At 35.0% G+C, this 57671-nt stretch carries 63 protein-coding genes and 1 pseudogene (2 of these 64 cut by a window edge); 36 read left to right on the forward strand and 28 right to left on the reverse strand.

Annotation, left to right across the window (positions count from 1 at the left end; translation table 11 throughout):
- Nucleotides 1-340: the 5' portion of a VOC family protein gene (locus AC3Y25_RS12740; RefSeq protein WP_489903006.1), read on the reverse strand. 74 nt of this gene lie to the left of the window's left edge; only the first 340 of its 414 coding nucleotides appear in the window; it begins with the start codon at nt 338-340; the stop codon falls past the left edge of the window.
- A 229-nt stretch (nt 341-569) separates the two neighbouring features.
- On the opposite strand from AC3Y25_RS12740, the gene AC3Y25_RS12745 reads away from it, so the two are divergent.
- The 6 genes from AC3Y25_RS12745 (at nt 570) to AC3Y25_RS12770 (ending at nt 6212) form a co-directional block, all read left to right on the forward strand.
- A complete protein-coding gene (locus AC3Y25_RS12745) occupies nt 570-1358 on the forward strand; it encodes an SDR family NAD(P)-dependent oxidoreductase (RefSeq protein WP_489903007.1) in 789 nt (262 codons plus the stop codon).
- 227 nt (nt 1359-1585) lie between these two features.
- The gene (locus AC3Y25_RS12750) at nt 1586-2392 is read left to right on the forward strand and encodes a phytanoyl-CoA dioxygenase family protein (protein ID WP_489903008.1); all 807 of its coding nucleotides are present in this window, start codon (nt 1586-1588) and stop codon (nt 2390-2392) included.
- Between the two features lie 154 nt (nt 2393-2546).
- Nucleotides 2547-3233 carry a CDP-alcohol phosphatidyltransferase family protein gene (locus AC3Y25_RS12755; RefSeq protein ID WP_489903009.1) on the forward strand — a complete coding sequence of 229 codons (687 nt, stop codon included), beginning with the start codon at nt 2547-2549 and terminating at the stop codon, nt 3231-3233.
- Nucleotide 3234: 1 nt separating this feature from the next.
- On the forward strand, nt 3235-3666 hold the full coding sequence (locus AC3Y25_RS12760; protein ID WP_489903010.1) for a GtrA family protein: 432 nt from the start codon (nt 3235-3237) through the stop codon (nt 3664-3666).
- Between the two features lie 220 nt (nt 3667-3886).
- On the forward strand, nt 3887-4465 hold the full coding sequence (locus AC3Y25_RS12765) for a DUF4833 domain-containing protein (RefSeq protein WP_489903011.1): 579 nt from the start codon (nt 3887-3889) through the stop codon (nt 4463-4465).
- Between the two features lie 925 nt (nt 4466-5390).
- A complete protein-coding gene (locus AC3Y25_RS12770) occupies nt 5391-6212 on the forward strand; it encodes a DUF8693 domain-containing protein (protein WP_489903012.1) in 822 nt (273 codons plus the stop codon).
- A 185-nt stretch (nt 6213-6397) separates the two neighbouring features.
- Here the strand turns inward: AC3Y25_RS12770 and AC3Y25_RS12775 are convergent, their stop codons facing one another.
- Nucleotides 6398-7138, reverse strand: a complete 741-nt coding sequence (locus tag AC3Y25_RS12775) for a helix-turn-helix domain-containing protein (protein WP_427875786.1) — start codon at nt 7136-7138, stop codon at nt 6398-6400.
- Nucleotides 7139-7178: 40 nt separating this feature from the next.
- Between AC3Y25_RS12775 and AC3Y25_RS12780 the strand changes: the two genes are divergently transcribed.
- Together AC3Y25_RS12780 and AC3Y25_RS12785 are read left to right on the forward strand one after the other, a co-directional pair.
- Nucleotides 7179-7328, forward strand: coding sequence for a hypothetical protein (locus AC3Y25_RS12780; RefSeq protein ID WP_427873676.1), 150 nt, complete (start codon nt 7179-7181; stop codon nt 7326-7328).
- Nucleotides 7329-7520: 192 nt separating this feature from the next.
- Entirely contained in the window at nt 7521-7913 is a 393-nt protein-coding gene (locus tag AC3Y25_RS12785; RefSeq protein ID WP_427873677.1) for a hypothetical protein, read from the forward strand.
- A gap of 24 nt (nt 7914-7937) precedes the next feature.
- On the opposite strand, the gene AC3Y25_RS12790 is transcribed toward AC3Y25_RS12785, so the two are convergent.
- The gene (locus tag AC3Y25_RS12790; protein WP_489903013.1) at nt 7938-8168 is read right to left on the reverse strand and encodes a hypothetical protein; all 231 of its coding nucleotides are present in this window, start codon (nt 8166-8168) and stop codon (nt 7938-7940) included.
- Between the two features lie 65 nt (nt 8169-8233).
- On the opposite strand from AC3Y25_RS12790, the gene ureA reads away from it, so the two are divergent.
- The 13 genes from ureA to AC3Y25_RS12855 all read left to right on the forward strand — a co-directional run bounded on the left by ureA (nt 8234) and on the right by AC3Y25_RS12855 (nt 19780).
- Complete coding sequence (gene ureA, locus AC3Y25_RS12795) at nt 8234-8536, forward strand: urease subunit gamma (protein ID WP_111425036.1); 303 nt, start codon at nt 8234-8236, stop codon at nt 8534-8536.
- Nucleotides 8537-8555: 19 nt separating this feature from the next.
- Nucleotides 8556-8927, forward strand: coding sequence for an urease subunit beta (ureB, locus tag AC3Y25_RS12800; protein WP_427873679.1), 372 nt, complete (start codon nt 8556-8558; stop codon nt 8925-8927).
- Nucleotides 8924-10645, forward strand: coding sequence for an urease subunit alpha (gene ureC, locus AC3Y25_RS12805; RefSeq protein ID WP_489903014.1), 1722 nt, complete (start codon nt 8924-8926; stop codon nt 10643-10645). The genes ureB and ureC overlap by 4 nt, the downstream gene beginning before the upstream one ends.
- Nucleotides 10646-10725: 80 nt before the next feature.
- Nucleotides 10726-11313, forward strand: a complete 588-nt coding sequence (locus AC3Y25_RS12810; protein ID WP_489903015.1) for a hypothetical protein — start codon at nt 10726-10728, stop codon at nt 11311-11313.
- A complete protein-coding gene (gene ureE, locus AC3Y25_RS12815; RefSeq protein WP_489903016.1) occupies nt 11313-11816 on the forward strand; it encodes an urease accessory protein UreE in 504 nt (167 codons plus the stop codon). The genes AC3Y25_RS12810 and ureE overlap by 1 nt, the downstream gene beginning before the upstream one ends.
- 1 nt (nt 11817) lies before the next feature.
- The gene (locus AC3Y25_RS12820; RefSeq protein ID WP_489903068.1) at nt 11818-12507 is read left to right on the forward strand and encodes an urease accessory protein UreF; all 690 of its coding nucleotides are present in this window, start codon (nt 11818-11820) and stop codon (nt 12505-12507) included.
- A 41-nt stretch (nt 12508-12548) separates the two neighbouring features.
- Entirely contained in the window at nt 12549-13187 is a 639-nt protein-coding gene (gene ureG / locus AC3Y25_RS12825; RefSeq protein WP_074658210.1) for an urease accessory protein UreG, read from the forward strand.
- A 4-nt stretch (nt 13188-13191) separates the two neighbouring features.
- Nucleotides 13192-13989, forward strand: a complete 798-nt coding sequence (locus AC3Y25_RS12830; RefSeq protein ID WP_489903017.1) for an urease accessory protein UreD — start codon at nt 13192-13194, stop codon at nt 13987-13989.
- Nucleotides 13990-13996: 7 nt separating this feature from the next.
- Nucleotides 13997-14695, forward strand: coding sequence for a hypothetical protein (locus AC3Y25_RS12835; RefSeq protein ID WP_111424813.1), 699 nt, complete (start codon nt 13997-13999; stop codon nt 14693-14695).
- A gap of 34 nt (nt 14696-14729) precedes the next feature.
- The gene (locus AC3Y25_RS12840) at nt 14730-15614 is read left to right on the forward strand and encodes an urea transporter (RefSeq protein WP_489903018.1); all 885 of its coding nucleotides are present in this window, start codon (nt 14730-14732) and stop codon (nt 15612-15614) included.
- A gap of 5 nt (nt 15615-15619) precedes the next feature.
- On the forward strand, nt 15620-17677 hold the full coding sequence (locus AC3Y25_RS12845) for a TonB-dependent receptor (RefSeq protein ID WP_489903019.1): 2058 nt from the start codon (nt 15620-15622) through the stop codon (nt 17675-17677).
- A gap of 12 nt (nt 17678-17689) precedes the next feature.
- A complete protein-coding gene (locus AC3Y25_RS12850; RefSeq protein ID WP_489903020.1) occupies nt 17690-18496 on the forward strand; it encodes a DUF2490 domain-containing protein in 807 nt (268 codons plus the stop codon).
- Nucleotides 18497-18553: 57 nt separating this feature from the next.
- A complete protein-coding gene (locus tag AC3Y25_RS12855) occupies nt 18554-19780 on the forward strand; it encodes a Rid family hydrolase (protein ID WP_489903021.1) in 1227 nt (408 codons plus the stop codon).
- A 120-nt stretch (nt 19781-19900) separates the two neighbouring features.
- Here the strand turns inward: AC3Y25_RS12855 and AC3Y25_RS12860 are convergent, their stop codons facing one another.
- Together AC3Y25_RS12860 and AC3Y25_RS12865 are read right to left on the reverse strand one after the other, a co-directional pair.
- Complete coding sequence (locus tag AC3Y25_RS12860) at nt 19901-20785, reverse strand: helix-turn-helix domain-containing protein (protein WP_489903022.1); 885 nt, start codon at nt 20783-20785, stop codon at nt 19901-19903.
- Between the two features lie 406 nt (nt 20786-21191).
- A complete protein-coding gene (locus AC3Y25_RS12865; protein ID WP_489903023.1) occupies nt 21192-21821 on the reverse strand; it encodes a nitroreductase family protein in 630 nt (209 codons plus the stop codon).
- Nucleotides 21822-22089: 268 nt separating this feature from the next.
- Here AC3Y25_RS12865 and AC3Y25_RS12870 point away from each other — a divergent pair, with 268 nt between their 5' ends.
- The 4 genes from AC3Y25_RS12870 (at nt 22090) to AC3Y25_RS12885 (ending at nt 25927) form a co-directional block, all read left to right on the forward strand.
- A complete protein-coding gene (locus AC3Y25_RS12870) occupies nt 22090-23139 on the forward strand; it encodes a DUF1852 domain-containing protein (RefSeq protein WP_427873688.1) in 1050 nt (349 codons plus the stop codon).
- Between the two features lie 30 nt (nt 23140-23169).
- On the forward strand, nt 23170-24201 hold the full coding sequence (locus tag AC3Y25_RS12875) for a methionine synthase (RefSeq protein WP_489903024.1): 1032 nt from the start codon (nt 23170-23172) through the stop codon (nt 24199-24201).
- A gap of 59 nt (nt 24202-24260) precedes the next feature.
- Nucleotides 24261-25253 carry a bile acid:sodium symporter family protein gene (locus tag AC3Y25_RS12880; RefSeq protein WP_489903025.1) on the forward strand — a complete coding sequence of 331 codons (993 nt, stop codon included), beginning with the start codon at nt 24261-24263 and terminating at the stop codon, nt 25251-25253.
- A 221-nt stretch (nt 25254-25474) separates the two neighbouring features.
- Nucleotides 25475-25927, forward strand: a complete 453-nt coding sequence (locus AC3Y25_RS12885; RefSeq protein WP_095929232.1) for an Lrp/AsnC family transcriptional regulator — start codon at nt 25475-25477, stop codon at nt 25925-25927.
- 139 nt (nt 25928-26066) lie between these two features.
- On the opposite strand, the gene AC3Y25_RS12890 is transcribed toward AC3Y25_RS12885, so the two are convergent.
- The gene (locus tag AC3Y25_RS12890; protein WP_489903026.1) at nt 26067-26615 is read right to left on the reverse strand and encodes a TetR/AcrR family transcriptional regulator; all 549 of its coding nucleotides are present in this window, start codon (nt 26613-26615) and stop codon (nt 26067-26069) included.
- 217 nt (nt 26616-26832) lie between these two features.
- On the opposite strand from AC3Y25_RS12890, the gene AC3Y25_RS12895 reads away from it, so the two are divergent.
- A complete protein-coding gene (locus tag AC3Y25_RS12895; protein WP_489903027.1) occupies nt 26833-27891 on the forward strand; it encodes an NAD-dependent epimerase/dehydratase family protein in 1059 nt (352 codons plus the stop codon).
- 17 nt (nt 27892-27908) lie between these two features.
- Nucleotides 27909-28331 (forward strand): DUF2141 domain-containing protein, encoded by a 423-nt coding sequence (locus AC3Y25_RS12900; RefSeq protein ID WP_489903028.1) that lies wholly within the window; start codon nt 27909-27911, stop codon nt 28329-28331.
- A gap of 520 nt (nt 28332-28851) precedes the next feature.
- On the opposite strand, the gene AC3Y25_RS12905 is transcribed toward AC3Y25_RS12900, so the two are convergent.
- The 11 genes from AC3Y25_RS12905 to AC3Y25_RS12955 form a co-directional block, all read right to left on the reverse strand.
- Nucleotides 28852-29442 (reverse strand): NAD(P)H-dependent oxidoreductase, encoded by a 591-nt coding sequence (locus AC3Y25_RS12905; RefSeq protein WP_489903029.1) that lies wholly within the window; start codon nt 29440-29442, stop codon nt 28852-28854.
- A 27-nt stretch (nt 29443-29469) separates the two neighbouring features.
- On the reverse strand, nt 29470-30600 hold the full coding sequence (locus AC3Y25_RS12910) for an aldo/keto reductase (RefSeq protein WP_489903030.1): 1131 nt from the start codon (nt 30598-30600) through the stop codon (nt 29470-29472).
- A 103-nt stretch (nt 30601-30703) separates the two neighbouring features.
- Complete coding sequence (locus tag AC3Y25_RS12915) at nt 30704-31585, reverse strand: helix-turn-helix domain-containing protein (RefSeq protein ID WP_427873700.1); 882 nt, start codon at nt 31583-31585, stop codon at nt 30704-30706.
- 773 nt (nt 31586-32358) lie between these two features.
- Nucleotides 32359-32811, reverse strand: coding sequence for a carboxymuconolactone decarboxylase family protein (locus AC3Y25_RS12920; protein WP_066034741.1), 453 nt, complete (start codon nt 32809-32811; stop codon nt 32359-32361).
- 68 nt (nt 32812-32879) lie between these two features.
- On the reverse strand, nt 32880-33455 hold the full coding sequence (locus AC3Y25_RS12925; RefSeq protein ID WP_026729722.1) for a Crp/Fnr family transcriptional regulator: 576 nt from the start codon (nt 33453-33455) through the stop codon (nt 32880-32882).
- A gap of 741 nt (nt 33456-34196) precedes the next feature.
- On the reverse strand, nt 34197-34751 hold the full coding sequence (locus AC3Y25_RS12930) for a fasciclin domain-containing protein (RefSeq protein WP_289660343.1): 555 nt from the start codon (nt 34749-34751) through the stop codon (nt 34197-34199).
- A 150-nt stretch (nt 34752-34901) separates the two neighbouring features.
- Nucleotides 34902-35915 (reverse strand): ferrochelatase, encoded by a 1014-nt coding sequence (gene hemH, locus AC3Y25_RS12935; RefSeq protein ID WP_289660341.1) that lies wholly within the window; start codon nt 35913-35915, stop codon nt 34902-34904.
- Nucleotides 35916-36006: 91 nt separating this feature from the next.
- Nucleotides 36007-36897, reverse strand: coding sequence for a helix-turn-helix transcriptional regulator (locus AC3Y25_RS12940; protein WP_489903031.1), 891 nt, complete (start codon nt 36895-36897; stop codon nt 36007-36009).
- Nucleotides 36898-36945: 48 nt separating this feature from the next.
- Nucleotides 36946-37497 (reverse strand): YceI family protein, encoded by a 552-nt coding sequence (locus tag AC3Y25_RS12945; RefSeq protein WP_278021745.1) that lies wholly within the window; start codon nt 37495-37497, stop codon nt 36946-36948.
- A 48-nt stretch (nt 37498-37545) separates the two neighbouring features.
- Nucleotides 37546-38085 (reverse strand): YceI family protein, encoded by a 540-nt coding sequence (locus AC3Y25_RS12950; RefSeq protein WP_489903032.1) that lies wholly within the window; start codon nt 38083-38085, stop codon nt 37546-37548.
- Between the two features lie 14 nt (nt 38086-38099).
- Entirely contained in the window at nt 38100-38468 is a 369-nt protein-coding gene (locus AC3Y25_RS12955) for a hypothetical protein (protein WP_202002379.1), read from the reverse strand.
- A 168-nt stretch (nt 38469-38636) separates the two neighbouring features.
- Between AC3Y25_RS12955 and AC3Y25_RS12960 the strand changes: the two genes are divergently transcribed.
- From AC3Y25_RS12960 to hemA, 5 genes are all read left to right on the forward strand, one after another.
- Entirely contained in the window at nt 38637-39026 is a 390-nt protein-coding gene (locus AC3Y25_RS12960) for an OB-fold protein (protein WP_202002382.1), read from the forward strand.
- Nucleotides 39027-39053: 27 nt separating this feature from the next.
- Nucleotides 39054-39893, forward strand: coding sequence for a DUF5777 family beta-barrel protein (locus AC3Y25_RS12965; protein ID WP_281865496.1), 840 nt, complete (start codon nt 39054-39056; stop codon nt 39891-39893).
- A gap of 130 nt (nt 39894-40023) precedes the next feature.
- On the forward strand, nt 40024-40458 hold the full coding sequence (locus AC3Y25_RS12970; RefSeq protein WP_109193293.1) for a hypothetical protein: 435 nt from the start codon (nt 40024-40026) through the stop codon (nt 40456-40458).
- Between the two features lie 20 nt (nt 40459-40478).
- Nucleotides 40479-41069 carry a globin family protein gene (locus AC3Y25_RS12975; RefSeq protein ID WP_281865497.1) on the forward strand — a complete coding sequence of 197 codons (591 nt, stop codon included), beginning with the start codon at nt 40479-40481 and terminating at the stop codon, nt 41067-41069.
- Nucleotides 41070-41324: 255 nt separating this feature from the next.
- Complete coding sequence (gene hemA, locus AC3Y25_RS12980) at nt 41325-42629, forward strand: glutamyl-tRNA reductase (protein WP_489903033.1); 1305 nt, start codon at nt 41325-41327, stop codon at nt 42627-42629.
- Between the two features lie 663 nt (nt 42630-43292).
- On the opposite strand, the gene AC3Y25_RS12985 is transcribed toward hemA, so the two are convergent.
- Nucleotides 43293-44081: an anti-sigma factor gene (locus AC3Y25_RS12985; RefSeq protein WP_489903034.1), complete on the reverse strand. Its 789-nt coding sequence runs from the start codon at nt 44079-44081 to the stop codon at nt 43293-43295.
- Entirely contained in the window at nt 44081-44611 is a 531-nt protein-coding gene (locus AC3Y25_RS12990; protein ID WP_109193296.1) for an RNA polymerase sigma factor, read from the reverse strand. Before AC3Y25_RS12990 ends, AC3Y25_RS12985 begins: the two co-directional genes overlap by 1 nt.
- A gap of 665 nt (nt 44612-45276) precedes the next feature.
- Between AC3Y25_RS12990 and AC3Y25_RS12995 the strand changes: the two genes are divergently transcribed.
- The 3 genes from AC3Y25_RS12995 to AC3Y25_RS13005 all read left to right on the forward strand — a co-directional run bounded on the left by AC3Y25_RS12995 (nt 45277) and on the right by AC3Y25_RS13005 (nt 49021).
- A complete protein-coding gene (locus AC3Y25_RS12995; protein WP_236673041.1) occupies nt 45277-45654 on the forward strand; it encodes a hypothetical protein in 378 nt (125 codons plus the stop codon).
- A 265-nt stretch (nt 45655-45919) separates the two neighbouring features.
- Entirely contained in the window at nt 45920-47893 is a 1974-nt protein-coding gene (locus AC3Y25_RS13000) for a TonB-dependent siderophore receptor (protein WP_489903035.1), read from the forward strand.
- Nucleotides 47894-47914: 21 nt separating this feature from the next.
- The gene (locus AC3Y25_RS13005; RefSeq protein ID WP_111290890.1) at nt 47915-49021 is read left to right on the forward strand and encodes a PepSY-associated TM helix domain-containing protein; all 1107 of its coding nucleotides are present in this window, start codon (nt 47915-47917) and stop codon (nt 49019-49021) included.
- Nucleotides 49022-49191: 170 nt separating this feature from the next.
- Here AC3Y25_RS13005 and AC3Y25_RS13010 read toward each other — a convergent pair whose 3' ends face one another.
- Genes AC3Y25_RS13010 through AC3Y25_RS13020 form a run of 3 tightly spaced genes read right to left on the reverse strand, consistent with a single transcriptional unit; the run spans nt 49192 to nt 52592 of the window.
- Nucleotides 49192-50427, reverse strand: a complete 1236-nt coding sequence (locus AC3Y25_RS13010) for a sensor histidine kinase (protein ID WP_489903036.1) — start codon at nt 50425-50427, stop codon at nt 49192-49194.
- Nucleotides 50428-50467: 40 nt separating this feature from the next.
- Nucleotides 50468-50908 carry a response regulator gene (locus AC3Y25_RS13015; protein ID WP_109194853.1) on the reverse strand — a complete coding sequence of 147 codons (441 nt, stop codon included), beginning with the start codon at nt 50906-50908 and terminating at the stop codon, nt 50468-50470.
- 13 nt (nt 50909-50921) lie between these two features.
- Nucleotides 50922-52592: an ATP-binding protein gene (locus AC3Y25_RS13020; RefSeq protein ID WP_489903037.1), complete on the reverse strand. Its 1671-nt coding sequence runs from the start codon at nt 52590-52592 to the stop codon at nt 50922-50924.
- 446 nt (nt 52593-53038) lie between these two features.
- On the opposite strand from AC3Y25_RS13020, the gene AC3Y25_RS13025 reads away from it, so the two are divergent.
- Nucleotides 53039-53269 carry a hypothetical protein gene (locus tag AC3Y25_RS13025; protein WP_111290896.1) on the forward strand — a complete coding sequence of 77 codons (231 nt, stop codon included), beginning with the start codon at nt 53039-53041 and terminating at the stop codon, nt 53267-53269.
- Nucleotides 53270-53725: 456 nt separating this feature from the next.
- Here the strand turns inward: AC3Y25_RS13025 and AC3Y25_RS13030 are convergent, their stop codons facing one another.
- The 6 genes and pseudogenes from AC3Y25_RS13030 to AC3Y25_RS13055 form a co-directional block, all read right to left on the reverse strand.
- Nucleotides 53726-54196 (reverse strand): hypothetical protein, encoded by a 471-nt coding sequence (locus AC3Y25_RS13030; protein WP_278022765.1) that lies wholly within the window; start codon nt 54194-54196, stop codon nt 53726-53728.
- Nucleotides 54197-54284: 88 nt separating this feature from the next.
- Nucleotides 54285-55469, reverse strand: coding sequence for a DUF3570 domain-containing protein (locus AC3Y25_RS13035; RefSeq protein WP_109193304.1), 1185 nt, complete (start codon nt 55467-55469; stop codon nt 54285-54287).
- Between the two features lie 18 nt (nt 55470-55487).
- Nucleotides 55488-55721 (reverse strand): DUF4266 domain-containing protein, encoded by a 234-nt coding sequence (locus tag AC3Y25_RS13040; protein ID WP_489903038.1) that lies wholly within the window; start codon nt 55719-55721, stop codon nt 55488-55490.
- The gene (locus AC3Y25_RS13045) at nt 55718-56611 is read right to left on the reverse strand and encodes an FAD:protein FMN transferase (RefSeq protein ID WP_489903039.1); all 894 of its coding nucleotides are present in this window, start codon (nt 56609-56611) and stop codon (nt 55718-55720) included. Before AC3Y25_RS13045 ends, AC3Y25_RS13040 begins: the two co-directional genes overlap by 4 nt.
- Before the next feature lie 40 nt (nt 56612-56651).
- Nucleotides 56652-57086 (reverse strand): thioredoxin family protein, encoded by a 435-nt coding sequence (locus AC3Y25_RS13050; RefSeq protein ID WP_109193307.1) that lies wholly within the window; start codon nt 57084-57086, stop codon nt 56652-56654.
- Nucleotides 57087-57196: 110 nt separating this feature from the next.
- A pseudogene (locus AC3Y25_RS13055) lies at nt 57197-57671 on the reverse strand (VIT1/CCC1 transporter family protein); it runs 215 nt beyond the window's last position.

Here is a 57671-nt window from a genome sequence, read left to right on the forward strand (position 1 = left end):
TTACCATGGGACAAATCTGTATTGCACCAAATTTTAGTGCATTTTCAAATATTTTATCTGCATTTTTAGTTTCTAAAATTATTCTGATTAGTGTATTAAATGCTGGATTTTCACTGCCATCACAAGGTGTTTCGTCACTAAGATAAAATTCGGCGCCTTCAATTTGCAAAACAGAAGATATTTTGTTGTTATCAATTTCAAATCTTTTAGATTCAACAGCGCCAAAAGCGTCAGTGTAAAATTTAACCGCTTTTAATCCATTATTGACTGTGAGGAAAGGCTTGATTTGAGCTTTCTGAAGTGTAACTTTGTCTTGATTTTTTTCTTCTTCCAATTTCATAAACTTCAATTATTTGTTACTATAAAAATAGTATTTTTTTAACTATACTATTTTCAATAGTTTAAGAGCGGTTGATTTTTAGAATTTATTCAGAATCGGTTTGAATATCTTGTTGGCGTATTGGGCGAAATAAATGCCGACGGATAGGGCTAGAGGGAACCATTATGAAAGTTGGTTGTTCAGCGGTTTACAATTAATTTTTATATTTGAATACTTTAAAATGAAGAAAATGAGCGAAAAAACGAAACCGTATGCCTTAATAACGGGCGCCAGCAAAGGCATTGGAAAAGCTATTGCTTATGAATTGGCCAAACAGGGTTATCCGCTATTGCTTGCTGCAAGAAGTGGAGAGGAATTAAAAGCCTTATCTAATGATCTTCAAGATAAATACGGCATCAATGCTTTTATTTTATCTCTTGATCTTTCAACAAATGGCGCATCGCAAATAGTAACCGATTGGATAAAAAGTAATAACTATTCACTTGGAATTCTAGTTAATAATGCTGGTTATGGCGTGTGGGGCAATTTTAGTCAGTCTGCTCTAAGCGATCAGCTTGGCATGATGCAGCTCAACATGAATTTAGTGGTAGAGCTTTCGCATTTATTAGTTCCCATACTTTCAAAACAAAAACAAGCCTACGTTTTAAATATATCGAGTACCGCTGCCTATCAAGCTGTGCCTACGCTTGCGGTTTATTCTGCTACAAAGGCTTTTGTTTTGTCGTTTACACGTGCCTTGCGTTTCGAATTGGCTCAAACCTCAATTTCGGTAACCTGTTTTAGTCCAGGTCCAGTTGATACTGGTTTTGCTGCAAGAGCTGGTTTAAGTTCTTTAAACAAAATGGCAGAAAAGTTTAATATGCAGCCCGATGAAGTGGCAAAAATGGCAGTAAAAGCCATGTTTAGCAAAAAATCAGAAGTTATTCCTGGGTTTACCAATATCATTTCAGTTTATGCCAACCGTATACTGCCAAAGGCTTTTATCGAAAAAACGGCAGCTGGAATTTATAAAATCTAATTTTTTTCGAAAAAAATATAAAAATATTCTTTGCAAAAGAAAAAATATATATTATGTTTGTATTAAATTCTACTAATTCTATAGAGTATGTCAGATAAAAGAAAAAATACGTTTAATTTTCCTAAAGGTCGAATGCAAGCAAACACAATAATTTATTGTTGTTGCTGTTGTTACGTTTTAGATAAAATTACAAAGTATATTCTTTCATTTATTAAATCTATATTATCATGGGATCTTCTTATAAAACCTTTACCCTTACCGAGCAATTAACTAATGAGCAAATTGCCTTTTTTAACGAACATGGCTTTATCCATTTCAAAAAATTCATAAACCCAGAAACGGTTTCATCCATCATTGATGCTTCCAAACAAGTGGAGCAAAAATGGATTGAAAACAATCTTCAAAAAGTAAATGGTGTTCCTATCAAATTCGGAAAAGATTTAGATGGTTCTCCTATTGTACAGCGTTTTGCTTTTATCAATCAGCATCATCAAGCCTTAAGCGGACTTTTACTTGATCCAAGATTTAATGGTTTATTACCATTGGCAGGCGATGGAGCTAGATTGGGAACTGAAGAAAAAGACGGAATGGTTTTCAACCATTATATCAATGGGCCAGAAAGTAAGTTTACTAAAATGGGCTGGCACACAGACGGTTTAAGAGATATTTTCTATGGTGGAAAATTAAACCCGATGTTAAATGTGGGGATTCATTTAAGTACTTTGAAACCCGAAAATGGCGGTCTTAAAATCATTCCAGGTACACATAAGCAAAGTATTTATCAAATGCTTTTTCGTAAAAAATACTTTTTAGATCATCAAGCCGATCCAGAGGAAGTTTCTATTAATCCGGAAGCTGGAGATTTGACTATTCACGATGGCCGTTTGTGGCACAGAGTGGCGCAATCCTCGATTCGTGGCGAAGAAAGCAGAAGAAGGGTTATTTATATTCCAATTATAGCAGGAAAATATGCTCCTAAAAACGAGAACAGTCCAACGGTTTTCTATCAACGTTTTGCAGGTATTGTTAAATAATTATGCTAATTGTTCTCGCATTTAGTTATCTGGTTAGATCAGGTAAACTAAAAAGTGCCAGCGATTTCTTTAAAAGTAAGCAAAGAAAAATCAAATTGAAAATTGCAAAAGTAGAATTGGCAATCTTGTCAGGTTTACAAATATTGGGCTAATAATGGGAAAAGAAATACAGGTGGAGGAGTATAGTACAATTGCGCAAAGAACATTTTCGGACCGCAAGCGAACTAATATTTTAAAAAGAGCAGAACAGTTAACGATTGTGTTTTTGCTTCCAAAAGTGCCTAAATTCATTTCGCCCAACTTGCTTACTTTACTTGGAACGCTTGGTTCAGGATTCGTTTTTTTAGCTTTTGTTTTAGGAGCTTATTCAGCCAATTGGTATTTGCTTTTGGGTATTATCGGATTGGCTATAAATTGGTTAGGCGATTCTTTAGACGGAAGATTGGCTTATTATAGAAATATTCCGCGCCGTTGGTATGGTTTTGCACTCGATATTATCGCCGATTGGATCGGTATTGTACTTATAGGCTTTGGCTACTACATTTATGCTGAAAATGGCACACAGGTATTAGCCTTTGCTTTTGTTGCATTGTATGGCTGGTCGATTATCATCAGTCAGTTGCGCTACAAAATTACAGATCAATACAGTATAGATTCTGGCTTAGTTGGTCCAACAGAGCTTCGATTTATTATTGCTTTAATTTTAATTACAGAAGTTTTATTTCCTGGATCTATAACTTATTTGGCAGGCTTAATCACCATTGCGTTATTTATAATTAATACCATAGACAGCTTGAAACTCTTAAAGTTGGGCGATTTAAAAGATAAAAATCAAGGCTGAAATGTTCAAGAAGAAAGCGATTGTTACTTTTCTGCAGGCGCAAGTTGCGGCATTTTTGGGTGGTATTACCGATTATGGCTTAATGATTCTATTAACAGAAGTATGTAAGCTGCATTTTACCTTCTCTATTTTAATCTCCGGAACCATTGGCGCAATTATCAATTTCAGCATCAATAGATTTTGGGTGTTTAAGAATCAATGTGGCTATAGCAGCCGCATTAATAGTCAGCTTTTTAAATTTGCGTTGGTTGTATTAGGAAGCATTTCATTAAAGTCATTTGGTACGCTTATTTTGCAAAAAGCATTTCAAATTGATTACCGAATCGGAAGATTAATTACCGACAGTTTTGTTTCTTATGGATTTAATTACCCGCTGATAAAATATTGGGTTTTTAAAATAAAGAAAGAACAGGAAGCAATCGAATCAAACTAGAATATAAATAAACTCTTCGATATAATTTTTTTAACACACTTTGACTCCACTCAGTGCAGGCTAGAAACATAGTTTTTATTTGTGTAAAGAAGAAGACTAATAGAAACCAGTTTTTAACACATAGCGAACTATGTTTATTTTAAACAAGTGAAACGCCTTTTTATGTTTCGTAAATCTATGTTTCTATGTGTTAAATAATGGATTATATAAAAATTTCATCATGAATAAATTATCATTTAAATATTTTACAAAATCACTAATCGTTCTAACGATCTTAGTAAGTATAATTTCCGAAAATCTATTGGCACAAGCTAAAAATCCTTCGCCATTAAATTTTCCCACGCCAAAAAACGTAGATAATATGCTTTTTTACATTCAGCGGGATCCTAATATAAACACTGCTATTTATGCCATAAACTACCAAGAAAATGGAAAAATAGATAAAGAGAATCCGATAAAAGGATATTGGATTCGATATGCCGAGAAAGGAGAGAAGAAAGACTTCAATTATATACAACGCAAATTTGCCTACGGAATAGAAAGTAAAGTCTTGAATAATGAGGAATTTGAGCTTCAATTTGTATCGTACAAAAAGTTACCATTAACCTTAAAAAAGATAGATTCAGATCAAAAATATCATGTTTTTGTAAGTGTAAATCAGAAAAAAATACAAGTAGAAAAAATATTTGTGCGTATTGAAGGAGGTTCCTTTTGGCTACCCAATGTAAAGTATGCCGAAGTTACCGGAATTGAGGCTTCTTCAAACAAAGCAATTACAGAAAGGATCTTGTTGAAATAAATACTTAAGTATGTCTCATACAAAATCATACAAAAGCCCATTTCTTATGAAATGGGCTTTTTGAATAAGATATTAAAGCATTAGTAATTTTAGCTGTTTTTTTCGGTTGCTTTTATTTTTTCGAATATTTCATTTAATGTCTCTTCCATAATTCTAGCTGTATCGTTACCTAATAATTTGTCTCTGTTTTTGACTCTCTGTTACAAAATGAAAACTATTTTACGCAAGATTTAAAGAATTTGGATCATTTGTAAAACAGATAACGATAATTTACTGCTGTTATATATTTTCGATTGTACCGTAAAAAAGACCTTCGAAGTTAAATATTATAACTATTAAGAATATTTTACTCCTTTGTGATCTTGTAATTATACCAGTAAATCAATCAAATTTGTAATTGTTATAAAAGACACTTCTATTTAAGATGTTGATAGGTTTTTTGGGGGAAGTTTATGATTCTTTTTACCTAATCCTTCTGAGATTGAATTGAATCAATATCAATAATCTAAAAGCTGTTAGAATAGTAAAAACTTACAGTCTTAATAGATATAGAAATTCAATTACTGGCTTACATGCCAGTGATTGAAACTATAGAAAATTTTCCGATTCCGTCTCGGTTTCTATAAAAGAATGTTTTTACCGCTAAACCTTCCTTGTAAGTGGGATGTTTGTAACTTTTAGAGGTATAGATATAAATGAATTTTTAGTGTTCAGTTATAAATTTATTTTAAGCATAGTGCTAGATCCTACTAATAAAATATCTTTTTTTTATGGCTGTAAACTCAAATTCACCTCCTTTCTTTTTTTGTCAAATTATAATTTACTCTTCTAATTTTAGCTAAAACGTAATCAAGTGTTTAAGATTATTTTAGAGTAAAGAGCATCAAATTTATTTACCCACTTACTACTTATTAAATTTTACGTTATGAAAAAAAAATACTCATCAAATTTTATACTTTTAATTTCTTTTGTGTTATTAAACTCTCTAAATGCCCATTCTATTTTTTGCAAGCCTTTATTTCAAAACAGTTATCAATCCATATTACATTACAAGGATGTTCCCGCAATTGAAAGACACCGGGTATGGCTTAATCTGACTAATAATGAAGGTCTTTTTAAGCAGCTTTTACTTGGTTATATAGAAGGAGCAACTAATGGTTTTGATTTTAATTATGATGCCGTTTCCTTGGATGCAAATAAATATGCGGATTTTTACAGTATTAACGAAGGAAAGAAACTGGTGATTCAGGCACGTGGTCTGCCGTTTCTTCTCAGCGATACAGTTCCTCTTGGTTACAGATCTGAAATTGTCGGAGATTTAAACATTTCAATTGATCATGCAGATGGCGATTTAGCTGATCAGGATATTTATCTAGAGGATAAAGAGACCGGTATTTTGCATAATTTGAAAAAAGGTGCTTATACATTTTCAACAGAAAAAGGAACTTTTGTAGATCGTTTTATAATTCGCTATACTGCCAAGGCAAATTTGGGGAATGCTCACTTTGATAGTAATCCCGAAAATCTTATAGTTGCTTCAAAAAATAAGGTTATCACATTAAAATCTTATAAGACCGCTATGGAGCAAGTTTCAATTTATGATGCGGCAGGAAGGCTGATTTACAATATTGGCCAGCTAAAAGCATTTGATTTAGAGATTGATGGCATCAACTCCGGCAGTCAAGTATTCCTAATTAGGGTATTTTTTGAAGACGGGGGTAGTACATCCAAAAAAATAATATTTTAATTTTACATTAGAATTATATCTTTCCAGTGGCAGTTTTTTTTAAATTCTGCCACTTTTTTTAAATATAGTTTTAAGATATTAATAGGTGATAAGATGATGGCATAAAAAAAACGTTAATTCCTAGGAATTAACGTTTTTTACTTTAGCGCTTAATTTTTCATTCATTTATTGAAAGCTTTTTTTTCTTAATTCATTACCCTGTATTCATTAGGAGTACTGCCAACATGTTGCTTGAAGAAACGAGTAAAATGCTGTGGGTATTTAAAACCTAATTCATAAGCCACCTCATTGATGGTTTTTGTAGAATCAAATATTTTGTCTTTTGCCGTTTCAATAATTTTATTTTGAATGTATTCCTGAGCAGATTTCCCTGTTTCTTTTTTAATTAAATCACCAAAATAATTTGGAGACAAATTAAGCTCTCCTGCATAATAGGCAACAGATGGAAGTCCTATTGTATTTGGTTTGTCAGAAGAAAAATAACTATTTAATAATTCTTCAAATTTTTCAACAATTCCTTTATTGGTAGTATCTCTAGTAATAAACTGGCGGTCGTAAAACCTTTCACAGTAATTCAGAAACAATTCAATATTAGAAGCAATAAGTTTTTTACTGTGCTTATCTATAGATTGTTTTAATTCAATTTCAATTTTATTAAAGCAGTCAAAAACAAGTTGTTTTTCTTTTTCGGACAAATGCAAAGCTTCGCTAGTATTGTAACCAAAAAAACTATATTCAGTAATACTTTTAGCAAGTGTTGTACCTCGGATTAAATCGGGATGAAAAACCAATCCATGTCCTGCAGGCTGGTAATAATCTACTTTGTTTTCTACATCAATCGTCTGTCCTGGAGATATAAATACTAAAGTTCCTTCCTGATAATCATAATAATTACGACCGTATTTTAAGTCTCCACCCGCCGACATTGTAATTACGGTTGATGGCAAAGAATATGCGAAAGGACAAGTGAAACGTACAGTTCATGTAGCCTTTACAGCCAGCGAAACTTTTGATGTTGGAGAAGATTTAGGAGGACCAGTTTCTATTCGTTATTACAAAAAAGCGCCTTTTAAGTTTGAAGGAAAAATAAATAGTGTAAAAGTAGAGTTGCTTTAATTAAAAAGACTGCCTGAATTACATTTGGAAACTAAAAGATTTGACTCTGGTGAGCATAAAAAAATATGTTAAAGTTGTATTATTTCTAAATTTGGAAAAGAAAAGTCAAGATTTGTGCTACTCAATTGTATTTCAACCCCACTAATTTTGCGAGTATAAAAGAACAATTCTCTAATAATTGAAATCTTCTCGATGAAGTTAGCTTACATTTTATTCTTACAAATTTGCCTCTTAACTATTCCAAGTAGTTATAGCAACTCTGTTGTGAAGAGAATGAATACTCACAAAGCGACTTCATCAGTTTTTGAGACGCAAACCACCAATAAGTCAACAGTAAATAAAGCACTTTCAGATTCTGATGAGTTGAAATTTGTTTTATTGGAGAATACTTTTGAAACGGAAAAATCTAGCAGTTCTTTGCCTGATTCTCCATTTAACTTAAATTTCAAAAATTTAAAGGACGATTGTTTTGTTTATGTAGAAAATATAAAATTAAACAGTCAAGGAATATGGGAAAGAAACATAATTCCTTTTAGAAACACGTCACGAAATATCCTATTTCATAGCCTGAAAATCCACATTTAATTTTTTTTAACTGCTTAATTGAATTTAGCGCATTGCGTTCAAGATAAACTTAGATTTTTTATCTTGAGTGGTTTTATGCTCAAATTTTAGCAAAATACTTATTATCTGCAAGTTATTACCACGTTTTGCAGCAAATAAGACAGGTGTATATTTTGTTCTAGAAAATACATCTTTATACTTGTCCAAGTAGCATTCTATGCCGGATAATGTACTTATCACCCCATTTAATCCATTTTTATTATCTAAAGAAATCATTATTGATCTAAAAAAAAGAGATCAGTTATGCGGATCTCTATTTACATAACCCAAAATATTTTACTATGCACTTAACACCAAGAGAGATTGAGAAGCTAATGCTGCACACAGCTGGAGAATTGGCTCAAAAGAGAAAAGCCCGAGGCTTAAAATTAAATTATCCTGAAACCATTGCTCTTATTAGCAGTGAACTTATGGAACGTGCACGAGACGGCAAGACAGTAGCCGAATTAATGCAATATGGCGCGACATTGCTTCGTAAAGAAGATGTGATGGAAGGCGTGGCGGAGATGATTCATGATATACAGATTGAAGCGACATTTCCAGATGGAACAAAACTAGTAACCGTACACAACCCTGTGCGATAAACAACAAAAAGAAACAGCAATGATTCCAGGAGAGATTATACTAAAAGATAGTACTATTATTTGTAATGATAGCCGTAAAACGTTAACTATAAAAGTTACCAATACAGGAGACAGACCGATTCAAGTAGGTTCACATTTTCATTTTTTTGAAGTGAACAGAATGATGTCTTTTGACAGAGAAAAAGCATTCGGAATGCGATTAAATATTATTGCCAGTACAGCAGTGAGATTTGAGCCAGGAGAGGAGAAAGAAGTTGAACTGACGGAGTTTGGCGGAAACCAACGTCTTTTTGGACACAACAATTTAGTTGATGGAGACTTGTCTCCACATAATAAGGCTGTTGCATTAGAACGTTTAGAGGAAGGCAAATTTAAAAATGTGAAATCATGAGTTTAGAAGTAACTAGAAAAAATTATACAAGTATTTTTGGTCCAACAGTAGGAGATCAAATACGTTTAGGAGATACAGATCTTATTATCGAAATTGAAAAAGATTTCTGTTCTTATGGAGATGAAGCAAAGTTTGGTGGAGGAAAAACAGTAAGAGATGGTATGTGCCAATCTTCAACAGCTTTGCGTGATGAAGGTGTTCTAGATTTTGTAATTACTGGTGCTACAATTATTGATCACTGGGGAATTGTAAAAGGAGATATTGGTATTAAAGATGGAAAAATTGTTGGTGTTGGTAGAGCGGGAAATCCTGATACCATGGACAATATCACACCAGGCATGATTATCGGAGCTTCAACAGAAGTTCATGGAGGTCATGGATATATTGTTACGGCTGGAGGAATTGATACGCACATACACTTTATCAGTCCGACTCAAATAGAAACGGCTTTGTATAGCGGAGTTACTACGATGATAGGTGGTGGAACTGGCCCTGCTGATGGAACAAATGCTACAACAGTTACTCCAGGAAAACATAACATTAAAAGAATGTTGCAAGCTGCAGAAGCATTTCCTGTAAACGTTGGCTTTTTCGGAAAAGGGAATGTGGCTACAGAAGCTCCAATTGAAGAACAAATTGAAGCAGGAGCATTGGGAGTAAAAATCCATGAAGATTGGGGAGCAACTCCAGCTGTAATCGATGCTTCTCTAAAAGCTGCTGACAAATATGATGTACAAGTAGCTATTCACACCGATACGCTTAATGAAGCAGGATTTCTTGAAGATACGATGAATGCTATCGCAGGACGTGTTATTCACACCTTCCATACAGAAGGAGCAGGAGGTGGTCATGCACCAGATATTATCAAGGCGGCAATGTATCCAAATGTATTGCCAGCGTCTACAAACCCAACCAGACCTTATACAACAAATACTATCGATGAGCATTTGGATATGTTAATGGTTTGTCATCACTTGAGTCCAAAAATCCCAGAAGACGTGGCTTTTGCCGATTCACGTATTCGTCCTGAAACTATTGCGGCAGAAGATGTGCTTCAAGATATGGGAGTATTCAGTATCATGAGTTCCGATTCGCAAGCTATGGGACGTGTGGGTGAAGTAATTACCCGCACATGGCAAACGGCAGATAAGATGAAGAAACAAAAAGGACATTTAACCGAAGATGCAGTAAACAAAAACGACAACTATCGTGCAAAAAGATATGTGTCTAAATATACAATCAATCCTGCAATTGCGCACGGAATTTCTAATTATGTTGGATCAATAGAAGCAGGCAAAATTGCTGACTTGGTAATTTGGAAACCTTCATTATTTGGAGTTAAGCCAGAAATTATCATAAAAGGAGGTTTTATTGCCGCAAGCAAAATGGGGGATGCTAATGCTTCTATTCCAACACCGCAGCCTATCATTATGCGTAATATGTTTGGAACGTATGGGAAAGCATTGACCAAAACGGTTTTCACCTTTGTTTCTCAAGCCGGTATCGACAATAATATTGCCGAAGAATATGGTTTGGAAAAGAAATTACTAGCAGTTTCAAATTGTAGAAACATTGGTAAGGCCGATATGATTCATAACAACGCAACTCCAGAAATCATGGTAAATGCTGAAAACTATACCGTGACCATCGATGGGGAAAAAATCACTTGCGAACCTGTGGATAAACTTCCATTAGCACAATTATACTACTTGTTTTAATAAATAACTGTTATTCTACTTCTTACTGCGGCAATTTAGTTTGTTGCAGTAAGATTAGATATAAACAAAAAAAAGAATTTATGAATAGTTGGAAAATTAATTTGGGTTTAATTCTTCTCTTAGTATGCACGTCTTTAACAACGGTTCATGCACAGAAAGGATCTTTAATGCTTTATGGTTCTTTAACTTATAAAGACAATAATAATACAGGAAGTAGTTTTGGTGCAAATCCAATTGGAGTAGGATATTTTTTTAATGATCACGTCGTTGCAGGGATGAATTTTGCTTTTGATCAAGAGAAAAACGCAACAGGAAATCTTACCGACTCTAAACACGAAATTGGTCCGTTTTATAGTGACTCTTGGAATATTGGAGATCATTTTGCCATCATCGCTCAGGCAGACGCACATTATGTATGGGGAAATACGCTTATGAATACTCCAGGTTCTTATAGCTATAACGGCTATTTAGGACGAATATACCCAATTGTTGCCGTACTTCTTGGTCATGGATGGGCACTAAAAGCGAAGTTCTGTGAATTATCATATGAAAATACTAAAGGAAATGATGCAAATAAAACGAGTAATCGAACATTTGTTGCTGGAATAAATGGATCAACATTCGGACTAGGAGTTTCAAAAAACATTTCCCTTAAAAAATCAAAATAATGATTATACAACAGATAATAGGTAATACAAAAACACATTCAATGGATGGTCTTGAGATCGATCTTCTCGAAATTGAGTGGTTTGAAACTACTAAGAGAATTCAGCGCAAGCGAACAAATTCAGGGGTTGAAATTGCGATTAAGTTTATTCAGGAAGGACAGCGATTGAATCAAGATGATATTCTTTTTCAAGATGATAAAAAAGCGATTGTTGTAAACATTAAACCTTGTGAAGCGATTGTAATGACGCCTTTGTCTTTATTAGAAATGGGAACCATTTGCTATGAAATTGGAAACAAACATCTTCCATTATTCATTCAGAATGATCAGATTATGATGCCTTTTGAAATGCCAATGTTTAGATGGCTTGAAGCGAGTGGTTACAAGCCAGAAAAACAGGAGATACAGCTCTTGCATTTGCTAAAATCAAATGTAGCGCCTCATGGTCACGGAAATTCGTCTCTTTTTACAAAAATCCTAAATATGGCTTCTTCAAATGACTAATATAGAAAACACTTATTTAGGAAGTCTTCTCCATCTGGCAGATCCAACTTTGCCAATTGGAGGATATACACACTCTAATGGATTGGAGACTTACGTTCAGGATGAAGCAGTAAATTCTGTAGCTTCGGCAAAAGAGTTTGTGTCAAACATGTTAATGTATAACATTAAGTATAATGATGCATCTTTCTTAAAATTAACTTATATCGCTGCTGCAGAAAATGATTTAGAAACCATAATAAAACTAGATCAAGAATGCAGTGCTTTAAAGAGTCCGCGAGAAATTCGTGAGGCAAGTCAGAAACTAGGAATTCGATTAATCAAGATTTTTAGAAGACAGAAGGCCTTTGATCTCGTTAATGATTATGAACGTGCAATCGCCGACAAAAAAGCATCTGCTCATTATTGCATCGCTTTTGGGATATACGCACAGTTATTAGAAATTCCGCTGGACGAAGCTTTATTCGCATTCTATTACAATGCTGCCATCGGAATGATTACCAATTCGGTTAAGCTAGTTCCTCTAGGGCAATTAGATGGACAAGATGTTTTATTCGAATTGCAACCACTGCTTAAAAAATTAGCAAAAGAAACTTTAACAATAGACAGAGAACTTGTAGGTCTTTGCAGCATCGCGTTTGATATTCGATGCATGCAGCACGAGAGACTTTATTCAAGATTATACATGTCGTAGAAATAGAGAAAAGAAGAAAGAGAAAATAAAAAAATAAAGAAATGGAAACTAGAAAATATGTAAAAATAGGAGTTGCTGGGCCTGTAGGATCAGGAAAAACAGCATTGTTAGAACGTTTAAGCCGAAAAATGCTAAACGACTATAATTTAGGAGTAATTACTAATGACATCTACACTAAAGAAGATGCTGAATTTATGGTAAAAAACAGTTTGTTGCCAAAAGAAAAAATCATTGGAGTAGAAACTGGAGGTTGTCCTCACACCGCGATTCGTGAAGATGCTAGTATGAATTTGGAAGCGGTAGATGAATTGGTTTCGCGCTTTCCTGATATCGAATTAATTCTAATTGAAAGTGGTGGAGATAACCTTTCAGCAACCTTTTCACCAGATTTAGCCGATGTGACGATTTTCGTAATTGATGTGGCCGAAGGAGAGAAAATCCCTCGTAAAGGTGGGCCTGGTATCACAAGATCAGATTTGCTTTTGATCAATAAAATTGACTTAGCGCCTTACGTTGGAGCAAGTTTAGAAGTGATGGAGAACGATGCACGTAGAATGAGAAAAGGTGCTCCGTTTGTATTCTCAAACCTTAGATCTACTGAAGGAATTGATGAAGTTATTGGATGGATCAAGAAATATGCATTGCTAGAAGATATTGAAGAACCAAATTTAGTTCGTTAATCAAATGGTAAGCACCCTAAAAATAGAAGTAGAAGAAAGGGATGGGGAATCATTTTTAAGAGATGCATACGTAACACAACCTTTCAGGATTATGCCTGTTGGACAGTATAAATCTGATGGAGCGTCGTATTTGATGATCATGAGTTCATCACCTGGAATTTTAAGCGGTGACGTTTATGATATACAGGTGAATGTAAAAGAAAATGCTCGTTTGCAATTGCAGTCACAATCTTATCAGCGATTGTTTAATATGGATGGGAGTGCTTCGCAAATCATGAATGTCAAAATGGAAAAAGGAACTTCTTTCTCGTATGTTCCTCATCCTGTGGTGCCTCATGAAGATTCAACATTTAAAAGTCATAATAAGATTTACATCGAAGATGATTGTGATTTGACGATAAGCGAAATTATTACCTGTGGCCGTAAACATCACGGAGAAACTTTTAAGTATGCTCATTTTCAAAATCTTCTAGAGGTTTATTATCACGATAGACTGGTCTTAAAAGACAATGTTCTCTTAAGACCAGATATTATGCCCTTAGCTGCGATGGGTTTACTGGAAGGCTTTACCCATCAAGGAACTTTTGTATATCTCAATACAAAAGATGACGACTTGGAAGATCGTATAGAATACTTTTTTAAAGAACTAGAAGGACTAGAAAATGTATCATTCGGAATCAGTAAGCTAGAAGCAAACGGTTTTGTCATTAGAATTCTAGGAAATGGAGGAGAGCAAATGTTTGATTTCTTCCGAAAAGTGCAGGATGTGCTTTGGGAAGAAAAAGCAGTAATACAAATTTAAGCAGATTATGGATTCAAATTTAATAGCATTATCAATTACAGCGATCAGCATCAGCTTTTTTCATACGGCTTCGGGACCTGATCATTATTTGCCATTTATTGTTTTGTCAAGATCTCGCAAATGGAGTATGTCCAAGACAATTATGCTTACAATAGTTTGCGGTTTCGGACATATTTTGAGTTCGGTAGTTTTAGGATTTATTGGGGTTTTCTTAGGATGGCAAATCAATAAAATAACATTTTTCCAAGATTTTAGAGGCAATGTTGCAAGCTGGGCACTGCTGTTATTTGGTGCAATTTATCTTATTTATGGGCTTTGGGCTGCATACAAGAACAAAGCGCACAAACACTTTGACGTAATGGGAGAAGATGTATTTGTGTTTTCGCATAAACATGGAGAAGTAGTTATGCCTACGAATCGAGTTAAAGTAACGCCTTTAGTTTTGTTTGCCATTTTCGTAATGGGACCAAGTGAACCTCTAATTCCTTTATTATTCTATTCTGGATTGAAACGTTCTGTTGGCGAAATTTCTACAATCATTGGTGTTTTTACGCTAAGCACCGTTTTGACTATGCTTGGTATGGTGCTTTTGGGAGTATATGGATATTCTTTTTTCAAAACGGAAAAACTAGAACGTTATACCCCAGCAATTAGTGGAGCAGTAGTTTTAGCATGTGGTGTCGGGATGGTCTTTTTAGGCTGGTAATTCAAATAATTTTTATTTCTAGAAGTATACACAAATGAAAAAAATAAAATCAATAGTAGAAACAGTGCTTAAAGGCATTGGACAAATCATGCTTCAAGAAAGTGCTTGGACAGGATTATTATTTTTAATTGCGATATCTTATGATTCTATCTTGATGGGAGTTGCAGCTTTGTTGAGTTCTATAATTGGTACTGCGACAGCAAAAATTTGCAATTTTAGTGACGAAAATATAAAGGCAGGTTTATACGGATTTAATGCAACGTTAGTCGGAGTAGGATTAGTTTTCTTCTTTGAAACAAGTCCGTTAATATGGTTTTTACTTGTTTTAGGATCTGTATTAAGCACATTGCTAATGGAATTTTCCATTCGTAAAAAGATTCCCTTTTTCACCTTTCCTTTTATTGTTATTACAGTAATTGCTGTTTTGAGTATCCAACATTTTGGATTAGCAACTGCAAGAGTGTCTGTAGTAAAAGGAGAGATGCCTGAACTTGAAGATTTTGCGGTAGCTGCGCATGCCTATAGTGAAGTGATTTTTCAGGGAACTATTGCTGCAGGTTTGCTCTTCTTTATAGGGGTTTTTCTCAATAATCCCACAGCAGCTTTATACGGATTCCTAGCGGCGGTAATTGCAGCGGCAATTGCACATTTTGATCAGGATTCTGTAAAATTAATAGAAGATGGAATGTTTAGTTTCAACGCTGTTTTATGCGGAATTGCATGCAGCGGAACAAAACCAAGAGATGGATTATATGTATTGCTATCAGTAATCATAGCAACATACTTTGACATTTTTATGATGCATAACGGATGGATTACACTTACGTTTCCATTTGTTTTATCGATGTGGGTAATTGTATTCCTAAAAAAAATAGTAGGCCGTTTTGAAAACAAAATGGCAATTGTAGAAGAAAATTAAGAATAATGAAAAACAAACTTTTTGCAGGGATTGTAATAGTATTGTTGGCAGTGCAGTATGGATTTGCTCAAGAAGCAGATAAGCCAGAAGCAAACAAATTAGAAGTAAATAAATCAGAAGCAGATACAATGCATCTGAGCAAAATAGTGATAAACAACGTCGATTTCAGAAAAAAGATAATGAAAGTCGACTTAAAAATGACTCCAGTTAATTCCGCGCAGGATTTATTACGGAAAGTTCCCGGACTTTTTATTGCCCAACATGCGGGTGGCGGTAAGGCAGAACAAATATTTCTGCGAGGTTTTGATAATGATCATGGAACCGACATCAGCGTTATGGCTGACGGAATGCCAGTAAACATAGTCTCACATGCGCATGGTCAGGGATATGCCGATTTGCATTTTCTGATTCCAGAAACAATCAAAGATATCGATTTTGGAAAAGGAGCTTATTATGCCGATAAAGGAGATTTTAATACCTCGGGATATGTCAATTTTAGTACGTATGACAAATTAGAAAATAACCTTTTTAAAATTGAAGGCGGTTCATTTAATACCATGCGAGCGGTTACAATGCTTAATCTTTTAGATAAAAACAATAAAGATAAGAGTTTCTATGTAGCAGGCGAATTCAATTATACAGATGGACCGTTTGATGTCAAACAGGATTTTACACGCATTAATTTTTTAGCGAAGTACAGCCAGTGGATTGATGAAAAGCAATATATCTCTATTTTAGGATCGACTTTTACTTCAAACTGGAATGCTTCGGGACAAATTCCGGAAAGAGCAGTAGAAGAAGGAATTATAAGCAGATGGGGATCAATAGATCCAACTGAAGGCGGAAGAACATCGAGAACTAATTTGGCATTAAATTATAGGTATTTAGCCAACGAGAACGAAGAGTTTTCTAGCAATTTGTTCTATTCTAAATATAATTTCAATCTGTTTTCAAACTTTACTTTTTTTCTAAATGATCCTGTTTATGGAGATGAGATTCAGCAAACTGACAATCGTTCTATTTATGGTCTTGAAAATAAGTATGTCCGAAGATTTGCATTTGAAAATAGCAACATGACTTGGACGTCGGGAGCAGGATTTCGTTTTGATGATATCAAGGACTTACAATTAAATCATGTCTATCAGCGCGATTTATTATTAAACAGATTATCTGATGGATCTGCTACAGAAGTCAATGTTCATGGTTATACTTCACTTGATTATAGAGTAGGGAAATGGCTCATCAATCCATCGGCAAGGTTAGACTATTTTACCTTTAGTCTTCATGATCGTCTTGCTACTTTACCTGCGACGAAAGAAGCTTCGGCGGCTAGAGTAAGTCCAAAATTGAATATTTCGTATACACAGAACCAAAATGTACAATGGTATATTAAGTCTGGTTTTGGATTTCATTCCAATGACGTAAGAGTTGTAGTGGCTCAGGATGGAAAGGACATTCTTCCGTATTCTTTTGGAAGTGATTTTGGTGTTATTCTTCGTCCAACAGCCAATATGATTATTCAGCCAGCGATCTGGCACATGTATTTACAGCAGGAATTTGTATATGTTGGAGATGAAGCAGTGGTAGAGCCATCAGGAAAAACACGCCGTTTAGGTTTTGATTTGAGTTTGAGATATCAGCCTATTTCTTGGCTTTATTTAGACGGAGATCTTAATTATGCTCATGCACGTTTTATTGATGAGCCAAAAGGAGAAGATTATATTCCGTTAGTACCAACTTTTACGAGCACTGGAGGTGTTGCAGTAAAACTTCCATCAGGTTTTTCAGCAAATTTGAGATACCGCTATATGGATTCAAGACCTGCCATAGAAGACAATTCAGTAAGAACACGAGGCTATTTCGTTAATGATCTTGTCTTGGCTTATGGAAAAAGAAAGTGGGAAGTAAACATGCAGTTTCAAAACATCTTTAATACCAAATGGAATGAAGCGCAATTTGAAACAGAAACAAGACTTAGAGACGAAGCTAGTTCAGTATCAGAATTATGTTTTACTCCCGGAACTCCTTTCGCTGTAAAAGCAGGAATAAGCTACAAATTTTAAAATTTAGAAAATATGAAAAACGTGTCTGCAAAAAGCAAATTGCTATTGGCAGTGGTCATTTTTGTGGTCACATTTAGTAATAAATCATACGCACAATTAAGTCCACCAGGTTTAGGAGAAGGAAAAAACGCAGCTTGGTTTGCGTTTGGAGTTAGACAGTCTTTAGATTCACTTAAACAAAAAGAATCGACAACTTATGTAGGCTATGGATTAAAGAGCAGTCCAGATGAGAATAATCCATTTTCTAAAATGGCAATTCTGGTAATCAATGAAGAAATTTCCAACCGTTATAGCAAGAATTGGGAATACTCGTATGCGCTGAGCTACAGAAGATCTAATAATTACGATTCTGAAGCGCCTTATGAAGAATTAAATCCTGCAATTGAACAGGAATTTAGATTGTACGGACGCTATTCTTATATCACAGAAGGTAACGGACTGAAATGGAAAAATACGATAAGACAAGAGTTTAGGAAATTTTTCAATCCAGATTTCAGTAATACCGAAGAGAATTTTCAGTTGCGTACTCGCCTCAAAACACAGCTAAGCCTAGATTTAGGAAGCACTAAAACACATCATATTATAGGCGGAGCCGAAGTTCTTTTTGCAATAAGCAAAGAAAATGAGCCCGAGAAGGAATGGTCAAAATTTGATTATAAGGAAAGCAGGTTCACACTTTACTACTCACTTACACCACATGAAATTCCATTTATTTTCGATGTAGGCTATATGTATAACCTCATTGGTAAAGGATCTGATATTTCAGACGTGAATTATTTGGCCTTAGATATAATTTGGAAAAATCCTTTTGGGGCATGATAAGCTAATAGAAAAGTACATAAAAAAGTAATTATAAAAACAGAAATCAAAGAATTTATGAGCGAAATTAAAAAGAACTCGAGAAACACAGAAAATGCGCCAAAAAGCCTTTTTTCAACGCAAACAGTAGCGTTTTCTCATTACAACAATTTTTCGGCGCAATTGCCTATCGATCCTAAAACAGGAGAAATAGTTAGCGGTGATATTAAAGAACAGGCAAAACAATGTTTGACAAATATTCAAGCAATTGTAGAAAGCATTGGCCATGTTATGGATGATGCTGTAAAACTAACCGTTTTCTTAAAGAATATTTCTGATATAGAAGCAATAGACGAAGTGTACAAAACATTCTTCAAAGGCAATCTTCCAACTCGAACAACGGTTGCCGTAGATGCTTTGCCATTAGAAGGTGCTTTAATTCAGATTGATACTCTTATCTCAAACGGTGAGGGAACAACTCCGCAAAAAGCTTTAGATCTTGTTAAAGTAACTAGAAGTACAGAAAAAGCGCCAAAGAGCATACACGCTCACAATGTAGCATTTTCTCACTATAGTAATATTTCAGCTCAATTGCCTATCGATCCACAATCTGATAAAATTGTTGAGGGTGGTGTAAAAGAGCAAGCAGAACAATGTTTAGAAAATATTAAAGCTATTTTAGAAAGCATTGGACACGTTATGAACGATGTGGTTAAAACTACTATTTTTCTTAAGAACATTTCAGATGCTGAAGTTGTAAACGAAGTTTTAGCAAAATTCTTCCCAAACTATGTTCCAGCTAGAACAATTGTTAGTGCTTCTGCTTTGCCACTTGGGGCTTTGGTTCAAATTGATACTGCTGTATCACATGGTGACGGAACTCCTCCGCAACTTTCAGAAGATGCACGTTTTCTAGTAATTGAAGCAAATAATACAGAAAATGCACCAAAAGTTCCGTATTCGCACACAGTTGCTTATTCACATTACAATCATATTGCAGGTCAATTGCCTTTGGTTCCAGAAAACAATCAAATAGTAGGCAGCGGCATTAAAGAGCAAGCAGTACAATGTTTAAACAATATCAAAGCAATTGTAGAAAGTATCGACCACAAAATGGATGACATTGTTAAAGTGAACATTCAGCTTAAAAATGTGGCTGATATTACGGCTGTAAACGAAATTTATACTTCTTTTTTCAGCGGAGACTTGCCTGCAAGAACAGTAGTTGGCGTTTCAGCAATTCCTTTGAATGCTTTAATTCAAGTTGACGCTATTGTTTCTAACAGTGAAGGCACGCCAGCTTAATTCAAGAAGTAATATTCGTATTTTTTAAGTAGAGTCTTTTTTAGACAAAAAAACGCTTATAACAGGATTTTTAAACATCCTGTTTAAGCGTTTTCTTTTTTTATGAATGAATTGTAAATCTTAATGTTTTAAAAACTGTGTTCGATAATCAGAAGGAGATTCTCCTGTCACTTTTTTAAACATACGTGAAAAATAAGAAGGCGATTGAAAATGCAGCTCAAATGCTATTTCTGCTATTTCTTTAGAATTATCTTGCAAAAGAATTTGGCTGTGTTGAATCGTAATTTCGTTTATCCATTGTTTTGGTGCCTTTCCCGTAGTTTCTTTAACGCATTTGTTCAAATAATTATCTGATATTTTTAATAGATTGGAGTAATAATCGATGTTTTTATGTTGGATATGGTTTTTCTGCACCAATTCCCTAAACTGAAAAGAGATAAAACTTGCACGGCTAAGTGATTTATTGTCTGTATTTTCTGTTCGTATAATTTTTAATAATGCTGATTGAAGAAGGGCTGTAGTGATTGCATTAATATGTTCGGTTTGGTTTAATTCTTCTTCCAGCAATTCAAATAAACGGATAAGCCAATTGATTTGGTTAGGGTTTAAAATAGAGAAAGGCGAGGTGTAAAAAAAGTTTAGATCGCTTGTAGTCAACGCAATTTCAGTGATGACCTCGTTTTCATAAATAACAAAAAATCCCTCAACATCATCTGATAATTCTAAGGTTGCCGTAAAATTTCCTTGTTTAATGCTCAGCGCTTGGTTAGCATTAATTTCAAATACAGATGTTTCGAGCTGCTGTTTTAGAAATCCTTTTGTAACAAAAATCAGAAAGTTGAAAGTCGTTTGATACGGATTAACGGGAATTACAATTTTCTTTAGATAATTTTCAATTCGATACAGCTGTACATTAGAATTATTAAAGAGATTATGAGTAGATATATCTGGAAGAAAGAACTTCTTGTACTCATAATTGCTGAGTAGTTTAGGGTTGTTTTTCATTAAAACCTGATTTTATGCTATAGCAGCGAATGTAAATTTAATAGGTTATGGATAAGTGATTAAATTTAAACTCTTAAAAATTTGGATATGTTGTTGAAAACGAAAAAATAAAATAAGCTATTTTCTTTTTATTTGCTTCATTAAACAAAAGTGGAGAATATATGGCTAACAGGAAGTTAACGCGAAGTTAAAATAAAAAAAAAGGAAGAAGATAATTTTTATCTTTTTCCCTTAGGGTGACCTCAATGAACAATTTACAAATCATTTCATGAATGATTTAAAGAAATTAGTTTATTCTTTAATTCGTAAGATAGTTTTTATTGAAATTATATAATAATTTGGATATTATTTAAATCAAAATTTGATGAGGATATAAGAGTTTTTAAGTGGTTTTAATCTAATAACATTAGTAAACTTTAGTTATCATTTCGTCTATAGGCAAACGAACTTTTTTTGTTGCAGCCGTGTAGTCTTTTTCCGAATCGCGGTATCCTAAAGCTAGGATAACAGTTGAATGCAGCCCTTTCTCTTTCAAACCCAAAACTTCATCGATAATAGAGGCATTAAATCCTTCAATAGGAGTGGCGTCTACTTTCAATTCTGCCGCGGCAATAAGTGCAGTTCCTAGTGCAATATAAGCCTGTTTAGACGCCCAAATAGCTTTTTGTTCTGTATCAATAGCTCCAAAATAGGAATACAATCCATTTCTAAATCCTGATAATGCACCAGCATCAAGACCCCTTTGTTTTTCTGTCATTGCCATGTAATCGTCAATGTAAGTCGAAGACATGTCATTGAATGCAGCAAAAACTAGTAAATGAGAGCAAGAGCTAATCTGTTTATTATATGAATCAGCACCTAATTTCTTTTGGATTTCTGGATTGCTTACAACAAAAACACGGTAAGATTGCAGACCACAAGAAGATGCTGAAAGATTTATAGCCTCTAAGATTTGATCAATCTTTTCTTCTGCTACTTTAATGTTGGAATAAGCTTTGGCAGCGTAACGCCATTTTAGATTTTCTATCAAATTCATTACTATATCTATCTTAAATTTCAGCAAATATAAATTATATTGTTTTCTTTTTCGAGCCTTGAATTGCTATGGGAAGCTTCAAATTGGTCATATTCCGGTTCTCTAAAGAATAATTATCTGTTTTTCCTTGTTATTGTATTTGCAAAAAGATTAATAATCTTTAAATATGTGTTAAAAAAGAATAATTATCTGAATTTTTGGATTATTAAAAATATTAAATCTTTTATTTTCAAATTTGCAGGGTAAAAATACTAAACCTTGTCATCAGATGAAAGCGAACATACAAGAAGATTTAAGAAACGAAAAGCAGGATATCGAAAACGCCCAAAATACAATCCAAAATGATTTTGTGTTTACGCTAAAAAGCACTTGTTTAGATGAAAATTATCACCCCTCAAGTAAAACGCGTCTGACAACCAATTTTGCTAACTTGGCAAGAGGAGCTAATCGTCAGCAAAACTTACGCAATGCTTTAAATATGATTAACAATCGATTCAATGCATTGGCTCATTTGGATAATCCAAAAGGAGATCGTTACTATGTAGAACTTGAAATTCTTACAGTAACGATGAGTATTGATGATAAGAATGGTAGTAACGATCTACCGATGATTGAAGTTTTAAAAACAAATATTATTGACCGTAAAACTGGCCAGCAAATCGAGGGAGTTGCTGGAAATAATTATTCTTCTTATGTACGTGATTATGATTTTAGTATTTTATTGATCGAGCACAATAAAAATAAATCTAATTTTTCTATTCCTGAAAATTTTGGTGATTTACACGGAAAACTTTATAAATGCTTTGTGAATTCAGCGACTTATAAAGAGCACTTTAAGATGTCACCGATCATTTGTCTAAGTGTATCGAGCAACAAAATGTATACTCGCACTGAGTATCAGCATCCGGTTCTAGGTTTTGAGTATCTGCAGAATGAGTATTCTCTCACTGATGAATATTTCTCTAAAATGGGCTTAAAAGTTCGTTTTTTCATGCCTGCGCATAGTGTGGCGCCGATGGCTTTTTATCATTCCGGAGATCTGCTTGCTGATTATACTGATCTTGGACTAATCAGTTCAATCAGCACGATGGAGACTTTCCAGAAGATATATCGCCCTGAAATTTACAATGCAAATTCAGTGGCTGGAAAAATCTACCAGCCTAGTCTTAAACACGAAGATTATTCACTGACTCGCGTGGATTATGACCGCGAAGAGCGCAGCCGACTGGCTGTTGAACAGGGTAAATATGCAGAAGAGCATTTCATTAAGCCTTATAAAAATCTCCTGGAACAATGGTCTGCTAATTTTACCCTTTAATTGATTACAACGCCTTAAAATTATACTATTATGAAGAAATTATTATTGCCTACCTCTATTGTTGGAAGTTTACCCAAACCTGCCTGGCTTGCACTACCCGAAAAACTTTGGTCACCATGGAAATTAGAAGGCGATCAGCTGCTTGAAGGAAAACAAGATGCTTTACGCATTTCTTTGCAGGAACAACAATTGGCAGATCTGGATATTATTTGTGACGGCGAGCAGACACGTCAGCATTTTGTAACGACTTTTATCGAGCATTTAAGCGGTGTAGATTTTGAAAATCGTAAAACGGTAAAAATCCGTAACCGTTATGATGCGAGTGTTCCAGTGGTTGTAGGTGAGGTTGCACGTCAAAAAGCAGTTTTTGTTGAAGATGCTAAATTTTTACGTAAACAAACTAATAAACCTATAAAATGGGCATTGCCAGGCCCGCTTACAATGGTAGATACCTTATACGACGACCATTATAAAAGCCGTGAAAAATTGGCGTGGGAATTTGCGAAAGCACTCAATGAAGAAGCAAGAGAGCTTCAAGACGCAGGTGTAGATATTATCCAGTTTGATGAACCTGCATTTAATGTGTTCTTTGATGAAGTAAACGATTGGGGAATGGCAGCATTAGAAAGGGCCATTGAAGGTTTGCACTGTCAAACTGCGGTTCATATTTGCTATGGTTATGGAATACAGGCCAATACTGATTGGAAAAAGACATTAGGTTCTGAGTGGCGACAATACGAAGAAATTTTTCCGAAAATTCAAAAATCTAAAATTGATGTGGTGTCTTTAGAATGTCACAACTCCAATGTGCCTTTAGATTTAATGGAACTTGTTCGCGGTAAAAAAGTAATGGTTGGTGCTATTGATGTGGCTACCAACACTATCGAAACACCAGAAGAAGTTGCTGCTACCCTGCGCAAAGCTCTTGAGTTTGTAGATGCCGAAAATCTTTATCCTTCGACAAACTGCGGTATGGCCCCGCTATCTCGGGACGTAGCCAGAGGCAAGTTAAGTGCCTTAAGCGCAGGAGCAGAAATTATACGCAAAGAACTTGGGATTTAGTCTCAATATATTAATAATGGAGTCCGTGTCTCCACGGAAAAATAATATTTAAAAACACATTGAATAAATTATTAGAAGTATTAAAAAAAGCAGGTTTCGATGGTTTCCTGTTAATGATAGCCACCATGATTCTGATGGCTTATTTTTTGCCACAGCCAGGTATGGTCAAAGAACCTGTTTCGCTGGAAGAGATTGCCAATGCTGGCGTTTCCTTAATTTTCTTGTTTTATGGCATGCGACTGAGTGTTGAGAAACTAAAAGCTGGACTTTCCAACTGGAAAATGCACATTGTCGTCCAGTTGACCACCTTTTTATTTTTTCCGCTCCTTGTTTTGGCATTTCGCCCGTTGTTTGTCAATAACGGTTTCGAGCTGCTTTGGCTGGGTGTATTTTTTCTGGCAGCATTGCCATCTACAGTATCCTCTTCCGTGGTCATGGTTTCCATTGCCAAGGGAAACATTCCCGCAGCCATTTTTAATGCAAGCATTTCCAGTTTAATCGGAGTAGTGGTTACGCCGCTCTGGGTTGGGCTATTTATAGCTTCTGCGACAGGCGATTTTGATGTTACTCAAATCGTCATAAAGCTGATTCTTCAGGTCTTGTTGCCTGTCATCATTGGCATAAGCCTCAATTCCCGTTTAGGAGCCATTGCCGAAAAATACAAGAAACAGCTTAAATACTTCGATCAGGCAGTTATTCTAACGATTATTTACACGTCGTTTTGCAAGTCATTTTCTGAACATCTTTTTGAGGGCTTCACCGCTCTTGAACTTGCCGGACTCGCTGTAGGGATGATGGCGTTGTTTTTTGCCGTATTCTTTTGTGTCGGACTACTCAGCCGCTTGCTTGGCTTTTCATATGAAGACCGTATTACTGTCTTATTCTGCGGGTCTAAAAAGTCATTAGTACACGGCACCGTTATGTCAAAAGTACTTTTTCAGCACAGTACCATCACCGGCATCGTATTGCTGCCGCTCATGCTTTATCATGCCTTGCAATTGATTGCTGCCAGCATCATCGCTCAGGGTATGGCCCGACGAAAAGAAGTATAATTTTTTATTTATGGTTTGACCCTTTATCTTTTTTCGATAAAGGGTACCAAAGATAATGCTCCCCGCTATAAAATAATGCCCTTTAGATTTTTCTTACTTTGAACATAAACTTTGCAGTATGTTATGTTTTTAATTTCTGAAAAATAAGATTTTTGTATTGTTTTTGGTTATATTTGAAGAATTTCATTCTGTTTTAGAAATAAATTAAGCCAAAATATTCTATGGAACAAATAGACGATATTGATCTTCAGTTATTAAATATACTACACGATAATTCTAAGTATACAGTAAAAGAGCTTGCTAAGATGGTAAATCTTTCGGCATCACCTGTTTTTGAGCGGATCAAAAGATTAGAGAACAGCGGTTACATTAAGAAATATATAGCACTCCTTGATGCAGAAAAATTAAACAGAGGGTTTATAGTTTTCTGTAATATTAAACTTAAACAGCACGATCGTAATATCGGGAATCAATTTGTTAGTGATATTATGAAAATCGAAGAAGTTGTGGAATGCTATAATATCTCAGGAGATTACGATTTTTTAATGAAAGTTTCTGCCAAAGACATGAAGCATTATCAGGATTTTGTGTTTAATAAATTGGGATCAGTAGAAAGTATAGGAAGTACCCAAAGTACCTTTGTTATGTCGGAGATTAAAAATTTGTACGGATAGTTCTGCGATGGCTTATTATTTGAAATTGGCAAACTTTTTTTATCTGTTGTGTACATTTTTTCCTAAAACAAGAATTTAATTTCGTCAAGGTTCTGCTTTTTCAAATTATGTACAAGCAAAAATTATTTTGGAATTACGACTACAATTTATTGAGTTTATTTACCAGATAACTTATTATTTGTGCAATACTTTCAGCAGGAATGGAGAAATCATTTTCGATCCAATTTTTGATGACAGCAATACTTCCTTTTTCTCCAAATTGGTATGCCATTTCAGCAAAAGGCTTTACTTCGGCAGTAAGTTCTATTTGGTTTTCAACTGGAAAATTATTCCGAACACTTCTCAGGATTCGCGAAAGAATTCCGCTTCCATCCGCTTTGGTAAACACAATTTTACTCATCTGCTTATCGCTTTCCAATAACTGGCAGCTGAGCAGTATCACATCATCCATATTGGTGCTTTTACGCAAAACCGCTGAGAGTTTTTCAAAAACATCATCTTCTATTTCAAGCAGTATATCCAGCGGAATATTATAATGCCGATAAAATGTATTACGGTTTACATCGGCTGCTTTACATAGTTCTGTTATGGTAATTTCGCTCAATTCCTTCTCGTTCAATAAACTAAATAGTGCCTCATGCAATATTTTTTTAGTATACTGAACCCTTCTGTCTTTTCTTAAATCCATCACAAATTATTTTATATACGCTACAAAAGCATTAGTATTTGTTCGCTAATGTACAGTAACATCCTTTTTTGAAACAGTAAATACATTCTTCCTTACTAGTTTTACGTAGTAATCAAAAAGGAACATAACGTTAAATATAGAACATATTGTATAACAAATATAGCTTTTTAATCAAATTGAAGCGGATTGAATAAGGACAAATGATAAATTAAAAAAAATGGAAAATAAGATATCACGAAAAAAAATACTGCTTACTGGGGCATCTGGAACTGTAGGAATTGAAACCTTGCAGCATCTGGTTGAGCATACGGATTATGAAATAACGGTTTTTGATTTAAAAACCCAAAATTCTGTAAAAAAACTGGCTCCTTTTCGATCTCGTGTAGAGATTATGTATGGCGATATCAGCAATCGACAAGAAGTGCTAAAAGTTGCGCAAAATAAGGATGTAGCTATCCATTTGGCAGCGGTCATTCCACCTCTTGCAGATATAGATCCAGAGATGGCTTACAGTGTAAATGTGAGAGGGACCGAAAATCTTATTTATGCTTTAGAGAAGAACTCACCAGATTGTTATTTGATTTTTAGTTCCAGTATTTCAGTTTATGGCGATCGGATGAAGAATCCCCAGATATGTATCACTGATATTTTGCAACCCAGTCCAGGAGATCAGTATGGAGAAACAAAGGTATTGTGTGAGTCCTTGATTAGGAAATCCAAATTATCATGGAGTATTTTTCGTCTGGCCGCCATTATGGGGAATCATAAGATATCCAAATTGATGTTTCACATGCCGCTGGATACGCCAATGGAAATCTGCACGCCAAAAGATACGGGTAGAGCTTTTGCTAAAGCAATTGAAAACCAAAAAAAACTAGAGAAGCAAATATTCAATTTGGGAGGAGGAGAGGATTGTGTTATTACTTATGGATCTTTTCTAGACAAAATGTTTGCTGAATTTGGCTTAGGTGAAGCTAATTTTCCACAAAAGGCGTTTGCAGAGAAAAATTTTCACTGCGGGATTTTAAAAGATGGTGAAGATTTAGATAATATTCTGGGTTTTCGACAGCAAAATTTGAACGATTATTTCGAGATGGTCCGCCAGAAAATTCATCCTCTCCAAAAAAAAATCACCTTCATTTTTAAAAGTATTATAAAAAAATGGCTGCTCTCACAGTCAGAACCCTACCAAGCGTTTAAAAAAGGGAATGTAAAAAAAATGAATCACTTTTTTAACCAATTAGAGAAAGAGAAGCTAGAAAATGTTCTATTTTAAATCCTAAATAATAACTTATGAAAATTAAAATGATAAGCTTGATAGTACTTTTAACAGTTAATTCGGCATTGTTTGCACAACATAATTTCAGCGTTGAAGTATCGGGCGTAGAACCCGGCAAAGGACCTATTTTTTTCGGATTGTACGATAAAGAGAAAGGCTTTCTTGATAATGAGTCACAGATTGCCACCGCAAAAGTAAAAGCTACAGAAAATAAAGTGGTCTACACGTTCAAAAACCTACCAGATGGCGATTATGCCATTGCTGTTTATCAAGACTTGAATAATAACGGAAAATGTGATAAAAATATGATTGGTTACCCGACAGAAGGATTTGGATTTTCTAAAAATTTTAAACCAAAATTCTCAGCACCTAATTTTGATGATGTAAAAATTGCAATTAACCAGTATGCTAAAACCAATATTGTATTGATTAAATAGAAGACCCTTGCTGAGTTATGGGAATTGCATATTTATTATACTCTGCTGATCATGACTACATTAATATCTGTATAGGCGGGGTTTAAATTTTCTGTTAGGAATTGGAAAGGGGAAGCCCCGCCAGATAGCGTAAGTTTTTTAGTTATTAGGTTAGGTAATAAAAAAAGGCGGCAATTGTCTTCAATTGGCGCCTTTTGGCTTTTTTGTGACGGCTAATGAACAATTTGCAAACGGTTTTATGAATGATTTAAAGAAATTGGCTTACTTTCAAGTGAATTGTAAAATAATTATTTTAAATTTTTATTTGTAAACGGTTTGTATGTATTGTAAAGGTTAAATGTTAAGATCTATTATGCACTAATATTTTTCGATCTGAAGGTTGTTTTTTCCAAGTAAAATTTTATTGAGCTACTATTTCTTTTTGGAGTTAATCGAATAATATTTTAAAAATAGAAAAATATTTTTAGAAATTTGACATCAAAAATTGTTGGAATAATTAATGATTTTAATTTGTAATTAATTAAAAAAGTTTTTCTAAATGTTTAGGGTAATTTTCTAAATCTTGAGCAATATCTCCATCTTTAAAAATATCAAAACAGTTATAGCCTTTTAAAATTTCTACGCCACAAAAACGATAATTGCTTGTAATATTTAAAAATAAATCTTCGGTTCCTTTTCCTTGCATTAAAGACTGTAGAGGATTGTCAAAACTTTCTGCGGGTGCATTAAAAGTAGCGCAAATCATGAACTTTTTCCCCTGCATTTTTCCACCTGTTCCGTATTGTTTGGTTAAATCTTCTCTCGTTCTTCCGTCGCCTGAAAGAAATTTTTGGCTGTTAAGTCCACTGTTAAAAACTTCATCTACATATTTTTTATAAATCCATGGCGCACCAAACCAATTGACTGGAGTTTGCAAAATGATAATCTCAGCTTGGAGATGTTTTTCTACTTCATTATCTGCGTCATAGCCATTTTCTATTTGGGTTTCTAATACTTCTAATCCTTTTGCCGTAAAAAAATCTTTAGCTTTTTGAAGAAAAGAATTATTTAATGTTCCCTCTGACCAACCTTGATAAGTTAAATGTGTATTGATTAATAATACTTTTTTCATATTTATTATAATTTCTTGATTTTGTAATTAAATAGTATAGTCAATTGAACTCATATGTGCTTCTCCCATACGGTTACCGTAAACAGGGAATTTTGTAAAACAAGTTTCTATACTTTGAATGTCTTCCTTTGTTAAATGAATTTTTGATGCACCAAGGTTTTCCAATAAATGTTCCTGAGTACGAGTGCCAGGGATTGGAACGATATTCGGGCTTTTAGCCAGTAACCACGCTAGAGCGATTTGAGCTGGTGTTGCATTCTTTGTTACGGCATAATCTTTTAGCCAGTCTATCATTGCCATGTTCAATGGTAAAAATTCTTTTGAAAAACGAGGAAAGCCGGCGCGGAAATCTGATTCTTTATCGAATTTAGTAGTTGTATCGTATTTGCCAGTCAAAAAACCAGCACCTACAGGAGACCATGGCACGAACCCGATGCCTAGCTCTTCACAGGTTTTAAGGACTCCATTTAACTCGACGTTACGTGTCCACAATGAATATTCTGACTGAACAGCGGAGACTTTTTGAACAGCATGTGCGCGCTGAATTGTTTTTGCACTTGCTTCGGAAAGTCCAAAATGCAAAACTTTACCTTGTTGAATAAGTTCTTTAATTGTACCGGCAACTTCTTCTATTGGTACATTAGGATCAACTCGATGCTGATAATATAAATCAATATGATCGGTTCGAAGACGTGTAAGTGATTCTTCAACAACTTTCTTGATTCTTTCTGGTCTGCTGTCTAATCCAACAGTACCATCAATTGCGAATCCGAATTTTGTGGCAATCTTAACTTCTTTACGAAAAGGCTCAAGCGCTTCGCCAACCAGTTTTTCATCTGTATAAGGACCATATACTTCTGCTGTGTCAAAAAATCGTACTCCATTTTCAAATGCGGTGCGTATAGTTTTAATAGATTGTTGATGATTTGCAGGAGGATTGTAATTACCGACCATATTCATGCATCCAAGACCAATTTCTGAAACTTCCAGAGTTCCAAGTTTTCTAGTTTTCATATTGTTTGCCGTATTTTTGTTGATTTGTTTTGAATATGAAGAAGTGTTTGATGCAGACAATAAATTTGGTGCAAATAGTAAACCTGCACTAGCAATTGCTGTTTGTTGAATAAATTTTCTTCTTGAATTTTCTTCGCCTTTCATATCTTAAATTTTAATGATACAAATTTAGATTTCGTATTAAGAATCAAAGGAAACAGATCACTAGTAAAAAGGAAACAAATTACCGATAACAAAAAACGCCATCTTAAGATGGCGTTTTTTTATTGATTTGAACAAGTTGTAAACGGTATTCTTTCGGTGTGAGATTAACCTGCTTTTTGAAGAATTTTGAAAAATAATTGGGATATTCAAAGCCTAATTCATAAGCTACTTCTGCAGTTTTCATTTTAGGATTTTCTTCTAAAAGATCTTTTGCTTTTTTTATAACAAATTCATGAATAGTTTCAAGTGTAGATTTTTGAGTAAAATGTTTTACAATATCGCCCAAATAATTAGCGGTTAGGCCTAATTTATCGGCAAAATATTGAACATTTGGAATTTGAGAAACAGGTTGATTGTAATAATCAATCAAACTTTGCTGAAAATCGGATATGATGTGATTATATTGTTTCGGATCGGTTGAAAACTGTCTTTTGTAAAATTCTTCCACTAATGAAACTAAAACATTCACGTAAGAAAGTAAAATGGCAAAATGCTTTTTATCGCTTTGGTAATATTTTATCATCAATTTGAAAACTGCATTAATTTCTTCTATTTCTTCGTCTGTTAATTGCAAGGCCTCGTGTTGTCCATAATCTAAATAAGTCTTAAATAAAAAGCGGTTTTCTTCAATTATTTTTTTGGAAAGCTGTAAATACATTCCAGTATAAGTTGGTTCAACGTCCCAGCCTGTTGTCAAAACTAACTCGGGACTATTGAAAAAGACAGCATTAATTGGTTTCTCTTCAGGTGTGATTTTACTCTTAAAATTTATTTTGATCGAAATTCTGTAAAAATCAACCATTACAGCTTCTGATTTCAAAAGCATGTTTGGTGGATCATAATAACCAACGTCTATGTCGTTGTCCAATGGCTTATCTAATCCAATGTAATTATTGTAAGATTGAAAATCCTTAAAAAGTTTCATCTGTAGCTTGTTTTTTTGATTCTGAGGGAACTTCATATCAATTGAAAATGTTCGCAAAGATCATCATTTTTTTAATTAAAAATTCTATTCATACTAGTAAAGCATTTTTTGAGCTTTTCAGCTGTATTTTTTCTCTATACCTTTCTTTTTCAATTTTTTATAATCTTAAATTATTGTTAATATAAATTTAGAAACTTTTTTACATCAATGTTTACAGGTCTTTATGGAAGGTTTGTATCCTATAGAGTTAATTTCACAGAATTAACAAATCTCTCTTTTTTTGGATGGAAAAGATTATTAAATAGTGTTGAATAGGCATAAAAAAAACGCTAATACCAAGGTATTAACGTTTTTTTAAGAGTGACGGGGACAGGACAAATTTCAACATCATTTTTGGATGATTTGAAGAGATTGGCTTTCTATATGTAATGTCTGTCTTTCATTGGCGTTAAAAAATTGGTTCGGATGTCCTGAGTAGGATTGATGCAAAAATTGTAAAAACTCAATTGATCCATCGCATTAAACTGATATATAAATTTACAAAATTTATGCAGGATTTTAAAAGATTGTTTAAGTTAAGGCAGGATTGTCTTTCTTTGGCTGTATGAATTATTTGATTGTTGTTCCACTGGAGCATTTCTATCCTAATTGGTGCTTTTAAATGAGTTTTTCGTAAAAGCAATAAGCCCGAAACAAATCGGGCTTATTGTCTTCAAATTTAATTATAATTCTAAACTTTTGGATGCATCGTAATTAAACTAGTTTTTTGCAAGTTATGCAAGACTTTCTCCTATTCGGAGATGGGTACTGAGAACAACCCTGTTCCAAAGATTGATTGTTATGACGGCCGTTATTATATCTGCTATCTGGCTTTCACTGAAATACTGTAAGGCCTTTGTATAGGTTTCATCCGTTAATCCGTTCTCATGAATTAATGTTATCTCTTCAGTTACCGCGAGCACCACTTTTTCCTCTTCTGTAAAAATGTCCCCAGCTTCTCTCCAAGCACTCAAGAGAAAAATGCGCTGGTTTGACTCGCCGTTTTTAACGGCGTCCTGAGTGTGGATGTTGATGCAGTAGGCACAGCCGTTGATCTGCGAGGCACGTATCTTTATGAGTTCTTTGGCTGTCTTGGATATGGAAATTTTTGAAAGGTAGCTTTCAAGTCCTATCATCGCTTTTAGTGCATCCGGAGCGGCCTGCTTAATGTTAAGTCGTTTTTGCATTGTATTATTCTTTTAAAATTGTTCAATGCAAAATTCAATAATAGGGAAAGGAAAAAACTTAAACTGGTTTAAGAAAGAAGCCTTTTGCGTATTTCGCTCAAGTATTCGGGCGTGAATCCTAGATAGGAAGCGATGAGGTATTGGGGAACACGCTGGATGAATTCGGGGTGGTTTCTGACTGCCTGGAAATAAAACTCTTCCTTAGAGAACGAGAAAAGAAATTTGATGCGTTTCTGTGCGGCTGCATAAGCCCTCTGGTAGACAAAACGGAAATAGCGCTCCATTACCGGAAACTCTTCCAGTAGCTTCTGCTGCTTCTCCAAAGTGATGTAAAGCAATGTTGATTTCTCTACTGCCTGAATATAAAATTCTGTCGCGAGCTGGTTCTCGTAGGCAAAGTTATCGGTAAGCCACCATGTTTCTATGGCAAATTCCGTGGTTTGTTCGGTACCTTTCTCGTTAATATAAAACTTTCTAAGCAGGCCGTCCAAAACAAAATAATGATGACGGCAGATCTGTCCCTCCTTTAGCAGGTTCTCTTTTTTACACGTTTGTTTTATGTCGAAGAATTTTTTGATTTGCTCAAAGTCATTGTCTGATACCTGTGCAAATTTGGCTATATGGTTTTTGAGTATATTGGACATCTGGAGTAAATGACATATTGGTTTTGACTGTTCGGCCAGCTTTTTTAATCGGAATGGCATCGCTGGCAGGCTCTTAAGCAAATATAGCAATAATATACTTAAATACGTTTTGAAATCAGATTTCATTATTTGTCATTAAATAGTAATTGAAAGCAATTTGGAGATTATATAGAGTCAATTTCTATAATATTCTGGGGGTTCGAATCCTGTTAAGTTATCGAATGATAAATTAACTATTTGTATTATTTTTCATCTAAATATACACGCTGAAGCAATTTTTCTATTATTTTAGAGAAAGAAAATAAAAGCAAAAATGACTCAAAGCCACCGTATTTATTAGTGTAAATGAAAAAATGGCGCCAATTGTCTTCAATTGGCGCCATCTGGCTGAGTGACCTCGATGGGACAAATTACAACATCATTTTTAGATGATTTGAAGAAATTGGCTTACTACATGTAATGTTTGTCTTTCATTGGCTTTATAGTTTTGGTTTAGATGTCCTGTTGGGGATTGAAGCAAAAATATATTTAGTTTTATGTATTATTTTACCAAAAATAAAAAGAGACAGCCTTAATCTTTTGTAAAAAAAAGATATCAATTCCTTATATTTAAAGTTTTGAGCTGGCAATAAAATGGTAATCAAAATCTCTAATACAATTGACTATTACTATTTTGTCGCATAGTAATTATATAAAAAGCCCTGAAATTTCAGGGCTTAATTGTAATTTATTCTCAGCAAACTACATTTTTGGAAGCAGTACTGCGTCCACTACATGTATGACACCATTAGATTGATTTACATCTGAAATTGTAACTTTAGCTTTATTGCCACTTTCGTCACTAATGTACAAATCTTTTCCATCCATCCAGGTAGTTAGAGTTCCGCCGCTAACTGTTTTTAAAGAAGCTTTTCCTTTACCAGCTTTTATTGCTTTTGCAATATCAGAACTATTCATTCTACCGGCCACTACATGATATGTCAATATAGTTTGTAATGATTTAATATTCTCAGGTTTCAATAATGTTTCAACAGTTCCAGCGGGCAATTTACTAAATGCTTCATTTGTTGGTGCAAAAACAGTAAATGGCCCTTTACCTTGTAAAGTTTCAACTAATCCTGCTGCTTTTACTGCTGCTACCAAGGTGGTATGATCCTTTGAGTTTACCGCATTTTCTATAATATTTTTATTAGGATACATAGCTGCTCCACCAACCATTACTGTTTTTTGTGCAAATGATGTCAATCCAAATCCTAATGCCAGGATTGCGGCTGCTAAAAATTTTCTAGTTTTCATAATTACTTTTTTTAAGTTATAAAGTCATTTACGCTTTAATATTCTTTTTGGTTTTAAAAGAGGTAAAAAAATAAATTAAAATGAAATATAAATGGGCGAATTGATATATTAATAATGAAAGCTCCAATATTCCCAATTGCTATTGTAGCATTATTCAGCCCACTCATTAATCCAGCTGCTAACAGTCTGGCACCACTTCTGGTCGTCATTCAAACAGGGAATAGCCAGGAAATTTTCCCCTCCATTTTTCTCAAAATCTTCTTTGGCGCGCATGGCGATTTCTTCGAGCGTTTCTAAACAATCCGAAACGAAAGCAGGTGTTACAACAGCCAGATTTTTAATTCCTTTTGCCGGCATTTTGTCAATTTCAATATCAGTATAAGGCTCTAACCATTTATCTCCCGCCAAACGCGATTGAAATGTCAGACTGTATTTATCTTCGGGAAGCCCTAATAATTTTACAACTTGCCTTGTTGTTTCGTAACATTGGTGACGATAACAGAAATCGTGTGCCGGAGATGGCGTGCTGCAGCAAGAACCGTCAATTTTACAATGTGATTTTGTAACGTCGGTTTTGCGAATGTGACGCTCTGGAATTCCGTGATAAGAAAACAACAAATGATCATATTCAAAACCAACTAAATGTTTTTGAATCGAATCTGCCAAATTCTTGATGTAATCCGGTTTATTGTAAAATGCCGGAACATCTGTAAAAGTCATGTGTGGAAACTTCTTCTTGCGAATTTCTTCTGCTTTTACTAAAATAGTCAAAGTTGAAGCCATTGCATATTGCGGATACAGCGGAAAAAGCAGTACTTCAGTAACGCCTTTATCATGCAATTGCTGGAGTCCTTTCTCGATTGTCATGCTTCCGTAACGCATTGCAAGTTCAACCGGTACATTTACTAAAGTCTGTACTTTTTTCTGCATTCTTTCTGAAAGAACAACTAATGGAGAACCTTCTTCCCACCAGATTTTCGCATAAGCGTGCGCTGATTCTTCTGGTCTTTTTCTTAAAATAATACCGCGAACTAATAATGCTCTCAATAAATACGGAACGTCGATCACGTATTTATCCATTAGAAATTCATCTAAATACGGTTTTACATCTTTTGGTGCGGGACTTTCGGGAGATCCCAAATTTACTAATAATACGCCTTTCATTATCGTTTTTGTTTTAAGCTTTGTTTTAATTTTCCTCAAACTCATTACTTGTTGCTTCTTAAAATTAATCAAATATATTTTTATTTATGCCTTAATCTATAAAAGCGAAACTGTTTTTATGATTGGTATTAATGGACATTAGATATCTTTTTGGGGTTGTGGAAAATTTTTTCTTGAATCCCGCAATAAAGTGGCTTCCGGTGCTGTATCCTATTTTCAGGCCGACTTCATTTACATTGTAAGAACCGCTGTCCAATAGTTTTAAGGCGAAATCCATTTTGTAGTCAAACAGAAAACCGTATACCGTATCACCATAAATTTGTTTGAAGCCTGTTTTTAATTTTTTCATATTCAGCCCAATTTCATCTGCCAGCTGCTGCAGTCCTGGCGGTTCGGCCATATTGGCGATAAGTATTTCTCTGGCTTTTTTGATTTTCAGCACGTTATCTTCATCAGTCAAAAATGGACATTGCACTGCGTTTGGATCTTCCATTTTATTGAAATACAGACTCAATAATTCATATGCTTTTCCTTTATAATAAAGGTTCTTTAGGGTAGGATGAAGGCTGTAATGAAACAGCTGGCTCAAAACAACAGCCATAGCAGGACTGATGTACGCTTCGGCATAATACTTTTTTTTCTTCTTATCGGGGCTTAAAATAGAAATATAATCTGCTTGAACGGAAAATAACGAGTGAAATTTATTAATCGAAACAATAACAGAAATCATCCATGAATTTGGAGAAAGTTCTAACTTAAGCAATGACTGATGTTGCAGATTGCACAAAATCAGTGATTTTTCCTCTTTCAATTCTAATGTGCAATGATCCTGACTGGACAAAAAAAATGCATTACCTTTTAGTGCGAAATGAAACTGTATCAGGCCGGCACCTATTTCGTGCTGTGCAGAAAAAGATTCTGAGCTGTCGTTCTGGAAACGGATAAGGGTAAGGCCGTCCTCAATTTGTATTTCTTCCTCCATTTTTTTGATATAAAAAATTATTGACTTTTCGAGATAGTTTCCAGCTGGTTATTGTCTATTGGCTTCTAAAACTGCGGCAAACTGGATATTTATTTTATTGGAAAGCTTGCTTTTAACCAAATTTGGGATTTCAATATTAAAATCACTGGCATTTACGCTGAAATTACATGAAATGCTGACCCCTGATGGTGATCTGCTTATCTTTGCAGCAGTATTTATATCCCTGGATTTACCGTGGAGTTGTAATTTGCCTTTAATGATAAAATCCTTAGCATCTGCGCTTAGGCTTTGAAGATCAAATCCTTCTATCTTTCCTTTAAATACGGCTTTTGGATATTGGTCACTTTCAATATAATTTTCATTGAAGTGTTCTTCCATTAAGGCAACCTTAAACTGGAAACCTTTCATCAGGGCTAAACTTGCAATCTCTCCTGTTGCTGGATTCAAAACAAAAGTAACATTCCGATTTACTGCCTTAACTTCTTCAAAAGAAGGAACGGAAGCTTCAAAAATGACTTTTGCCGATTTACTGACCATTTTTTCTTGTGATACGCCAATAGCGTAAACACTCAGCATTGCAATAAGTATTGTTTTTTTCATTTATTTCGCCTTTATTTTTTTTAGATCATTATCTATTTTGTGCAGCTCTTATTTTAAAACTGCAATAATTTGAATTTTGACTTTATTATCCAGTTTATATTTAATAAGCGCTGGAATCGGAATGTTAAAATCACTTGCATTTACTTCAAAATCAGATATAAAGGTGACGCTGGAACCCGATCTTGTAATTTTTGCATCGGCACTTATATCCTTGGATTTTCCATGCATTTCTAATTTTCCTTTTATCGTGTAATCTTTATAATCTTCAGTTAGATTTTTAATGTCGAATCCTTCTATTTGCCCTCTAAAAATAGCTTTTGGATATTTATCGGTTTCCATGTAATTTTCATTAAAATGTTCTTCCATTAATGCCATTTCAAACTGGAATCCTTTCATTAAAGCCAGACTTGCCACTTCTCCAGTTGCGGGATTCAAAACAAAAGTTACATTGCTGTTAGTTCCTGCAACCGGCTGAAAAGAAGGTACTGAAGCTTCCAGAGTTATTGTTGCAGATTTAGTTACTATTTTTTCCTGTGAAAAAACAATAAAAGAAGCCAATAGCATTGGCATTATTATGATTTTCTTCATGTTGCTGTTATAGATTATTTTTCTAATAATCCATCCTGATTCCATTTTTTTATAATGTCGATAGTAGCTTGAGGCAATCTTGGTCCACCTTGCGGCATTAAGGAACTATCTCCATTTTCTAAAGAAATTCGTGTAAGGAGTCCTCGGTTTAAAACTGCATTTTTCACCTGTTCATAAGTAACTAAAGACATTGGCGCGCCATTTTTAGGAACTGCTGCATGGCATACAACACAGTTATTATCAATAATAGATTTTACATTTTGGTTGTATGTTGCCAAACCATTAATTGGTGCAGTGTCGCTTAGGGTGCTTGGGTCGTCATTGGCACAGCTTACAAAAATTGAAGCTAATGATGAGATGGCCAGTAGGGTTTTTAGATTCATAAGATTGGTTTTTAGTTATAAATAAATGCATGACTTTAAGAATTACCAGGCATTTCAAAATCATATACGATGAAATGAATAATCCAGATTTCGAAGGAGGCATATTTAATGATTTAAATCCAATAGGTATTTTTTAACGTAGATAATTTGAAATACTAAAAACCAGTTATGAGAAAAAAAATACTAATTACAATTTTCCTTTTTATAATAATCGGAATTTCAGCGTACCTCTACATCTACAAAGGGCATAGAAATATAGAATCAGAAACTGCCGATTATGTTGTAACCGTTAATGAACTAGAAAGAGAGTTTACTTCAAACGACAGTCTGGCTTACATCAAATATCAGGACAAAACAATTGAACTATCTGCACGGGTAACAAGTATTGATAAAGCCGGCAATGGAATTGTTATGAGCGAAAAAGTATTTGTGACATTCAAAAACCGTTTGCCGCAAAATATTATATCCGGGAAAACCCTAAAAATTAAAGGGCGTTTTTTAGGATATGACGAACTGCTCCAGGAATTTAAAATAGACCAATCTTCAGTTGTACACTAATACAAATAACAATTTAAAACTAACCTCATGAAAAACTTTATCCTATTATTTTTTTTATTTCCGCTGTTAACCTTCTCCCAAACCGATTTATTGTCCGGGGTAGAAACTCCTTCTGCAAAAGAAAAAGTGACATCTGCATTCAAAGCCTTAAAAATCGTTAATCTCGAATCTACAAAATTGGCAGCAAAAGGCGATTTGTATTTTGTTGTTGCACACCGATTCGGCTCTATTAAAGATGGCTTTGAAGGTTTCTATGGACTGGATAATGCCAATACGCAGATTAAATTTATTTACGGTCTAACAAATGGACTCAACGTAAGTGCCGCCAGAAGTGAATTTGCTTATGACTTTGCAACAAAATATATGCTGTTTCCTCAAATAAAAGACGGCTTTCCTGTTACTATTGCTGGTTTTAATAGTTTATCTATTAATAACACATTAAAAGAAAGTCTGTATCCGAAACTTCAATTTAAAGACAGGCTGACTTATGTTGCGCAGCTGCTGATTTCCAGAAAATTTTCTGAAAAGCTGTCTTTAGAAATTGTGCCGTCATTCTTTCATCAAAACTTTGTTGATGATGTAGACCAAAGCAATTCCCAATATGCCATAGGATTTGGAGGAAGATATAAATTCGCTAAGCGCTGGTCCTTAAATATGGATTATGCGGCGCATTTAAACAGAGCGCCAAATTCACTTTATAAAAATCCGCTGTCTATTGGTTTTGATCTGGAAACCGGCGGACATGTTTTCCAGATGCATTTTACCAGTTCACAGGCAATTGATGAGGCTGGATATCTAGGAAGAACCACTGGCGACTGGACAAAAGGAGATATATTTTTTGGATTTAATCTTGCCAGGGTTTTTTAGTATCTACTTTATAATTAAATTATTAGGTAATTTCTGTATTTAAAATGATTCTAAATTAATCGATTTTCTATTATTTCTAAAACCGCAGCTCTAAAGTACACGTAGATAATTTTAAAACCATAAAAAAATTATGAAGACTAATAAAATAATCAAAAAAGGACTTTTAATTCTGAGCGGCATATTTGTACTGTTTGCCGCGATTTTGCTTTTTCACATTATAACGGCCAAACCGCCCGTTTATGACACCCCAAATCTCCAAGTAAGCAGAATCGATTTTAAATCAGATATTGATTCTCTGCAGGCCAGAAAAATTTGTGCCGACCTTAGAAGCATAAAAGGCCTGACATCAGACTCTATCATCGTTAAAAGAAATGTTGTGGTGTATTTCCACAATAATAAAATTACAAACTCGGAGAAAGTTTTCAACGAGTTGATGGCTAAAGGACGTTACGATGCGCAGCGCTATATTTTACCGGCAAATTTAGCAGACAAAGAAGTCTGCCCAATGAATCAAAATAGTTTGAGCTATAAACTGTCTCAAAAGATAAATCGTTTTTTTAATTAACCCTTTAATACTTTAAATTTATGAAAGTTTATTCAAAACTTACACTTAGTGTACTAATTGCTGCATCGGCAGCTATGATTTCCTGCAGCAGTAATGACGACGAAACCCCAGCACCGGTTAAGGCTTCTATCTACGAACGATTAGGCGGAACTAAAATGGTTTCCGATCCGGATAATTCAGGGCAGATGATTGAACAGGGTCGTTTGAGTTTCCGTAAAGTCGTAAATTCAACTATTGGATTAATTGTTGCTGATATTCAATCCAATGCGGCAGGTAATTTGCAGGCACATTTTGCACCTTTATTGGCAGAAACCGGAACTACCCAGTCTACTAATATTGCTAAATTATCAGATAATCTGACTGATTTCTTTTCATTTAATACCGGAGGTACCAATGCTGTAAATACATATTCTGGTTTGAATATGGTTGCAGCGCATGATCCTGCGAAAAATCCTCGTATGGGAACAAAATCAAGCAGTGCAGATTATACAAAATTCGAAGGTTATGTAGGGGCAGCCGCTAATGCAAATGGAGTTGCTTCAAATACAGAGCTTTATACGGATATTGTTGCTGTTTTGGAATCATTGAGAACTCCTATAGTTCAAAAATAATTTTCTTCTCAAAACGCTGCCTGAAAAAGGCAGCGTTTTATATTTCAATACTATTTGAAGTGCTGGACTCTTAGCAATATTTTAGAATCAGTATATAAATATTTTGAAAGTCTAATATCATGTATAATGGCAGGAAATTATATAAAATCGCCAATTTGAATCGATGTATTGTAAAGCGATATAGTAAGTTCTTATAGCCTTGTTATATAAATTACTTAGTAATAATTTTTTGAACTTTTTAAGGAAAGCATAAATATGGAAAATTTTAATATGTCCAGATCTACCACTTTTTACGCATTAGGGTTAAGCTATAAGAAAGCAGATGCAGTTATAAGAGGAAAATTTAGTTTAGATACTAAAGCACAATCTGATTTATTGATGCAAGCCAAAGCAGAAGGTATAGAATCATTGATTGTTACTTCTACTTGTAACAGAACTGAAATTTATGGATTTGCCCATCATCCTTATGAACTCATCAAGTTGCTTTGCGAAAACAGCAATGGTTCTGTAGAAGAATTTCAGCAGGCTGCTTATATATATAAGAATGAAGAAGCTGTCAGCCATATATTCCGGGTAGGAACAGGTTTAGACAGTCAGATTCTGGGCGATTTTGAAATCATCAGCCAAATTAAAATCGCTTTTAATCATAGTAAACGGGAAGGTTTGGTAAATACTTTTCTGGACCGTTTAGTAAATATGGTTATTCAAGCGAGCAAAAAAGTTAAAACAGAGACTAAAATTTCTTCTGGTGCAACATCCGTTTCTTTTGCATCAGTGCAGTATATTATCCGAAATGTGGCGGATATTGGGAATAAAAATATTTTGTTATTCGGAACGGGGAAAATAGGAAGAAATACGTGCGAAAACTTAGTAAAACATACTAAAAACAGCCATATTGCCCTTATAAACAGAACAAAAAACAAAGCCGAATTACTGGCTGGCAAGCTGAATGTTATTGTAAAAGATTATGCTGATTTAAAACAGGAACTGCAGCAGGCCGATGTGCTGGTTGTAGCTACAGGAGCACAAAATCCCACTATTGACAAAACATCGCTTGCTTTACAGAAACCCTTATTGATTCTGGATTTATCCATCCCGCGCAATGTAGATGCCAATGTAGAAGAAATCCCCGGTGTAACTTTAATACATCTGGATGATCTGTCTCAAATTACGGATGACACGCTGGAAAAAAGAAAACAGCATATTCCTGCGGCGGAAGCCATTATTGATGATCTGAAATTAGAACTGAATACCTGGGTGAACGGCCGAAAATGTGCTCCGACTATCCATGCCTTAAAATCCAAGCTAAATGATATTGTATCAGCAGAATTTGCTTTTCAAAAAAAGAAAACAACCCATTTTGATGATGCACAGATGGATTTAATCAGTTCAAGAATTATTCAAAAATTAACAAACCATTTTGCCAGCCATTTAAAAAATGAAAACACTTCAGTGGATCAAAGCATTGAATTTATTGAAAAAGTATTCCAGATAGGACAGCTTGCACCGAATAAGGCTTCTTCGCCAATAGAAGAAAAATACAAAATCAATCTGTCATAAATGCTTAATCAGCTTCAGTTTCAAACTTACAGCAAAGTTCTGAAGCAAGTGATACAAAAATAGAACCCGTCAGCTGCGGTGCACGCTGCGACGGGCTTGTCCATAAACATAATCTTCCAAAAAATGTTTACTTAATTCTGCATGGGAGTAATCAATTCCTCATTTTGTAAAGTTAGACTAATTGATTTGGTGATAATTACATAATTATTAATTAATTTTATAATTAGCTTTTCTACTATAAATTACTACACATCATTGATTCATGTTATAAAAGAGGCGGGCCGTCGCACCAAACGCTTGAGGAGAAAACTAATTTTTTGTCTCAGCTGAGCAATAATTGATAATCGGAGAGTGAGAGCGGAAAATTCAATAAATTATAAATAGTTAACCATTTATAATGGATTTTCATTATTTCAATTAAATAGAAATCTAAATAAAAGGAGTATGGGGCTATTCCATTTTTGGTGTCGATTCCTGTTGGCTTTTAACTTGGGCTGCGCTTCAGTTTATCTTATTTTTAAAGTGAATGTGGAAGATGATTTTAGCTTTTTTACTATGGCTAAGGGGTTTGGGTAAAGTTCCGCCAGAGTGCAGTATTGAATCCCAAAAAGCGCATATTGAACAGGATCAATATGCGCTTTTTATTTAGGTCTTTTTATGGAATTAGACTTTTCCTAAAGTATAAAGCTGTTCCATTGTAGGTGTGAGGCTTCCCCCTGCAGGTTCCAGCGTGATGCCAAAAGCTTCAGCTGAATCGGTTTGGCTTACAGCGAAGATTTTTTGAGAGTTTTCTTCAAAATTATCCAGCAGACCAATACTTGTCGGTGTAAGCACCGGACTTAGTTTTAAAGACCAAACCTGGTAAACCATTCCTTTTGGAGGGTTTGGCAGACCTGCCGCGTCGATATAAGTCGTTTTTGTTTCTGTGTTCCAGTACACTTTTGCAAATGATGCCGGAGATACTGATTGTCCGCCCAGAGTAACGCTTGTATTTTTAATGTCTCTCACAATGCTCAGATTTTTCTCAGTCTGTTTATTCTGCTGGTCTAAAATAGCATATTCTCTTTCAATTTTATTTTTTTTGCCTCCAGCCTCAGAGACTGCCTGTTTGGATTTTGCCAGTTCTAAAGTCTGATATCCAAAACCTAGCAATAATAATACTGCAGCCGCCCAGCCGAAGTATTGCGGCAGGTTTGATGCTGGTTTTATATCGACAACTTTAGTATGTTTAAGCTCTAAACGCGCTTTTATTTTCTCGAAATTGGCAGCCGAATGGAAAGGTGAGAAGCTTGATGATAAGGCTGAAACAGCTTTTTCTATAGAAATGATTTCACTTTCAATCTCAGGGTTTTTTCTGGCCAGTTCGGCAATTTCCAGGTTCTCTTTTTCTGTCAGCAGGCCGTAAACGTAAAGTTCTAAAATGCCTGATTCAATATATTGCTTATCTTCCATTATATCTTTAAATAATTTCTTAAATCGTTGATACAGTTTCTGTTTTGTGTCTTTACAGTTCCCAAAGGTATAGCTAATTCTTCTGAAGCTTCCTGCTGGGTATATCCCTTAAAGAATAGCAGATCAATAATCTCGATACATTTTGGTTTCAGTTTTTTAACGAACTCCTGAATGCCAATTGCATCTAGTTTATTAGCTAATTTATTACTGTCATCTAACAGATTTACGAAATTATCCGAAGAAAGGTTTTTTTGGGTGTTGTTGAAATTTTTGGATCGCAGCTTGTCAATAGATGTATTCCTTGCAATATTAAGGATCCAAGTGTAGAACCGGCCCTTGCTTTCGCTGTAGCTATCGATGTTTTTCCAGATTTTTACAAAGACTTCCTGCAGGACATCTTCGGCTTCTTCGCGGTTTTTTACCAGAACATTTATGACCGAAAACAAGCTTTTTGAATACATATCATAGAGATGGGTGAAAGCCCTTTCATCTTTTTTGCGGATTAATACCAATAATTCTTCTTGGCTCATAGGATTGGATTTAAAGCTTAAATAAATTTTGATTTCTTAGAAAGTGGTAATGCCGGATAAAGGTAATTTATTTTTTACGTAACTGGCCCAAAAGCAGAAATAAAGGATATCACTTTCAAAATGCCAATTTTCGTGGGGTTATACTGAAGAATTTTTAGGAGCTCTTCCCGCTATACGTTCCAATCTTTTGCGCCGAACCCCGCCGAAAAAGGATTTCCACTGCTATCGGGGCTAAAAAGTTAAAAAGACAATTCGGAAACAAACCAATTTTTTGCTTTAGTGAAGCAACAGTTATATTTGAAAAAACGAGAGCGGGAAATTCAGTGGCTTTACAAATTTGGTTTAGTTATCCTGTTAAGGATTGATGTAAAATGAAAAAAACAACCTATTTATTGGGTAAGATTGTCGTGACATTGCCACGACAATTGATCTTCAATTATGTCTTGACGGTCGCATTATTATGGTTATGCAATTGTTCTTTATTAGATTAACTTTTTAATGTTAACACCTTGAATTATGTTAAAAAAAACAGGTATGAGAGAACCGTTTTAATCCCAAGTATTATAAATAGACAAAGTGGTGTTTTTTGGTAAAGAAAACAAGAACTTTATTTAAGATAAAAACAAAAAAGAGTACTTTTGCGCTCCATAAACAAAACAATAACTTTGAAAAAGTATCTAATCGTATTGCTTGGCTGCATTATTTTAGTGCCATCATTTGGCAGTGTTTTTGTTTATGTATCTTTTAAACTAGAGCAGCAAGAAATTGTAAAAACAATCTGCGTACAGCGAAAAATGGTTTTTAATACCTGTAACGGACGCTGTGAACTTCAAAAAAGTCTAAAGAAATACGACGACAACGAAAAGAAAATGCAGAACAACCTTAAAGAAAAAACAGAGTTGGTTTACATTTTAAACACTTCAAATAAGACTTTCAAATTATTAGAACCTATTGAAATCAAAGCTGGCTTTTCGGCTAGATTCGACAATAAGCCTGTTTCTGTTTTAACAGAGACTTTCCGTCCCCCTTCTCTTTTTATATAAATTATAATTTCCATTGCAATTCCTATTGGAATAATTTTTCATTGTTGTATAACAATGAAAGATTGCTTGCACTTTAATAAAATTAAAATTATATAAAAATTACAAAATGAAAAAAGTACTATTTTTTGCGGCAGCTTTGACGGCTTCACTACAAATCTATGCGCAAAAAAAAGACAGCATATCGGGCAAATATACCTTAATGGACGAGGTGATTATTGAAGGAGTCAGAAAGTCCAAAGATGTTTCCAGTGAACTGGCTTCTAAATTGCCACTCAAGAACCTGGAAAATCCTCAGGTGACCGCTTCGGTCTTACCGCAGCTTATTAAAAACAGAAATTTTTTCACTCAAGGCGAAATGCTCAAAAATGCCACAGGTGTTGCGCCCAGCTGGGCAGGAATTTCACCTTATTATTCCATCCGGGGATTTCGTACCCGATCGAGCTTCAGAAATGGCGTAAACGGTTATGTGGCCTCTGATATGGATCCGGCAAACATCGCCCAGTTAGAAGTAATTAAAGGACCAAGTGCTGTAATTTTTGGCGGAGGCGGCGCAACTATGATTACTTTTGGAGGACTAATTAATCGGGTTACCCTAAAACCACAACAGACCACTTTTGCTGACATTACTGTAATGGGCGGATCTTACAATCTGCAACGTGCAACTCTTGATATCAATACACCTCTTGACAAAGATGGAAAGGTTCTTGCCCGTTTAACCGGCGCTTATAACTACAATGATACTTTTCAGGACCAGGGTTTTTCAAAAACATTTTTTTTAGCTCCAAGTATTTCTTATAAAATCAGCTATGATTTAAATATTCAGCTTGATGCCGAAATTTTAAACAAAACCGCTACCAACAATCCGCTTTACCAGGTGGCTTTGGGGACTGCTAAATCAGCAGATGAACTCCATTTGGATTATTACCGTTCTTTCAATGACAACTCACTTACACTCAATAATAAGGCAGTAAATATTTACGGAAAAGTCATTTACAGGCTTTCAGAGAATTGGAAATCGGAAACCAATTTAATTTCAGTCAATAATAAAACTCCGGGCGATTACATCCGATTAAGATTAGATGATAACAGCCAGAATGTGACGCGAAGAGTGTACAGAATGTATCCGGAAAACATTACCAGCCAGCAGATCCAGCAGGATTTTGTGGGGAATTTCAAAATTGGCAGTGTGAAAAACCGGCTGATTGCGGGGGTTGAATACTATCATTATCTCTATGGGATTGCCAGTAAATCTATGAATTTTACTAAAGTTTCAGCTGCTGGGACAGATCCTGAGAATGCTAATTTTAATAATGAATACATTTCCGGTCAATTGGCCTTAAAACCCTATGGAGAGAATTATAAGGCAATTCAGGATCATTATTCCCTATATATTTCAGACGTTATCAACCCTTTGGAGAATTTAAGTGTAATGCTTAGTGCCCGAATCAATTACATCAATAACAAAGGGACTGAGGATTTATTAACAGCGACAACTACCGGGGATTACACACAAACGGCTGTTTCTCCGAAATTGGGAATCAATTACCAGATTATCCCTGAAAGAATAGCATTATTTGCTAATTATATGAATGGTTTTCAGCCGCAGGCACCGCAGTCGGTAAACGGGCAGATGACCAATTTCCAGCCCGTTTATGGAAACCAGTGGGAATCGGGAGTTAAAGTTTCCCTGAAAAAGAACCTGTTGGATGCCGTTTTGAGCTATTATAATATTGATCTAACCAATGCGGTAAGACAAAATCCAAATGATACGGCTTCCTATCTGCAGGATGGCGAGCAGCGCAGTAAAGGTTTTGAAGCAGATTTAGAATCAAATCCGATGAAAGGACTGTTTTTGCATGCTGGTTTTGCTTATAATGACAGTAAACTTATTGTTTCCGATGCACTTACTCAAGGGCTAAGGCCTGTAGATGCCGGTCCCAAACTTTCCGGAACCTGGTACGTGAATTACGCTCCGCAGTCAAAAGCTTTAAATGGCTTTTCATTAGGTATAGGCGGCAGTCATTATGGTAAAGATCTGATGATCAATAATATCAATGGCTCTTTTTATACGAATCCTTATACGGTAATCAACTCGGTGCTGAGTTTTGAGAAAACCCGTTATGTATTTTCACTTTCTGCCAATAACCTGCTCAACGAACATTATTGGTATGGCGGCCGTGGTATGGTTACTCCGGGAACCCTTCGCCAGGTGATTTTATCTTTGAAATTAAAATTGTAATGCTGTAATTCAGAACTTCCATTGAAAAAAATTACAAAGACCTCATTTAAACTGCACAGCTGCCTCGGATTGTTTTTCGGGGTACTGTATCTGTTTTTTGGAATTTCGGGCGCTTTATTGGTTTTTAAAAAAGAGATTGAGTATTTCAATAATCCGCCAATGCATTGCTGTGTAAAGGGCAGTAAAACCATTTCATTAAACCAGATGTATCATAAAGTCTCTGAGAGGTATCCCCAGGCGCGGCAGATCATGCTGCAGACTTTTCCCAGAAATAGCTGCGACACCTATGAATTTATGATTTTTAATTATCAGGATAATGTCAGCGATAATTATCTCTATTGCTGTATGGTAGACCCTTATTCTGGAAAAATTGTAGCAGAAGGCAGTTTTAGCTCTTTACAATCGCCTTTTTTCCGCTGGCTGTATGCTGCGCATTATTCCCTTTTAATTGATAAACCAGGCAGGCTTATAACGGCCATTGCGGCCATTGCATTAATTTTAAACTTAATTACAGGTGTGATCATTTATCGCAAAAAGATATTTGCTGTACTTGTTTTTAAAGAGAAGTTAAATCGTAAATCTTCCAGAACCCTTTATTCTTCGCTGCACAGGATTATTGGTGTCTGGACCCTGTTGCTTAATTTTATTCTTTTTTTTACAGGTTTCTGGATGAATAAAAGTCTTTTTTTACCTTCTGAATGGGAATTAATTTCTAAGAAAGAACAGAATTATCGGACAAGGGCAAATATTGACCAGGTGATAAAACATGCCCGGGAAATTCCAAATTTCAATCCAATTGCCGTAAAAATAGCTGCTGATAAAAAAACGGATATTATAGTAAGCGGTGAGTTTTCTGATACCCAAAACCCGCTGTATTTTGGTAAAGGCAGCGACGTTTATTATGACAGTGATAACGGAACTTGGATCAAAACCATACGCATTGAAGAAAAATCATTTTCCGACCGGTTTTATTGGATCATGAAACAGCTTCACAGGGGGGATTATGACAGTTTTTGGATAAAAATTTTGTATGTAATTGCCGGATTCAGTCCTGCAATACTTTCTATTACGGGATTTATTCTTTGGAAAAGAAAAGGCAGAAAAGAAATATCTAAAAAACACAAATAATAAAATGCCTGTTTTGTGATTTTAAAACTCGTTTAAATGGGGCTCCTGCTATGAGTTTAAAAATGTTTTTAATGCTCTTACATGCACTAATACGATAATTGAACAAATAGCGTGCAATGCCATTTTCCTTATTATCTAATAGATTTCTAAGGCTAAAATTAAATATAAATTTAAAATTTTTGTTTAATTACTGGGATATAAATGTTGAATAAAACGCCCTTGTTTAAATTACCATCAGCGGTTATAATTCCATTATGATTTTCTACAATTTTCTTTACAATAGCCAGACCAATTCCCGTTCCGGGATATTCCTCAATGTGATGGAGTCTTTGAAATATGATAAAGACAGTCTCGTTGTATTGAGCTTCAAAGCCAATTCCATTATCTTTAAAAGTAAGATTCCAATAGTCACAAACCTGCGTACTACCTGGCAGATTAAGCAGCTTGAATTCACTGTACTTAAGTATAGTAGATTGTATGGTAATATGAAGTTCAATATCAGGTATAGAGAACTTTAAGGAGTTTGATATCAGGTTATAGATAAGCTGGCGAAATTGGAATGGCCTTATATAGGCAGGCACTAATCCGTTTATTTTAAAAACAGCTTTTTTTTGATCAATTGCATCTGAAAATTCTGATTTAATATCTTCGATTACAGCACTCAAATCACTCACTTCATAGGGATGTTCCAGTACACTCACTTTTGAAAATTCCAGTAAATCTTCAATAAGCTGTCTCATTCTTGTTGCCGAGACATGTATGCGTTTCAAATTGTTTTTTCCCGCCTCAGTCATCGTGTTGATCTCTTTTTCCATTATAATGGAAATGAAAGTCTGAATTTTTCGCAGCGGTTCCTGCAGGTCATGGCTTGAGATAAAATTAAAAGCAAGCAGTTCTTTATTTGCATTCAATAGCTCAATTGCTCTTTTTTCCTTCTCCGCATTTTGGAGTTCGAGTTCCTGATTTGTCTTAAGCAGTGCTGCAGTCTGTATTTTTAGTTTTTCAATAAGCTCTTCTTTCTGAACTAATTCTTCTGCTTCTTTCAGGGCACGATTTATTTTTTGGATCAGGGATGAGAAATTATTTTTGGAAACATAATCCGTAACACCTTCTTTTATAAGCATGACAGCATTTTCTTCCCCAATAGTACCTGAAATTATGACAAAGGGTATATTAAGGCTCCTGTCTTTTACTATATTAAACGCAGAAACAGCATCAAATGAAGGCAGCGTATAATCTGATAGGATAATATCGGGCAAAAATGTATCAAGAGATTCTTCAAAAACATTTCTTGAATCGACTATTTTTGTTACAAACGACACCCCTGATTTTCTCAAGTGACGGATTAATAAATCTGCATCAGAAGTATTGTCTTCTAATATCAATGCTCTAATATCTTTTTTCATTTACTATAGAATCATAGTTTTAGGAATATAAGTTAAATCCTTAATTAGCAGGCTGGCTCAGGATCATCCAATACATCCCAAGTTCTTTTATTGCATTAAAAAAGTTGTTGCTGTCTACAGGTTTTACAATGTAACTGTTAGCACCAAGACTATAACATTCTGCAATGTCCGGATCTTCCTGGGAAGAGGTAAGAATGACTATTGGAATAGATTTAAGCGCATCATCGCTTTTGACTTTTTCCAATACCTGCATTCCTGACATCTTGGGCATTTTTAAATCCAAGAGAAGAAGTTTGGGATGTAATTTTGGATTTCTCTTTGAATAGATTCCCCTGCAGTACAGAAAATCAAGCGCTTCGGCGCCATCCTTGACATGCAGGAGTTTGTTTGTAAAGCCGCTTTTATTAAGAGCGCGCACGGTCAGCATAGCATCTTCCATGCTGTCTTCGGCAAATAAAATTTCAATATCTTCGTAATCCATTTTTTTTGTTTTTTTAATGTTTAATATTCGGCAGGCTGAAGTAAAATTCAGCACCTTCATCTAGTTTTGATTCTGCCCAAACTGCTCCCGAATGCCGGCTGACAATTTTTTGCACAATCGCCAGTCCAATGCCTGTTCCTGTAAATTCTTCCTGCGAGTGCAGACGCTGGAAAACGCCAAACAATTTATCATAATAAGCCATATCGAATCCTGCACCCCAATCTTTTATACTGTAGATGATTTTGTGGTCTTGCAACGTTGATGTTATTTTGATTTTTATCTCTGGCTTGTATTTTGAATATTTTATAGCATTAGAGATTAGATTGATCCAAACCTGTTTGATCAGTGAGGAATCTCCATTTGCTGGGGCAAGTTCTTCAATTTCAAAAATGGGTGTATTTTCACCTTTTTCAAATGTTATATCATTTATGACTCCATTTACTAGTGAGGTCATATTTATATTGCTAGATGAGACCTCTTTGCGTCCTAATTTGCTGAAAGCAAGCAGGTCATCGATCAATATTCCCATTTTATTGGAGTTGTTGACTATGGCTTGGATGATTTTTTTTCCATCATCATCTATTGAATCTGCATGGTCCTCTATCAGTATTTGTGTATAACCGTTAATCGCCCGAATAGGTGCACGCAGATCATGTGAAACTGAGTAGGAAAATGATCCCAGTTCTTCCTGCGCTTTTTTTAGTTCATCATTAGCCAGGGTCAGTTCACTGCTTCGCTTTTCCTGATAGGCAAGTTCTCTGTTTTTAACTATTAATTCTGCAGCCCTTTTTAGCTTTTCCACTTTTCTTTTCTCTTTCAAAATCTTTTCTGAAGCAAGTTTTTTGTTGGCTATTATAAGTTCAGCAGCACGTTTTTCTTTTTCAATACTCTGAATAGCCAGTTCTTTATTGGCGTTAATTAATTCTTCTGCTCGTTTTTCTTTTTGTTCATTCTGAAATTTTAATTCTTTATTTGCAATGATTAATTCTGCAGCACGGTCTTCCTTTTCCTTATTTTGAAAAGCAAGTTCTTTATTTGCAATAACTAACTCAGATGATCTTTTTTCCTTTTCCTGAGCTTGGACAGCCAGCTGTAAAAATTGTGTTTTGGAAAGTGTTATGTCTGTTGCTATTTTTAAGACCTTATAAGGTTTCCCTTGAGTATTGAAAATAGGATTATAACTGCCCGAAAACCATATTAATTTGCCGTTTTTCGCCGTCAGGATAAATTCGTCCCTTTGATGAATACCTTTTTTCAGGCTGTTCCAAAAAAACTGATACGCATTTGATTTTGAATAGGAGGGATCAACTAAAAGACTATGATGCTTTCCCAGCAAATCTTTTGCAGTGTAGCCCATAATTTTGAGGAAATTTTTATTGGCATTTAAAATATTGCCATCCATATCGAACTCAACAGATGCGTTTGTGGTGTTTATAGCATTTGTTAGATTTAACAAATACTGTTCATTTGCATCAAGTTGTTCTTTAAGTGCTAAAATTTCAGGTTCTATTTGCTTATTGTGAAATTCGGCTTTAATGCTGTTGCTAAAAGGCTGAACTGCTTTTTTTGATATTTTGATTTTCTGAAGTGGTAACTTTTCTCCTGTGGGATGTACCTTATTCTCTGAATTATTTTCATCAGAAAGCACTACTTCCTTAATACCATTTTTTTCTTTAATGCTCATAGTAAGCGATGTTTTATTTGAAAAATAACGGCAGTAATTTGCTGGAAAAGCACCTATATTTTAATAATTATTTAGAACGTATACCTTGATGGTAAATGAGGTAATTTTTATACTAAGCGAATATAGGTAAATAAAATGGTTATACAAGTTAATATCTTAGGCAGCGGCTATAATGCATATAATTTAGATATTTATTATAATTAGATTAATGGTAATTACAGCTATAAATCTGAACTGGAATTAATGTCAAAAAATTACCATAAATCAATAGAGAAAAATACCTATAAACTTAGAGTGACTTCGAATCATAGATCAGCTTAGATTAAATCTTTAATAAAGCTACATTAAGACTATTGGGGATTGATGTAAAATGCTTTCTAAACATTGATGAACATATAATAGTAATGTGCAAAGTCATTTGATTTGGATTTTTCTTTTCGAAAAGTATGGAAGCTGAACTCTTGCTGTTCTCACCGATCCTGATGATTAAAAATATGGTGAATGGCAAAACTGGCATAGTGCCTTTAACTTCAGGGATGGATGATGAAATGAGGGAAATTTCTAAAGATCCAGATGTGCAACAGAAACTTAAATTTTCATTTGTTGGCCCTAAGAATACTGTAAAAAAAAATGACTTTTATCTTTCCTTAAGCACAATAAAATCAATGAAAGCATAAGTGTTTCAACTATTTTTAATTTTAAAGACAGAATTAAGTTCACCCAGCTTTCACTGAAGTAATGAAAGAAATCAATGGTACTTTTGCAAGTTTAGATCTAACAAATTAAATTCGAGCTGTCCATAAAAATTGTATAAAATACGTGTAAATTTAAGTTAGTTACAAAGGACCTTAATTCTATTGTAATAGTGCTTATTATTTTTGAATAAAAGTCAGTTATAAATATCAATTCCTTTCTGATTTATTTGTAAATTAACATCTGTTTCATGGAAAGGGTTCATTGTACTTAAATTAAGTCATGAACCCTTTTTTTATGAATCTAAATCATTGCAGCCGTTTTAAAACCGATCTGTAAAATAGACTGATTGAATAGCTTTTATGGATTATATTTTAAAATATGAGGTATTGGCTGCTCTTTGAAGATAAAAAAAGAGGCTCCCCAAAGCCTCTTTTAAATTAATGTTTACCATTTCCTTTTCCCTTGCCATTTCCATTATGGTTTCCATTATCATGGTGGCTTTTATCTTTATTGTTTCCTTTTCCTGGCTTTTGTCCTATTGTTTTTTGAGGTTTTCCTTTATAGCCCTTTGCATATTTTACTTTATGGGATTTAAAGCTGTCGTAAGGCCTGTCTCCTCTGTAATCAGTCAGTACTACTTTATATTCATTATAAAGATCATAGTTTCGATAGGCAGAGGGAAGTGATCTGGTTCGCACCCATTTTCCGTTACTGAGATAAACATAATTGGACGTGCTTACATCGTAATAGGTTTCAAGATCCGGCAGATAATAATAACGGGCATCCGCATAACCGGCAGGTCCCCAGGCAGGAGGTGTTCCTATGTTTACATTTACTGATACCTGAGCCTGAGCGTAACCAAATGAAAGGAATAATACCCCGATCAAAAAATATTTTAAAGTTTTCATGATTTTACTTTTAAATTCATTATTATATTTGGATAAAAACAATAAACATGCCGTAAATTCATATCCATTACACTTGTTTGATTATGTGTTATTTATATTTTATGTTGATGCTGATAATATCAGAAGTCATATTGGTAGTTCTGGTATAATGCCCATAACGAATCTCCAGCGTATTCCAATGCTTGAGCCCAAAAATTCCATTAAGAGGTGTGAATTTCATTCCCATCCCAAAGAAACTGCTGTCAAACTTAGACAAATCATAGTTGCTGGTATAATATTCATCAGAAGCGGTGTGTTCGCCGTACGGTTTAAAATATTTCGTTCCTGTCTGTGTATAATACCTGTAGAACGGACTCACAGAAAACGCCTGTGTTAATTTTACAGGAATTTCAAGGTCAGCCGTATGTGCTTTCAGGCTCCAGTCATCGGTATAATATCTGTAATAAGCGCGAATAATTACGTTATCTCCCAAGAAATAACTGGCCCTTATTCCCAATGGGATTTTAAGTCTTGTATCGGGCATTTTTTCCTGATGGACAGAGCCGTCAGCAAAATAAACCCTGTGAAAAGGAAGACTTAAATAGCCATTCTGGCTGATGACGTCCCCTACAAGCATTAGCTGCAGGTTTTTGTTTACAACCTGGGAGTAGCTCAAAGTCCCTGCAAAAGTATTTCTGTTAGCACTTTCATAACCTTCACTTCCCGGAGCACGAAGTTCAACGGGCTCAATTAATTTGAGCTGATCTATAAAGGTCTGGAATTTGGCCGTGAATTCCCCGTTTCTGTCTTTTGTTTTCTGCGAGAAGGCAATATTTCCTCCAAAAGACTGGTAATCAAATTCCGTTGATGATGAAACGCCGATTCCAAGCGTTCTTCCTTTTTCTTCATTTTCCCTAAGGTAGGTCAAAGAAGGGTAGAAGCGGTTGTCTGAAGACGATGCAGATGAATTAGCGCTCAGGTCAATCATATCTGATGAAGCAGAGGTATAATGGTCAATACCGGCTTCAATATCAAAGGTATGCTTGATTCCGGTCTGGCCGTATTTTACCAGCTTAACATCAATGGTATTGGCAATATCAGTTAGATGCTCAGAACCGATTCCACCCGTAACGGCTGAATTGTTTCCGTCTTGTTTATAATAGCTCGAAACCAGATTAACTTCTTCCAATTTTAATTTATTGCTTTTATAACTGGTAGAATCGGCCGGGACATTCTGCGCCCTTGCCTGAAATAATGCCAATAATGCAAATCCTGTAATGAATATTCTTTTCATTTTTTGATCGTATGAAAATTAGTTACAGCCACAGCCGCCGCCGCTTTTTCCTGAATTGGCCACGGAAGCTCCCTCACGGTAGGATTGAAAACTAAGTTCTGTCTTTTCTATTTTCCTGTTGGAAAGTACCATTTCAGAATCGTTGATTTTTCCTTTCTGGTATTCCTTTACAGAGGTGCAGGATGTGAGAAGAATGCCTGTTAAAGCAATACTGCATAAAAGCACGAGATTTTTTTGCCTTGGCTTTTTCATTTCAGGTTAATGTTTTTAGAAGTGTAAATTTTGTTGTTGTCGTCAATTATAATACAAAATAGATCCGGTATCTGATCTATTAAAAACAAGCCTGCTTTAATCCCCATTACCGCTATAGGAGTTGCCATAGCATCTGCAAATTCTGCATTTGAGGCGATAATGGTCACGCTTTTTATTCCCGATATCGGAAGTCCTGTTTTTGGGTCAATGGTATGCGAATATTTTTTTCCGTTAATGGTCACGAATTTTTCATAATTGCCCGAGGTTGCCACCGCCTTATTTGAGATTTCCATATAGGAGAATGCCGCATTTGGCGAGTCAGGATCAGCCACACCGATGGTCCATTTTTTGCCGTTGGGCTGCAGTCCCCATGCCGAAAGATCTCCGCTGGCATTAATTATGCCGCTCTGTACATTATGTTTTATAAGAATTTGTTTTGCCATCTCGGCAGCATATCCTTTTCCGATACCTCCAAAACCAATCCGCATTCCTTTTCCTTTTAGAAATACTGTTGTATTTTCCCTGTCAAGTATAATATTTCGGTAATCAATAAGGTGTACCATTTTGAGAGCGGTCTGGGCATCAGGAAGACTGGTCATGGATTTGTCAAAATTCCACAGACTTTTGTCGATACTTCCATAAGAAATATCAAATGCACCTTGTGTGATTCTCGAAATTCCGATAGATCTTTCAATAAGATTAAAAACCTCCAAATCTACTTTAACGGGTGCTATTCCTGCGTTATCATTGATCAGATTGGTCTGGCTGTCCTGTTTATAGGTAGTCAAAAGTTTTTCAATCCGTTTGATTTCCTGGGTGGCAAGTGCAATATTCTCATTTCCTGTTTTTTCATTTTCAGCAACAACTGTTATGGTAAAGCTGTTCCCCATGAGTTTTAGGGACTCGGAATATTTTTGGTTTTTAAGCATGTTATTTTCGGCTCTCACAGATCGCTTTTATTTCGGCAGTCCACTGTTCAGGAGTAGATTCGGGTTTTCCATGCCAGGTTTTAAGCACTTTTCCATCGGCATCCAAAAGAAGCGTCAGGGGAAAATTTCCTTCCTTGTTGTATATTTCGGCTAAATCTTCATTTCGTTTAACCTGCTGCGGTGTTCCGATATTTTTCTTTTTCCTTGGAAAATCAGCATTAACAAGTACCAGATTTTCATTTGCCATCTCTGAGAATACCTGGCTTTCAAGATAATCTCTGCGCGTCACAATGCAGGGTCCGCACCAGTCTGAACCCGAGAAGTTGAGCAGTATTAATTCATGTTTTTCTTTTGCTGTTTTTTTTGCATTATTAAAATCAGGTTCCCAGTTAATGGGAAGCACGGTCATTAAAAGCAATAATGTAATTAGTTTCATTTTGCAGTCTGTTTTTAGGTATATACGAAATAACGCATTGCTGCGATTCTTATTTTTTTTAATTGCTTAAGATTCAATTAATTTTTACTCCGGCTTCAGGACTGTTTTTCTTAAGCCGTATGAACCCCGAAAATATAACCGACCAAGGCTGAGGCTGCCATTGCAAAAGTTCCCCAGATGCAGATACGCATTACAGCTTTCAGCGTATGGGATCCCCCGGCCTTAGCGGCCAGCATTCCCGATAATGCCAAAAAGAGTATTGAAAAACCATACTGGTACAATACCATTTCTTTTATGGGAGCGAAAATAGCCACCAGCAGCGGCAGCAAGCCCCCTATGACAAAAGATACAGCTGATGCGAAAGCGGCCATTAAGGGATTAGCCTGGGTAATTTCATTGATTCCGAGCTCATCTCTCGCATGTGTTTGAAGTGCATTATGGGCTGTCAATTCGACTGCAACCTATTTTGCCAGTTCACTGTTCAGCCCGCGCTTCATATAAATATGGGTCAGTTCCTCAAGCTCTGATTCAGGCATATTTTTAAGTTCCTCTTTCTCGCGGGTAAGATCAGCAGTTTCAACATCA

It is taken from the genome of Flavobacterium sp. LK-23 (assembly GCF_058135255.1).

Coding starts and splice junctions, on each gene's coding strand:
- ureC (WP_489903014.1), top strand. CDS start 8,924: ATGAGTTTAGAAGTAACTAGAAAAAATTATACAAGTATTTTTGGTCCA.
- AC3Y25_RS12745 (WP_489903007.1), top strand. CDS start 570: ATGAGCGAAAAAACGAAACCGTATGCCTTAATAACGGGCGCCAGCAAA.
- ureB (WP_427873679.1), top strand. CDS start 8,556: ATGATTCCAGGAGAGATTATACTAAAAGATAGTACTATTATTTGTAAT.
- AC3Y25_RS13040 (WP_489903038.1), bottom strand. CDS start 55,721: ATGAAAAAGCCAAGGCAAAAAAATCTCGTGCTTTTATGCAGTATTGCT.
- AC3Y25_RS12975 (WP_281865497.1), top strand. CDS start 40,479: ATGAAAGTTTATTCAAAACTTACACTTAGTGTACTAATTGCTGCATCG.
- AC3Y25_RS13035 (WP_109193304.1), bottom strand. CDS start 55,469: ATGAAAAGAATATTCATTACAGGATTTGCATTATTGGCATTATTTCAG.
- AC3Y25_RS12960 (WP_202002382.1), top strand. CDS start 38,637: ATGAGAAAAAAAATACTAATTACAATTTTCCTTTTTATAATAATCGGA.
- AC3Y25_RS12790 (WP_489903013.1), bottom strand. CDS start 8,168: ATGATTTCTTTAGATAATAAAAATGGATTAAATGGGGTGATAAGTACA.
- AC3Y25_RS13025 (WP_111290896.1), top strand. CDS start 53,039: ATGGAAGCTGAACTCTTGCTGTTCTCACCGATCCTGATGATTAAAAAT.
- AC3Y25_RS12985 (WP_489903034.1), bottom strand. CDS start 44,081: ATGGAAGATAAGCAATATATTGAATCAGGCATTTTAGAACTTTACGTT.
- AC3Y25_RS12765 (WP_489903011.1), top strand. CDS start 3,887: ATGAATAAATTATCATTTAAATATTTTACAAAATCACTAATCGTTCTA.
- AC3Y25_RS13020 (WP_489903037.1), bottom strand. CDS start 52,592: ATGAGCATTAAAGAAAAAAATGGTATTAAGGAAGTAGTGCTTTCTGAT.
- AC3Y25_RS12830 (WP_489903017.1), top strand. CDS start 13,192: ATGGTAAGCACCCTAAAAATAGAAGTAGAAGAAAGGGATGGGGAATCA.
- AC3Y25_RS12855 (WP_489903021.1), top strand. CDS start 18,554: ATGAGCGAAATTAAAAAGAACTCGAGAAACACAGAAAATGCGCCAAAA.
- AC3Y25_RS13015 (WP_109194853.1), bottom strand. CDS start 50,908: ATGGATTACGAAGATATTGAAATTTTATTTGCCGAAGACAGCATGGAA.
- ureG (WP_074658210.1), top strand. CDS start 12,549: ATGGAAACTAGAAAATATGTAAAAATAGGAGTTGCTGGGCCTGTAGGA.
- AC3Y25_RS13030 (WP_278022765.1), bottom strand. CDS start 54,196: ATGAAAACTTTAAAATATTTTTTGATCGGGGTATTATTCCTTTCATTT.
- AC3Y25_RS12755 (WP_489903009.1), top strand. CDS start 2,547: ATGGGAAAAGAAATACAGGTGGAGGAGTATAGTACAATTGCGCAAAGA.
- ureE (WP_489903016.1), top strand. CDS start 11,313: ATGATTATACAACAGATAATAGGTAATACAAAAACACATTCAATGGAT.
- AC3Y25_RS13010 (WP_489903036.1), bottom strand. CDS start 50,427: ATGAAAAAAGATATTAGAGCATTGATATTAGAAGACAATACTTCTGAT.
- AC3Y25_RS12950 (WP_489903032.1), bottom strand. CDS start 38,085: ATGAAGAAAATCATAATAATGCCAATGCTATTGGCTTCTTTTATTGTT.
- AC3Y25_RS12835 (WP_111424813.1), top strand. CDS start 13,997: ATGGATTCAAATTTAATAGCATTATCAATTACAGCGATCAGCATCAGC.
- AC3Y25_RS12860 (WP_489903022.1), bottom strand. CDS start 20,785: ATGAAAAACAACCCTAAACTACTCAGCAATTATGAGTACAAGAAGTTC.
- AC3Y25_RS12965 (WP_281865496.1), top strand. CDS start 39,054: ATGAAAAACTTTATCCTATTATTTTTTTTATTTCCGCTGTTAACCTTC.
- AC3Y25_RS12775 (WP_427875786.1), bottom strand. CDS start 7,138: ATGTCGGCGGGTGGAGACTTAAAATACGGTCGTAATTATTATGATTAT.
- AC3Y25_RS12945 (WP_278021745.1), bottom strand. CDS start 37,497: ATGAAAAAAACAATACTTATTGCAATGCTGAGTGTTTACGCTATTGGC.
- AC3Y25_RS12925 (WP_026729722.1), bottom strand. CDS start 33,455: ATGTCCAATATACTCAAAAACCATATAGCCAAATTTGCACAGGTATCA.
- AC3Y25_RS12845 (WP_489903019.1), top strand. CDS start 15,620: ATGAAAAACAAACTTTTTGCAGGGATTGTAATAGTATTGTTGGCAGTG.
- AC3Y25_RS12905 (WP_489903029.1), bottom strand. CDS start 29,442: ATGAAAAAAGTATTATTAATCAATACACATTTAACTTATCAAGGTTGG.
- AC3Y25_RS12990 (WP_109193296.1), bottom strand. CDS start 44,611: ATGAGCCAAGAAGAATTATTGGTATTAATCCGCAAAAAAGATGAAAGG.
- ureA (WP_111425036.1), top strand. CDS start 8,234: ATGCACTTAACACCAAGAGAGATTGAGAAGCTAATGCTGCACACAGCT.
- AC3Y25_RS12770 (WP_489903012.1), top strand. CDS start 5,391: ATGAAAAAAAAATACTCATCAAATTTTATACTTTTAATTTCTTTTGTG.
- AC3Y25_RS12810 (WP_489903015.1), top strand. CDS start 10,726: ATGAATAGTTGGAAAATTAATTTGGGTTTAATTCTTCTCTTAGTATGC.
- AC3Y25_RS12920 (WP_066034741.1), bottom strand. CDS start 32,811: ATGCAAAAACGACTTAACATTAAGCAGGCCGCTCCGGATGCACTAAAA.
- AC3Y25_RS12890 (WP_489903026.1), bottom strand. CDS start 26,615: ATGGATTTAAGAAAAGACAGAAGGGTTCAGTATACTAAAAAAATATTG.
- AC3Y25_RS12865 (WP_489903023.1), bottom strand. CDS start 21,821: ATGAATTTGATAGAAAATCTAAAATGGCGTTACGCTGCCAAAGCTTAT.
- AC3Y25_RS12785 (WP_427873677.1), top strand. CDS start 7,521: ATGAAGTTAGCTTACATTTTATTCTTACAAATTTGCCTCTTAACTATT.
- AC3Y25_RS12895 (WP_489903027.1), top strand. CDS start 26,833: ATGGAAAATAAGATATCACGAAAAAAAATACTGCTTACTGGGGCATCT.
- hemA (WP_489903033.1), top strand. CDS start 41,325: ATGGAAAATTTTAATATGTCCAGATCTACCACTTTTTACGCATTAGGG.
- AC3Y25_RS12955 (WP_202002379.1), bottom strand. CDS start 38,468: ATGAATCTAAAAACCCTACTGGCCATCTCATCATTAGCTTCAATTTTT.
- hemH (WP_289660341.1), bottom strand. CDS start 35,915: ATGAAAGGCGTATTATTAGTAAATTTGGGATCTCCCGAAAGTCCCGCA.
- AC3Y25_RS12930 (WP_289660343.1), bottom strand. CDS start 34,751: ATGAAAACTAGAAAATTTTTAGCAGCCGCAATCCTGGCATTAGGATTT.
- AC3Y25_RS12850 (WP_489903020.1), top strand. CDS start 17,690: ATGAAAAACGTGTCTGCAAAAAGCAAATTGCTATTGGCAGTGGTCATT.
- AC3Y25_RS12940 (WP_489903031.1), bottom strand. CDS start 36,897: ATGGAGGAAGAAATACAAATTGAGGACGGCCTTACCCTTATCCGTTTC.
- AC3Y25_RS12875 (WP_489903024.1), top strand. CDS start 23,170: ATGAAGAAATTATTATTGCCTACCTCTATTGTTGGAAGTTTACCCAAA.
- AC3Y25_RS12870 (WP_427873688.1), top strand. CDS start 22,090: ATGAAAGCGAACATACAAGAAGATTTAAGAAACGAAAAGCAGGATATC.
- AC3Y25_RS12970 (WP_109193293.1), top strand. CDS start 40,024: ATGAAGACTAATAAAATAATCAAAAAAGGACTTTTAATTCTGAGCGGC.
- AC3Y25_RS13050 (WP_109193307.1), bottom strand. CDS start 57,086: ATGAAACTAATTACATTATTGCTTTTAATGACCGTGCTTCCCATTAAC.
- AC3Y25_RS12900 (WP_489903028.1), top strand. CDS start 27,909: ATGAAAATTAAAATGATAAGCTTGATAGTACTTTTAACAGTTAATTCG.
- AC3Y25_RS12915 (WP_427873700.1), bottom strand. CDS start 31,585: ATGAAACTTTTTAAGGATTTTCAATCTTACAATAATTACATTGGATTA.
- AC3Y25_RS12910 (WP_489903030.1), bottom strand. CDS start 30,600: ATGAAAGGCGAAGAAAATTCAAGAAGAAAATTTATTCAACAAACAGCA.
- AC3Y25_RS12840 (WP_489903018.1), top strand. CDS start 14,730: ATGAAAAAAATAAAATCAATAGTAGAAACAGTGCTTAAAGGCATTGGA.
- AC3Y25_RS12885 (WP_095929232.1), top strand. CDS start 25,475: ATGGAACAAATAGACGATATTGATCTTCAGTTATTAAATATACTACAC.
- AC3Y25_RS12750 (WP_489903008.1), top strand. CDS start 1,586: ATGGGATCTTCTTATAAAACCTTTACCCTTACCGAGCAATTAACTAAT.
- AC3Y25_RS13045 (WP_489903039.1), bottom strand. CDS start 56,611: ATGGGGAACAGCTTTACCATAACAGTTGTTGCTGAAAATGAAAAAACA.
- AC3Y25_RS12760 (WP_489903010.1), top strand. CDS start 3,235: ATGTTCAAGAAGAAAGCGATTGTTACTTTTCTGCAGGCGCAAGTTGCG.